Origin of the sequence: Flavobacterium sp. P21, from assembly GCF_050632225.1 — a bacterium.
Classification (GTDB): Bacteria; Bacteroidota; Bacteroidia; order Flavobacteriales; family Flavobacteriaceae; genus Flavobacterium.
This window is the reverse complement of sequence record NZ_CP192585.1, coordinates 3,400,791-3,458,461: the sequence shown is the minus strand read 5'-3', so window position 1 is coordinate 3,458,461 and position 57,671 is coordinate 3,400,791. Positions and strand designations below refer to the sequence as shown.

The following is a 57,671-nucleotide window of genomic DNA, read 5'->3' as shown; positions in this document are numbered from 1 at the left end:
ATGTTTGTTGCGGCTGGAGGTGATGCCTATAAAAAAGATCTTCCAAAAGCCAAAATCTACCAAATTAATGGAGGACATTTTCTACTCGAAGAACATCATAGTATAGTGGCGAAGTACATCCATGATTTTATAAGCCAATTATAAGAAAGATATTCGCTCGCTAAATTATTTTAAAGCATGGTTAATTATTACATTTGTTAGGATATTAAAATAAGTTTAGGCTTATTTATCAGATGTTTGTAATATTTAAATAACATGGAAAAACTATCAATCAGAGACATTTTTAAAGGAATTGATTTTTCTGAATCTGAAGTAGAAATAGCAGAGAAAAAATTCACCGAGATTTTTGTAGAAAAGGGAAGTGTTTTGCTGACTCCGGGAGAATTTGTACCCTATCAGTATTTTGTTTATGAAGGTCGCTTGTGAACCTATTTTATCACCGAAGCAGGGAAAGAATACACGCTTCAGTTTGCTGTAAATGATTGGTGGATTAGTGATTACACTGCTTTTTTTACAGATCAAAAATCTATGTTTTATATCGATTGTGTCAAAAACGCTACGATTTATAAAATATCAAAACAGGCAATGGAAGAACTTTATAAAGAAGTTCCGCAGATTGAAAGTTTTTTCAGAATTAAAATGGAACGCTTTTTTGGAACCTATCAAAAAAGAATATTATCTGATCTTGCGATGACTGCTGAGGAAAAATATTTAAGATTTTTAAAATCATATCCGGATATTGAAAAACATATAAAAAATTATCACTTGGCCTCGTATCTCGGAATTACTACAGAAAGTTTAAGCAGGGTAAGAAGTGAGCTAATGAAAAAATAGCCTCGATTTAATAACGTATTAAATTTTTGATACTAGAATGGAATTAAATATTTTTTCTGATTCTACTAAGTGATTGAGGCGCTACATCGAGATAAGAGGCAATATAATAATTGTTGAACATGTTAAGGAGATACGGTTCATCTTTTAGAAATTTTTTATAGCGTTCTGTAGCAGAAAGAGTCAGCAATGTAGAAATACGATCATAAATCATAATAAAAGCTCTTTCATTAATTATACGTATCCAACGTTCAAAAATCATGGAGTTGTCCGAAAGAAAACGAACTTGCTCTCTCGAAAAACGAATTGAAGTTATATCTGATAATGCTTCGATAGATACCGTAGCCGATTCACCAGATAAAAAGCTTTTATAATCTACCGCAAAAGCATTTTTGACAGAACTTTCAGGTTTGTTAAAATGAAAAAACCATGTGGTAGTTTTTCCGCTGTGATTGGTAAAGTATGAAATACCTTCTCCGCTAATTATAAAATGTATAAATCTACAATCTGAACCAGCATGTAGTAAATGACTTCCTTTTTCATAATTGACCAATTCGCAATGTTTTGAAATCATTGTTATAGTTTCTGTATCAAGATCGAAATCCTTAGATACAAATTCAAAGAAAGGAATCGCAAAATGATGCTCAATGGGAATTTTTGAGATATCTAAAGTATTGTTATCCATAATAAAAGTGAATCTGATACTTTCGTACACTTTACAAAAATAACAAATAAAAGGATGTTTTTTTATCTTCTTACATTGACGAAATTAACCTATGTGAATGCAAATGGAATTTGTATTTTGGAACTTTGCGACGAAATATTTAAAATAAAATGCAATGCAATTAACACATAATAAAAAAATACATTAGAGATAGGTGATCGCATACCAGCCTTTACATTAAAAAATCAGGATAATGAATTGTGGGACAGCAAAGATAATATATTGGGATATCTTAGTATTGTCTATTTTTATCCAAAAGATGAAAGTGCTATATGCACAAAAGAAGCTTGTGCTTTTAGAGACAGTTTCACAGCTTTTACAGATGCAGGAGCACAAGTAGTTGGAATTAATTCAGGAAGTGTTGAAAGTCATAAAGAATTTGCTCTTAAAAATAATTTGCCTTTTACTCTTTTGAGTGATAATGAAAATAAAGTTCTAAAACAGTTTGGTGTTAAAAGTGCATTATTTGCAAGTGGACGCGAGACTTTTATTTTTGATAAGGAAGGAGTTTTAATCTATAAATTCAGGAATTTCTTCAAGGGAGATGCTCATGTCGAAAAAGCATTGAATTTTTTAAATTCGAGAAAGTAAACAGTAAAATTAATTTTACTGGTAACGAACAAGCGTTTGAATTCTATCATTATAATTCAAACGCTTTTTTTGCATCTTAAAAATAATGATATTTATAAAATAGAAAACCAAGGTTTACGACTAAAATTTATGATATTAATCAAACATAATTATCATACATCATTTTTTTGAAAACTGAATTAAAGAATTTTGGAAGTTGCACTAAAAATGTACTCCAATAGACAAGTAAATATTTTATTCCAAATACAAAAAATGAAAATAATCAAATTAAAAAGTTCTGATAATATCGATAAAATAGTAGATATTTTTGATCAGTATATGATGTTTTATAAACTTCCTTCATCTATAGATAAGTACAAGAAATTTTTATCGGATCGATTGATTAATAATGAAGCGATTATATTTATGGCTGTTAATGAACAGGAAGATGCAATAGGTTTTGCTTTAAATTACCCTCCTTATTCATCACTTTCACTAGGAAAAATTCTGGTTCTTAATGATTTATTTGTTCTTCATAATGAAAGAAAGAAAGGAGTTGCGCAAGCTTTAATAAATGCTGTTTTTGAGTTTGCAAAAAAGAAAACATTATAAGAATTGATTTATGCACAGAGAAAAGCAATGCAGATGCTCAAAAGCTTTATGATAAGTTAGGATTCAAAAAAGCGCTTACATACGATTATTACAGTTATGATCTTAAAGGCTAAAAAAGTACCTATAAAAAAGCCCTCCGAAAGAAGGGCTTTTTTATTATCTAACAAACAGTTATAAATAATTGTTTTTAGTTTGTTTTTGAAGATTCTAAAATAGCAATCATTTTCTCAGCAACACCTTTCGCTGATGCAGGATTTTGTCCAGTAACCAGATTACCATCAGCAATGCTGTTCGCAGACCAAGGAGCAGTGACGTGAAATTTAGCGCCTTGTTTTACAAGTGCAGTTTGTAAATCGAAAGGCACATCTGCTCTTGCGTAGTTATCTTCTTCCAATGTTGTAAACGAAGCTATATTTTTCCCGTTTATCAAGTATTTTCCGTTGCTAAGCTTTACGTTTAATAAAGATACGGGACCGTGACAAACTGCACCAACAACGGCATTTCTTTCGTAGGTTTGAGCAATAGTTTTCTTAAGGAGTGCATTTTCTGGCATATCTACCATTGGCGCAAGTCCGCCTGGTACAAAAATAGCATCATAAGCACTTACATCTACAGTCGAAAGTTTAGTCGCTTTTTGCATATCTGTCCAGCCTTTACCAGTTAAAAAAGCAAGATTATCAGGATCACTGGCTAGATTAAGTGCATCCAAATAAGGTGTGTCGCCTGTTAAACTTGCAAAGTCAATTTGATAATTAGCTCTACTGAATTCACCATAAGGATGCGCTACTTCTGGTAAAAAAGTTCCCGTTCTTCTATTGTTTGGGCCGATTGTATTGGCATTAGAAACAATAATTAATATTTTTTTGTGACATTTTGCACCGATGTATTTTGTTTTGTCGGCAATGATTCATTTTTATTTTGTCCATATGAAACTGAGAATAAAAATGCGGCAGTTAAAATCAGAAAATTTTTCATTGTATTATTTTTTATAATTAATAAATATTTACAAGGCAAAATTATGTCTGATATAAGCGCTAGAAATTGATGTATGGTAAAAAATGAAGGTCTTAAAAATTAGAAAACAGATTCTTTCTTGATTTGGATTTTGGAATAAGATATAATAGCAGACAAAAAATCACAACTGATTTATTCTTTCATAAATTTTTGGGTCATGTTTCTTAATTTTAATTTTCACATATTTTGAAGCCGGCATATTACTGTCCTTCACAACATTATTTATAGATACAAGAACATTGGTTTCTGGGAAATAGGTTACGGCATTTTTTTGAGGTATCTCATAAGAAACAATAATAAATAAAGGAGCAATACGCTCAATATTATCATCATAATTAAATAAGTCTACTTTATCTCCGCTATTGAATCCGGCCTGTTCAATATCCGTTTTATTCATAAATATTACCCTGCGTTCGTTTTTAATGCCGCGATAACGATCGTCAAGTCCATAAATTGTAGTATTGAACTGATCGTGTGTGCGGGTTGTCGCCATTAGGTATTCATCTGGACCAAGAGTGTTATCAGGAATTTCAGTTAAAGTAAAGGGAGCTCTGTCTCCATATTGATTTGTTATGAAATTTCCTTCCCTTGCGACATTAGGCAAATAAAAACCACCTTTTTCTCTGGCTCTTTTATTATAATTTTCAAAGCCGGGAATACATTGCTCGATATCGTCGCGAACGGCATCATAGCTGTCGTGATAACGTTGCCAATTGATTACAGATTTATCTCCTAAAGTTGCCATTGCCATTCGGCATACAATCTGTGTTTCATTAATAAGATTATCCGATACCGGTTTTAGTATTCCTTTTGATGATTGTACAACACCCATTGAGTTTTCTGTTGTTATAAATTGTGCTTCGCCGTTTACCAGATCAATATCACTTCGGGATAATGTTGGTAGAATAATCGCTTCTTTTCCATGAATCAAATGGCTTCGGTTAAGCTTTGTAGAAACAGATACGGTTAAATTAAGTTTTCTCAATGCACTAGCCGTGTAAGATGTATCTGGAGTCGCAGATAGGAAATTGCCTCCCATACTAAAAAGTAATTTTACGTTATCTTCATGCATGGCTTTAATGGCTCGTACAACATCATAGCCGTGTTTGCGTGGTGTCTTAAATCCGTAAAATTCTTGTAACCGATCAAGTTGTTCCTCTGTAGGTTTTTCATTAATCATCATTGTTCTGTTTCCCTGAACATTGCTATGGCCTCGAACAGGGCAGACACCTGCACCAGGTTTTCCAATACTTCCTTTTAGCAACAGAATATTTACAATTTCTCGGATTACGTCTACGCCGTTTGGCTGTTGGGTAAGTCCCATTCCCCAGCAAACAATAATTTGTTTTTTGAAAGCAATCATTTCTGCGGCAATAGTAAGGGCTTCTATAGAAATACCTGAAAGTTCACAAAGTTCGTCAAGCTCGTATTTTTCAAACTGTTTAAGAAATGCGTCATATCCGACTGTTTTTTCCCGGATAAAATCATGATCAAAAACTTTTTCTGGGTTTTGTTTTTCAAGTTGAATTAATAAAATTTCGAGAGCTTTTAAAAGAGCCATATCTCCATTTATTTTTACCGGAAGATATAAATCTGCAAGTTTAACAGCGCTTTTAATCACGCCATTTATCTCTTGTGGATTGCGAAACCCCATTAAACCTGCTTCTGGCAAAGGATTAATAGCAATAATTTTTGCACCATTTTTTTACCTCTTGAAAGTGCGCTCATCATTCTTGGCGAATTAGTACCTGGGTTTTGGCCTACAATTATAATAACATCGGTGTCATAAAAATCATCCAATCTCACAGTTCCCTTGCCAATTCCAATTATTGGACTTAAAGCGGTACCAGATGTTTCGTGGCACATATTAGAGCAATCGGGCATGTTGTTGGTTCCAAATTCTTTAGCAAAAAGTTGGTATAAAAACGATGTTTCATTACTGGTTCTTCCTGAAGTGTAAAAGGCGACCTGATCTGGAGAATCCAGCGCATTTAAATGTTCTGCTATTTTTTTAAAAGCATTATTCCAGCTTATAGGTTCATAGTTTGTACCGTTTTTTGGCAGATACATTGGCTCGGTAAGTCTTCCCATTTTCCCAATATGATAATCATCTAGTTTCGCAAGATCATAGACTGAATTCTCTTTAAAAAAATTCGCAGTAATTTTTTTTGAAGTTGCTTCTTCAGCGAGTGCTTTAACCCCGTTTTCACAATATTCACCAAGATGGGAGCGTTCATCATCAGGATCAGGCCACGCACAGCTCGGACAGTCAAAACCACCAACCTGATTCATTTTAAACAAGGCTTTTGTTCCGCGAATAACTGTTTTTTCCTCTATTATATCGCTGAAAGCCGCCATTACAGCAGGAACTCCTGCCGCCCAATTTTCAACTTTGGTAAGTTTAAGGTGTAAAAGTGTATAAGGGTTTTCAGCGTTAGGCAATTTATTAGTTTCAGATTCGCCACTTTTTTTGAGTTATCTTCTTTCATGACTTATAGATTTTATTGCGATTTAAAGGATTAAATGCATATGAAATTATGAGAAAAGATTAATCATAAAAGTTTTAACCTATTCTAAATTTATATATAAACATTCTTATTAATAATCTCATTTTTATTTGAAGTTAATTTTTATTTGAAGTGGGGATTAAAACATGATTTCCAGAATTATAAATATTAAATCTGCCATCTTTAAGAAAACCAAGCAGTGTAATATTAAATTCTCGTGCCAGTTCTACAGCTAGGCTTGAAGGAGCACCAATGGTCGCAACAATTGAAATACCTGCCATAGCGACTTTTTGAATCAATTCAAAACTAGCTCTGCCACTTAAAACCAAAATATGTTGATCTAAAGGCAAGAGTTTTTTTGCCAAGGCGCGACCAATTAATTTATCCAAAGCATTATGTCTTCCAACATCTTCTTTTAAAAGAATCAATTCTCCTTCAGTAGAAAAAAGACCTGAGGCGTGAATACCTCCTGTAGAAGCGAAACTGGTTTGAGCCAATGTTAACTTATTAGGCGACTGGTAAAGAACTTGCGGAAAAACGGTAATTTCAGTTTTGCTTATCTGACTAAAAACACTAGCTGTTTTAATCGACTCAATGGAGCTTTTTCCGCATACTCCGCAACTTGAAGTGGTGTAAAAGTTTCTGTCGGTATGCAGTAAATCAGGAATTAGATTGTCTCTAAGATCTGCCTGAACAATATTCTTTTTCTGCATTTGACAATCTTTTTCAATGTGATAAATTTTTGATAAATCTTGATAAGAAGAAATAATGCCTTCTGTAAATAAGAAACCAACTGCAAGATCTAAATCATCTCCGGGCGTACGCATGGTTACGGAAATATTTTTCTGTATTTTTTCTGTATCAGAGCCATACTTTACTCTTATTTCTAGAGGTTCTTCGACAGAAAGTATATCGGAGCAGAATGAACTTTCTAATCCATTTACCTTTTGAAGGCTTATATTTTTGATGGAAATTAATTCCGAATCATTGATTTTCATATAAATTCCTTAAAAGTTACTACGTAAATTTAAAAAATTTAAGAGCGCAAAGAATGTATTTTTTTGAGAAAAACTTATAGTTATTCAATAACTCTTATGTTATATGGATGAATATTAATAAATTTGAATAAGTGGTTGATTATGAAAGTGTTTTGAAATAGCGATTTGAACTTAAATACAAACCTTATTCAATTATATGATAGAAGATTTCTCATTTTATTTAGCTTTAGTAGTCCTGATTGTTTTTTTGATAATGCTTAGCAACAAAATCAAATTAGCTTATCCTATATTGTTGGTAATTGCAGGATTGATTATAAGTTTTATACCGGGAGTTCCTGTTTTAAAAATTGAACCCGAACTTATTTTTATAATATTTCTTCCACCTTTGCTCTATGATGCGGCATGGTTAAATTCATGGAAAGAGTTGTGGCATTGGAGAAGAATTATTGGGAGTTTTGCATTTGTAGTAGTTTTTTTAACGGCGGTTTCCGTTGCTTTAGTTGCTAATTTTTTTATTCCGGGTTTTACGCTTGCACTAGGTTTTTTGCTTGGTGGAATAGTTTCTCCACCAGATGCAGTTAGTGCAGGTGCGATATTGAAATTTGTAAAAGTTCCCAAACGAATCTCATCTATTCTTGAAGGTGAAAGTTTGCTAAATGATGCTTCCTCTTTAATTATATTTCGTTTTGCTCTTATTGCTGTGGTGACAGGACAATTTGTTTGGTATGAAGCGACATTAAGTTTTATCTGGATGGTTATTGGAGGCGTAGGAATAGGCGTATTGATTGGTGTTATTTTTTGTAAAACCCAAAAATTTCTCCCAACAGATGCGAATATGGATATTATTCTAAGTTTAGTAACTCCGTATATCATTTACATTACAGCAGAAGAATCTCATGCTTCAGGAATATTGGCTGTTGTGAGTGGAAGTCTCTATTTATCCTATAACAGACATCATTTTCTGGGAAGTTCATCGCGTTTAAGAGCTGAGACGGTTTGGCAAAGTTTTATATTTCTCCTTAACGGGCTAGTATTTTTACTAATTGGTCTTGATCTTCCGGAAATTACTTCCGGATTAAAACAAGAAGGAATCAGTTTTTTTGATGCGACTTTATTTGCCTTCTTAATCACTTTGGTATTAATGTTGGGCAGAATGTTAGTAGCATACGGAGCAGTAATTGTGACCAAAATTGCCAGTCTATTTATTACTGTTGCTGATAAAAATCCAGGTAACAGACTTCCTTTTGTGTTGGGATGGGCAGGAATGCGTGGTGTGGTTTCTCTGGCGACGACTTTGTCAATTCCTGTTACACTTGATGGAAGTCCTTTTCCACATCGAAATTTGATACTTTATATCACTTTTATTGTCATTTTGGCGACATTAGTTTTACAAGGAACAACGCTTCCTTTTGTAATCAAAAAACTTAGAATCCCAAATTTTCAGGATCATCTGCCAAAAGCCGAAACAGAAAGATTTTTAAGAAAAGAATTAGCGAAAGCTTCTCTTGAGTACTTAAAATTAAATGGCAGGGAATCAGAATATAGTATACATCTGCAAAAATGGGTTAGTGAGTGGGAATTTGATATTGATTTTAAAGACAAATCGATTCTGCCAGATGATTATATACTTTATAAAAATATCCTTGAAGAACAGCGACAAATACTTTTGAAAATAAATCGAAGCAAGGAACTTGTTGATGAAGAAATAATAAGAAGGTTTCTTCATAAAATCGACTTGGAAGAAGAAAACCTTAAACAGGAATAATTATTTTACTTCTTTATATATAGACTTCTTATTTTCTGCTGTCATTTAGCAATTTAAGGCAACTATTCCACATCTTAATTTATTATAACTTTTAGTGATATTATCACAGAAACAAATTGCTTCACAGTATCTAAATTTGTTTACTCCCAAACAAAAAAGGTCTTGCTGATTATAATTGCCCTTTCAGTATCTATTATCTGGAAATTATCAGCTCTTTAAGCTGTTAATAACTGGAATAAAGTATTTGTGTGATAGCTGTAGAAAGTTAATTAATGATAATTTTTTAAAAATGGATATTTCAAGTAAACTAGCTTTTACAGCAATGGAAAATGCGGCAAATAAAGCAACTGAGATGAATGTTCCGGTCAATATAGCGGTTCTGGATACGGCTGGATTTCTCAAATATTTTATGAGAATGGACGATGCGTATGTGGGATCTATTGATATCGCTTTGGGAAAAGCAAAAACGGCAATGCTTTTCAGAAAACCAAGCCATGAATTAGGAGATGCTTTTTTGAGGCCTGAGGCCCGTAGCTACGGAATGGAGAATACCAATGGGGGGTTAGTAGGCTTTAAAGGGGGAGAGTTCCTGTTCGAAAGGATAATGAAATAATTGCATACATCGGTGTTTCAGGAGGAAGTTCTGAGGAAGATCTAGAAATAGCCATGGCGGGAAGTATTCTTTAAATAGAAGCAACATTTTGGGGTAAGTGAAACGAATAACAATTAAATTAAATACCGATGACAAAGCTATTTAGTCCTTTAACAATAAAAGGAGTTACATTAAAAAACAGAATTGTCGTTTCACCAATGTGCCAGTATTCTTCTGTAGATGGTTTTGCTACTGATTGGCATTTTGTACACTTAGGCAGTAGGGCTGTGGGAGGAGCCGCTCTTATATTGACCGAAGCAACAGCAGTTTCTCCAGAAGGCCGTATCTCTCCACACGATCTGGGCATATGGAAAGACGAGCATATAGAAAAACTGTTGCAGATTACCAGTTTCCTTAAACAGCAGGGAAGCGTAACAGGAATTCAGCTTGCACATTCTGGAAGGAAAGGAAGTACGATGGTGCCTTGGGAGGGGCACAGTGCAATAAGTATTGAAAATGGAGGTTGGCATCCTTTGGCGCCTTCCGCGATAACGTATTCTGAAAATTATCCTATGCCGGTTGAATTGGATAAATACGGCATCAAAAAGGTTATAGAGGATTTCAAATCTGTCGCAAACAGGGCAATAAAAGCAGGTTTTCAAGTTATAGAAATTCACGCGGGACACGGATATCTGTCGCATCAGTTTTTGTCTCCGTTAACCAATCACCGAACCGATAATTACGGAGGAAGTTTAAATAACAGGATGAGGCTTGTACTTGAGATTTTGGAAGTTATCAAGAAAACTGTACCTGCTGAAATCCCAATATTTGTTAGAATTCCCGGTACTGACTGGGTTGAAGGTGGCTGGACTTCAGATGATGCTATAGCGCTTTCAGCTACACTTAAAGACCATGGAGCTGATGCAGTAGATGTGACAACAGCCGGATTAAGTCATGATCAAAAAATTCCTGTTGGACCTGCTTATCAATTGCCTTTTGCTTCCAAAATAAAGAAAACTATAGGTATAATAACTGCTACTGTAGGGTTAATAACTAATGCTGTTCAGGCAGAATCTATTTTGGTCAACGAAGATGCAGATTTGATCTTTATGGCGCGGGAATTTTTGAGAGATCCTTATTTCCCTTTGACAGCGAGCAACTGAATTAAATGAAAAAATCGACGGTCCTATTCAGTATGCGAGAGCCAGATAATTTTTATGTAACTATTTGGTAGACAATAAGGCAGTATTTAGTTGTAGATTATTCCAAATCTTACCGTATGTCAATTTTTATTTGATAAAGAGTTAAGACATTTGGCGATTGACTTTATTTAATTAAAAGAAGCAAAGGAAAGTCTGCTATGAAAAAATGTAGTGTACAAGATATTTTTAAAGGAGTCGATTTTACTCCCGCCGAAATTAAAATTGTGGAAAGAAAGTTTGAAGAGCTTTTTCCTAAAAAAGGAGATATTCTCTTGAGGCCGGATCATTTTGTATATGATCAGTATTTTGTTTTTGATGGGTGTTTAAGGTCTTATTTTATTAGTCAGACGGGAAAAGAATATACATTGCAGTTTGCTGTTAATGATTGGTGGATTAGCGATTATACCGCTTTTTTTACTGGAGAGAAATCCATTTTTTATATTGATTGTGTTGCCGATGCTGTCATTTATAAAATATCAAAAGAAAGTATGGAGCCGCTTTATAAAGAAGTTCCGCAAATAGAAAGTTTTTTCAGGATTAAGATGGAACGTTTTTTTGGCAGTTATCAAAAAAGAATCTTATCTGAATTGGAATTGACCGCTGAAGAAAAATATTTAAATTTTATAAATAATTATCCAGAGATTGAAAAGTACATAAAAAAGTATCATATGGCTTCCTATCTTGGTATTACAACAGAAAGCCTTAGCAGGGTTAGAAATGATTTGGAGAAAAAAATACGCTTTTGTAAAATTCTCCTGTAAAGATCTATACCATTTTGGAAACTCATATTGTGTAATGATTTTTCATTATGCTTAAGCTTTTTGTTGCAACGAACTCCCCAAACAGATTGTAATCAAAAGGCTCAATACAATTCCGGCGACTTTTTTAAAGACAAGGCTGTCATTATTTCTAGTTTGTTCATTTCGCCATTACTGATGATAATGTATTAAATCATTGTCATGCATTATAAAAAGTTAAAGTCTAATATAAAATTACATCATTATGAAAACGATTATTTTTTTCCGTAGAATTTTGGTCGCCGCAGTACTTTTATTTGCGTATCGCAATAACGATTTCTTTCAATACAATAGAAAATAAAAACTCAAACAAAATTTTAAATGCACCAAAGCCAACAATTGTATTGGTTCATGGAGCATTTGCAGATGGATCGTCATGGAGCAAGGTTATCCCACTTTTACAAAAACAAGGATACACTGTAGTAGCAGTACAGAACCCTCTTACTTCATTACCTGATGATGTAGCCGCAGTAAAAAGGGTATTTGCAGAAATCGAAGGGCCAATTGTTCTTGTTGGACATTCTTGGGCCGGAGTGGTAATTACAGAAGCAGGAAACGATGAGAAAGTTAAATCTCTCGTGTACATTGCCGCATATGCGCCAGATATAAATGAAAGCGCCTTAAGTCTTACTAAAGATGCATACGAAGTCAAAAAATATCCGCCTGCACCAGGTCTTGATAATAGACTTGTTAGTGACGGATATATTCGTCTTCGTGAAGAAGCTGTAGTGGAACATTTTGCTCAAGATCTTCCAAAGGCTGAAGCTAAGGTGATTGCTACTGTACAAGGACGTTTTCACTCAAGCTGTCTTACTGCGACGGTCTCGAATCCTGCATGGAAGTCCAAACCTAGTTTTTACGCTGTTTCTGATAATGATCATATTATATCTCCATTAATGGAAAGAGATATGGCTAAAAAAATAGGAGCTGAGACATTTCATCTCAAAAGCAAGTCATGTATCGATGCTTTCGCAACCTGAAGAAGTGACTAAGATCATTATTAAAGCGGCGCAAAAAATATAAGACCAACAATGTCTTTAAGCAAAGAAGACGCGGTTTCTATCTCGCATTTTCTCTTTAAGTATTTTCTTTTTACTCATAATTAAATCTTTAATAATAAGTGAAATATGGTGTTTGGTTTCTTTTGTTTTACATTTTTCTCAAAAGAATCTATCATTGATTTATTATCACAGATCAATTTTTCGCACCTGTGGTGTTTCTAATTTTACATGTACAAGCTGATGGCCACGGCAAAATTAACGGGTACTGCTTTTAGCTACATTTTAATATGTAAAATTCAGAGGACATGAAATCTCAACAAGCAGTATCGAACATTCTAAAAACTTTAATAACACAAGAACATGGAAAAAGAAGTTATCGTAAAATGGAAAATTAAAGAATCTGAGACAACTAAGATTCTTACACTACTGCCTGAACTGGCTGAACAAACCAAGAAAGAAGCGGGGAATATTTATTACTCTATTTATCAGTCGGAGGATAATCCTAATGAACTAATACTTCATGAACGTTACGTTGATCAGCAGGCACAGGAAGCACACAGAAATTCGAAACATTATCAGTCAATTGTTGTAGATCAGATAGCTCCATATTTGGAGGAACGCACGGTTTATGTTGTAAAAAAATTGATTTAGCTAAAAAGTATATTTATTAATTAAAAAATTTTAAGATCATGAAAAAAGTTTTAATTATTTCGTCAAATACCAATACAATTGGACCATTAAAAAGAAGAACAGGTAATTTTTTACCAGAAGTAGCACATCCTTATGCCGAATTCGCAAGAGCGGGTTATCACATTGATTTTGCCAGCTTGACAGGAGAAAGCCCATATCTTGATAATCTTGAATCTGCTCGCAGACCCCGATAATTTAGCTTTCCTTACCGGAAAAGGCTGGGCAGATATGCAAAAGGGAGTTAAACTTTCTACTGTGGATGTGAGTGTTTACGATGCTATTTTTGTGCCAGGAGGTCTTGCCCCTCTGGTAGATATGGCAGATGATGCACTAATTAAAAAAGTCGTAAAAGAAACTTACGAACGTGGTGCAGTTGTGGGTGCGGTATGTCATGGACCTGTATCCTTATTAAATGTGAAACTCAGTGATGGCAGTTATCTTGTAGACGGTAAAAATATTTCATCTTTCACGACATTAGAAGAGGACAATTATGCACGAGCAGATGTGCCTTTTGATTTGCAAACAGCACTTACTAAACAAGGAGCTATATATCATACCGTAGATCCATGGCAACCCTTCAGTATTGCTGATGGAAAATTGGTTACTGGCCAGAATCCTGCTTCAGGAAAAGGAGTAGGTGAGAAAATCGTAGCGATTTTAGGATCCTAATCTGATTTATTGAATTTGGGCTATTTTGAAAATAAATGGGATTTAAAAGAAATTTTACATCCGGAAATGTTAACTAATTTCAAAATAGCTCAATTTCTTCACGTAGAATTTATTGTTTAACCAATAATTATGTATTATGATAAAGTCAGTAAATCCATATACTCAAAAAGAAGTATTTGAAATTGAGGAGCTGAGTTCAGCACAGGTCGAAAAAGCTATCGATAAGGCAGATACAACATTCCTTTCCTGGAGAGAAGTTTCGTTTAAGGAAAGAAGCAGATTAATGCTGGACGCCGCCAAAGAACTCAGAAAGAATAAACAGGAATATGCTGAAACAATTACCAAAGAAATGGGCAAACCCATCACGCTATCACTCGATGAGATAGAAAAGTGTGCATGGCTTTGTGAATATTATGCAGAAAATGCAGAAAAACAGCTGGCTGACCGAAAGATCGTTACTGAGGCCTTTGATAGTTACGTAACCCATGAACCTTTGGGAGTAGTATTAGCGGTAATGCCTTGGAATTATCCTTTATGGCAAGTTTTTAGGTTTGCAGTCCCGCTTCTTATGGCAGGAAATGTCGGAATTTTAAAACATGCCAGTAATGTAATAGAGTGTGCTGAGAATATCCAAAAAATATTTTGGCGAGCTGGTTTTCCCGAAGGATGTTTTACCAATTTGGCAGTAAGAAGCGGTGAAGTAGAAAAAATCTTAAGGAATAAAAAAGTCAAAGCAGTTGCCCTGACTGGTAGCAATGGTGCAGGAAGTGCAGTAGCGACTATTGCCGGATCTGAAATTAAAAGAAGTGTAATGGAATTGGGAGGTAGTAATGCTTTAGTGGTTTTGGAAGATGCTGATATCGAAAACACCATAAAAACATGCATTTTTTCTCGTTTTCAAAATACAGGACAAAGCTGTATCGCGGGAAAACGCCTTCTTGTGCACAGCGCTATTGCGGCGGAATTTACTCAAAAATTTGTAACTGCGGTCAAGGCACTTAAAAGTGGTGATCCAATGGAAAAAGACACTTACATCGGTACAATGGCTAGAGAAGATCTTGCACAGGAACTTGAAGAATTGGTTCAGAATTCGGTTAAGCAAGGTGCAAAAATATTGACAGGCGGTAAAAGAAACGTAGCCTATTTAGAACCGACGGTATTAGGAGATGTAACTCCGCAAATGTCTGTTTTCACAGATGAAACTTTCGGTCCTGTAATTGGAATCACCATTTTCGATACTGAAGAGCAGGCAGTTGAACTGGCCAATGACAGCATCTACGGACTCGGAGCTTCTATCTTTACCGAAGATCTTCAAAGAGCCAGAAGCTTAATTTCTAAGTTTGATGATGGTTCGGTATTTATAAATGAAAGAGTCAAAAGCGATCCAAGACTTCCTTTTGGTGGAGTCAAATCTTCGGGTTACGGTCGTGAGCTTTCATATGAAGGAATTCAAGAATTTGTTAACGTGAAAACGGTATATATCAACAAATACTAATTAGTGATCATCAAAAAAATCTTATCATGGAAATCTCTATCAATACCCCAGCCATACTTTTTCCGGCCTTTAGCCTGCTGATGTTGGTTTATACCAACCGTTTTTTAGCGGTAGGCTCCTTAGTACGGGAATTGATTATCCAGCAGGAAAAAATGAAACAGATCATTATCTGTACGATCAAATTAAAAATTTGAAGAAAAGGCTGACTCTAATTAAAAACATGCAGGAGTGGAGTGTTGCCGGTTATTTGTTTACAGTGGCTTCTATTTATTTGATTTATATTGGACAGCCTATTTATGGCGAATATGCATTTGCTTTGGCCGTATTAACATTTTCTATTTCACTGATTTTGTTATTGGTTGAGGTTTATTACAGTACTGGAGCACTTCAAATAGTTCTGACCAAATTTGATCTTCAAAGAGAATCCGATAAGAAATGATCTTTAATCACAAGAGTAATATATAAGTTGTCTTGGAAATGATTTTATAATTTAAAAACATTAAAATGGATAAAAATATTAAAAACAAAGTAGTCGTAATAACAGGAGCAAGTAGCGGTTTAGGAGAAGCTACTGCAAGGCATCTTGCAGAAAAAGGCGCTAAAGTTGTTTTAGGTGCTAGACGTACAGAACATCTGGAACGCATTGTAAGCGATATTAAGTCGGCTGGAGGCGAAGCAGTTTATTGGGCCACAGATGTCACTAAAAAAGAAGATGTTCATGCTCTCGTTCATAAAGGAATAAGCACTTACGGAAGAATAGATGTTATTATCAATAATGCAGGAATAATGCCTATTGCACCAATGTTTGATGTAAGAACAGATGAGTGGGATAATATGATTGATATCAATATTAAAGGTGTACTTTATGGTATTGCGGTAGCGTTGCCCATTTTTCAAAAACAGAAATCGGGGCATATTATTAATTTAGGATCAGTTGCGGGGATTAAAGTTTTTAGTCCTGGAGGTACAGTTTATAGCGGAACAAAATACGCAGTCAGAGCAATAAGTGAAGGTTTACGACATGAAGTCGGAAGCATTATTCGTGTGACAACTATAGAGCCTGGAGCTATCGATTCTGAATTGAAAAATAGCACAAGGCATCAGGAAAGTTCTGTTGGTGTGAATGAGTTTTACAAATTAGCGATTCCGGCGACTTCTGTTGCAAGAGCCATCACCTTTGCTATAGAACAGCCAGATGATGTGGATATAAATGAAATTGTAATTAGACCAACAATACAGGATTTTTAATTTAAGATTCCTAAGTGTTTGTCAATTATTTAAATCATTTGATTTTTAGAGGAATAAGCATATCTTTTTGAATTTCTGATAAAATAAATTATGAGAGCACAGTCATTTACTATCGTTTTGCAAACAAGAGTAAAGATTGTTTTGCTCTCTTTTTATTTGTTGTCGGGTTTACAGAAGCTCAGGAAAAGCAAGTGATTAAACAGAATCAGCAATGGCTGGAATATTCTGCCCAATTAAAAACGGGCAATAAGTCTTTGATTTTGGTAGATTCGGGTTATCGTTGGATGGATAATTACATAACAGGCAATGTATATTATATCAGAGCTGGGTACGAATATAAACTAAGTGACAATGTATCTGTGCATGCTGGATTTGCTCATTTTGGTTATTTTTATGATAATGACAGACTCAGCCGTATTGAACATCGGCCTTATCAGGAAATGTCGATACAAAATAAGTTTTGGAATATTGGAGTTTATCAGCGATTAAGGGTAGAAGAAAGATTTTTTGAACCTTTGACAGCAGATCAAACAGGTTCTTTTAATTGGTTTAACTGGCGTTTTAGATATATGATTATGTTTGATATTCCGTTATTTAAATTTTCCAAAAAGAATCCAGACTTCAAAATGTCTCTGGGTATCGGAGATGAAATTATGATTAATGCAGGAAAGAACATTATACACAATCAATTTGATCAAAATAGATTCCTTATAAGTCCCACTTTTTATTTTAGTAAAAAACTAAACGTTTCGTTTATTTGGTCCAATCAATATTCATCTACTTTCACGCCAAACCGTTTTATCCACGGACAAGTATTCTGGCTACAGATTCGTCAAAAATTTGATCTTCAGAAAGCGCCTTAATTGTTATATTTTTTTATTGAAGAGATAAAAAGGTTGCGGTAGCGACTTTTTAGTTTTATGGTTCAGAGATAGATGTTAAAGACTAAAACTACTGGAAATAGTATTGATTTAAAGCTGTTTTTTCTTTTTTATTTAAATCATTGAAAAATGAAATTTTATCTAAAAATTATCCTATGTGAATGGAATTGATATTTATTCTAAAGATTTTTACATGGTTTAAAAATAAGATAAAAGCTATGAAATTAAACCAGAAAAAATTTGAAGGTTTGAAAATTGGGGACCGAATTCCGCTGTTCACTTTAAAAGATCAGAACGGCGCACTTTGGAAAAGCAATGAAAAAACACTTGGAAAAATTAGCGTAATTTATTTTTATCCTGTCAACGGTGGAAGCACATCCAAAGCACAAGCATGTGCTTTTAGTGAAACTTTTACAACTTTTTCTCTGGTAGGCGTTCAGATAATTGGTATTAATTCAGCCAGCGTTGAGAGCAATAAAAAATTTGCCGAAAAGAATAATCTTCCATTTAAGATTTTAAGTGATACTGGCAATATAGTAAGTATGTTGTTTGGTGTTAAAAATGGAATATTTTTCAGAGGACGAGAAACTTTTATATTCAATCAATCTGGAATCCTTATTTATAAATTCAGAAAACTATTCAACGGTGAAGAGCATGTTGAGAAAACGCTAGATTTTTTGTCTGTTCAAATTTGATTTTTTTAATTATTGAAATTAATCTGAAATTCGGAAATAAAGGCTTTTTTGAAGATTTATGATATTTAATTTTTATAAGTAAATGCCGGTTTCATGTATCGATAGTTGTTTTTAAAGCAATTAAATTAGAAACATTAAATTTTTAAATAATTACGCTGAAGAAGAGCAACAAAAAAAGCTATTTATCATGTTAAGTATTGGAACATTGGCCCCTGAATTTTCATTGCCTGTCACTCCTGATCAAAATATCAGTTTAAGTGAGCTTAGAGGCAAAAAAGTGATTCTTGCATTTTATCCCGCTGACTGGAGTCCTGTATGCGGTGATCAAATGGCTTTGTATAACGAAACACTCAAATATTTTAAAGAACATAATGCCGAGCTTTTAGGCATTTCGGTTGATGGAAAATGGTGTCATTTGGCGTACAGCAAGGACAGAAATTTTCATTTTCCATTGCTATCTGATTTTGAACCAAAAGGAGCTGTTTCTAAACTTTATGATGTTTATGATAAAAATTTGGGAGAATGCCAAAGGTCGCTTTACGTATTGGATGAACAAGGAATCATCCGCTGGAACTATAAGTCTCCAATAGGAGTCAATCCTGGTGCAGACGGTATTTTGAATGCACTTGAAGAGTTGGATAAAAATTGAATGTATAATTTAAAAAAATCCTATGTCTTTAATTTCACCTATAGGCAAAAGAGATCACATTCAAGGTAATGAGAATGCTCTTATAGAGCTTGTTGAGTATGGAGACTATCAATGTCCTTATTGCCGACAAGCCTATCACATTATTAAAAAATTACAGCTTGATTATGGAGAACAACTGAAATTTATATTCAGAAATTTTCCTCTAGTCAATATTCATCGTTTTGCCAGACTCGCGACCACAGCAGGCGAAGTGCATGACTAGACAAGGCAAATATTGGCAACTACACGATTTAATGTATGAAACTGATGAAGAGCTGGAACTTGAAAATATATTAGAAATGGGCGAAAATCTAGGCTTGAATATTGAAAAATTTCTTGAAGATTTTAAAGAGATTAAAGATGATAGCACCTCTAAAGTCGAAGCGGATATGTACGGAGGTGTTCGTAGTGGCGTCGCAGGAACTCCCACTTTTTTCGTAAATGGTGAGAAATTCAATGGAAACTGGCAGAATTCGGAGTTGCGATCACTATTTGATAGAATCATCCAAAACGGATAAAAAATATAAGTACAGTAGTAACTCCAACTATCGAATTTTTTCACTGAATATTACGGCTTCTTTAAAAATTATAATTAAAAGGAATTTATTCCCATTATTTTGTCCTTATTGTTGAGCTAATTTTGGTCTAAATGAATCATCAGGAGAATAGTTATGAAACAATCCGATAAAGATATTATTCATTTGCTTTTAATACTTCTTATAATTCCTTTTATGATGATACTGTTGCACATTTTTTCTTAGAAAATCAAAATTCGAAAGAAGTTAAATAGAGGCATAATTGTTCTTGAGAAGCGGATCTAAAAATTGAGGTGTTTTGTATTGAATGTAACGCAAATAAATTCAAAAGAGAATGAAAGCAGTTGTTATAGGAGCAACGGGTTCAACAGGAGGATTTCTGGTTGATGAACTTTTAGCAGATAAAGATTATTCGAAAGTGACCATTTTTGTTCGAAGGCCAAGTGGAAAACAGCATGACAAACTCGCAGAACATATTATAGATTTCTCAAGTATTGAAAGCCGCAATAAACTAATAGTGGGAGATGTAATTTTTTCCTGTTTAGGGACAACCTTGAAAGATGCGGGTTCAAAGAAAAATCAATGGAAAATTGATTATGATATTCCTGTGACGTTTGCCAGATTAGCCAGAGAAAATGGTATTTTTTCTTTTGTATTGCTATCCTCTTTTGATGCTTCTGTTGAGAGTAGTATTTTTTACTCCGTTATGAAGGGGGAAATAGAAGAAAGCATTTCGGAAATGAATTTTGAGCAGTATATTGTTTTCAAACCTGGAATACTTCTGAGAGATGGTTCAAACCGCTTAGGCGAGAAAATTATAGTGAGCACGCTGAAGTTGTTCAATTCAATCGGTCTGTTGGAAAAATATAGCCCTATGCCGACATCGCTTCTTGCTGAAAAATTAGCAAAAGCACCAAAAGTACTGCCTACAGGTACTTCTGTTATCAAACTTGACCGCATATTTAATTTCGTCGCAAACATCTGAAATGATCGGTAATTGTTTTAAATATCACTAATTGAGGAAAACAGATTAGCGAAATATAGTAAAAAACAAAAGATTACAAATGTAAATTGTTGATTTGTATGGATTTGTATAAGTGGTATAGGCATTGCTTATTGGGTAAGCTTAAAACTGTTTTTTCAGATAAATCTGGATTAGGCAGTTTATCTTTTTCATTAAAACAGCATATCATGAAAAAAATATTTATTTTAAATCTGGTTGCAGGATTGCTTTTTGCGACTTGTGCAACATTCAAGAGCCAATCAAGAGATGTAAGTTCCCAAGAAGTCAATAAAAAACTGAGTCAATCCATTTATCTGACGGGAGGTTATGGATTGGTAGAAGACAGTATTTATCTGCGGCAGTTCAGAAATATACTCAAAGAAGCTCCTGAAAATTCAACTCTTTTATTTTTGGGAGATAATATTTCAGAACAAAAGAAAGACAGTCTTTTTGATAAAAAGACAATAGAACAGCAAATAACAACTGTCGGATCTTTTAAAGGAAAAACTTATTTCATTCCAGGGGATTTTGAATGGAAATATAATGATAGCCGAAAAGCGAACTTTACTCAAGAGATTTTAAAAAATACAGGTAATAAATCTTTTCAGCGACAACCTAAAAATGGCAGTCCGTTAAGCAGTATTTCTGTCAATAAAGATCTTGAAATTATATTTATAGACTCGCAATGGTATATTTCTGATTGGGATGATGTGAAATATATTAATGAAAATTCACCCGATATAAAAACCAGAAGACGTTTTTTGGAAGAACTGGAAAGTATGATTCGGGATCTTGCGTTTAAAAATGTGATCATCGCCATGCATCATCCTATTTTTAGTAACGGAAAACATGGAGGAAAATACAGTTTCAATGATTATTTACATCCTTTACCGATAATAGGTTTTGGCGATAAGGCTGTCAGAAAACTAGGTGGCGAGCAGTCCAAAGGATCTTAGTTATTATAGATATAGAGAGCTGGCTAGTTTTGTAACGGCCTTGGCAAAATTATCAAACAATATTACAATTGTATCAGGACACGAAGCAGGATTGCAGTATTTAGAAGGCGGAGATATTCATCAGATTATCAGTGGCTCGCTTTCTAAAAGCGAAGCATCAAAATTATCAAAGGAAATCATAACTGCTCCAGGAGGGAAATTGAGTTATGAAGGAATTTACAGTTCGAGCGAAAATGGCTATGCCAAGCTTAATTATTATGAAGACGGCTCGTCTGATGTTGAGTTCCATAGCTTCGGAAATGACAAACTACTCTATCGTCATCAGGTAAATAAAGTTTTACCGGTTATTGAGAAAAAGACGGTTACAACTAAAACTGAATTTGATTTTCCAGCTGTTACAAAAGCACAGATAGTGACAGAAGAAGAAACTTCAAAATCTGGATTTTACAGATTGCTGTGGGGAGAACATTATAGAAAATATTACTCGGCCCAGATTACAGCAAAAACAGCTTTACTGGATACTTTGTACGGAGGAGTGAATATTCTAAAAGAAGGTGGAGGTCATCAATCACAATCTTTGCGATTAGAAAACAAAGAAGGACGCCAATATGTTATGCGATCTTTACGAAAAGATGCCCTTAAATTTTTGAGATTTAAATTAAAAGGAATCGCTTTCGATCAAAATGCTTATGATAATACTTCTGCCGAAGAAATGGTATCTGATTTTTTTACTACTTCACATCCTTATGCACAGCTTGCAGTTAGTGATATTGCCGAGGTCGCTTCGATAAATCATTCGGATACCAAATTATATTATTTTCCCAAACAGTCAAAATTTGGAGATTTAAATGACCAATATGGAGACGGTTTATATTTTATTGAAGAACGACCTTCTAAAGGGCAGAAAGATTTTAAAGGATATCAGCATTCATCATTGGACACTAAAGGACCAATAACTGACTTTGCTGGTACCACCGAAGTATTGGAAAAACTCCGCACTAATGAGAAATATAGTATTGATAAACGCCAGTATATTCGTTCGCGAATTTTTGACATGCTTCTCGGGGATTGGGATCGTCATGAAGATCAATGGCGATGGGCCTTGCATGAAACCGGAAATAAGTCAGGTATTTATGTACCAATACCACGCGACCGTGATGCCGCATTTTCAAAATTTGACGGAGTGGCTCTTACTGTAATAAAACACGCAGTTCCTGAAACCCGTTTCTGGCAAACGTATGATGATGATTTGGAGAGTGTAAAATGGTTCAATTCGGAAGCCTATAATCTCGATAAAATTTTTGTTTCGCAGTACGATGCAAAAATCTGGAAAGAGGAAGCATTATCCATTCAAAAAAGCATTAGTGATGCTGTAATAGACAATGCATTTTTAAAATTACCTCCAGAAATGCAGGATCAGTCTTTGGAAAATATCAAAATTAAATTTAAAAACAGACTCAAAAATATCGATAAAATTGCTGAGACTTATGCGGAGCAAATCAATAAAAAAGTTATTATCTATGGAACAGACAATAAAGATATATTTCATATCAAAAGACAGCCACAAGGACGTACCATTGTAGAAATCTTCACTGAAGAAAAGAGTACAGTACCGTTTTATTCTGCAAGCTTTAATTCCAATCAATCCTGTGAAATCTGGATTTACGGACTAAACGGTGATGATGTTTTTATTACCGAAGGAGAAGGAGATGATGAAATATTGGTACGAATGATTGGCGGATATGGAACAGATCGATATTCGTTACATAACAACAATAAAACCCGAATTTATGATTACAATTATGAACAGAATATAATTGATGCGGAGAAGCCTTGCAAAAAGCGGTTTTCATCATTGTACGAAACTAATAATCTGCATTTCAGATATTTCCTTCCAAGCAGTAATATTTTGCTTCCTACAGTCGGTTTTGCTACAGATGATGGCGTATTTCTGGGTTTAAAAGATCGCTATACATATAATGGTTTTAATGGAAATCCACGCAAACAGTTGCATGAGTTTTTCGCTAATTATTATTTTACATATCAGTCAGCTGAAGCAGGTTATAGTGGTACTTTTATCAATATTTTTCCACATGTCAATTTGTTGGCTGAAGCTTACTTTTCGGGAGCGAGATTCTCCAATAACTTCTTTGGATTTGGTAATGAAACGGTAAATAATGATGATACGCTTGGCAAAGATTATAATCGTGCCCGAACCAGACAGACAAACTTAAATTTGGGACTTCAATATCGCAAGCTTAAAGTTAAGGCATTGTATGAGGGGTATGAAGTAGAAGAAATGGATGACCGATATTTCAATGCTTCCAATATGGATCCGGCTGTTTTTGAACATCAGAATTATCTTGGTGCAGAGGCATCATTGCTTTATAAAAATCGAGATGCGGAGGATTTTTCTACTCAAGGTTTGTATGCAGAAACTAAGGCAGGCTGGAAGTTTAATACAGACAATCAGGATAATAATTTTGGATACGCCGTGGCCAAAGTCGGCTTGGAAGATAAACTCAATAAATCCGGCAGACTAGTGTTTCAGACTCTTGTTGAAGGCCGCATGATTTTTGGCGATAATTATTATTTCTATCACGCTTCTTCTTTGGGAGGAAATCACGGACTAAGAGGATACCGAAATGAGCGTTTCAGTGGCAAGAACAGCTTATATGACAGTTCAAATCTTAAATTAAAAATTGCAAGTTTTAAAACAGGCGTATTGCCACTTGATTTTGGTATTTACGGAGGATTTGATGTTGGCCGTGTCTGGGTTAAAGATGATCCTTCACAAAAATGGCACACTTCTCAAGGAGGTGGCATTTGGATTGGAGGATTGAGTTCGTTGAGTCTTCAGGTCGCGTATTTCAACTCAGACGAAGGAAATATTGTTTTTATAGGCTTTAATTTCAAATATTAAAGAAGAAAGGTCTTTTAGATTAAAAGCAGAATTGAATTTTGTGTTTAGTGATTTCTTCTTATACATAATTGCTTAAAGTCTATTTTATTTGATTGTTTGTTGTTAAAAGGTTAAATATTAGGTAATTATAACAAAAAAGATGTTTTCTAAATAAATTGAGATTTAATTTTTGACGAACTTTACAAGTAGAACATTGGCTTTTTATTATTATGATAGAATGGCAGAGTTTGGTGTTTCTATTTACTTGACGATAAAATAGTAATAATAAAATTATATAAGTATGTCAATTAAAAATTTACTTCCAGGAAAGCTAGGCTTCGGGTCAGCTCCACTGGGCAATATGTTTCGCAATGTTCCTGATGATGAAGTATCTGCAACTGTAGAAGCGGCATGGAATGCAGGAATCCGATATTTTGATAATGCTCCGTTCTATGGCGCCGGTCTGGCAGAAATCCGTTTGGGAGAAGTACTTTCACAGTATCCTCGAGAAGAGTATGTTTTAAGTACGAAAGTAGGCCGTGTGATTCTAGACGAGCTAGAGGATGTAAGCGCCAGAGATTTAGGCGAAAAGGGCGACCTGTTTAAATATGGACGTCCTAATAAAATCGTAAATGATTATACTGAAGATGGTACGCTGCGTTCAATTGAAGGGAGTTTAAAAAGACTTAAGACTGATCATCTGGATATTGTTTGGGTTCATGATGTCGCACAGGATTTTTATGGAGACGAATGGCTGGATAAATTTGAAAGCGCCCGAAAAGGAGCCTTTAAAGTGCTGGATCGCCTACGTGATGAAGGTGTCATTAAAGGGTGGGGACTTGGCGTGAATCGCGTTGAACCTATTGAAATTATATTGAGCTTAGAAGGAGCTCGCCCTGATGGTTTTCTGCTGGCAGGTCGTTATACGCTTCTGGACCATAGTAAAGCATTGCGGCGTGTTATGCCAGAAGTTTTAAAACAAGGTTTGGGAATTGTTGTTGGTGGCCCATATAGTTCAGGTGTTTTGGTTGGAGGCTTAACTTTTGAATATGCTCCAGCTTCTCCGGAAATTCTGGATAAAGTAGCAAAAATCAAAAAAAATGCTGATGAATTTGGCGTGAGCATGAAGGTCGCTGGTTTGCAGTTTTCTCTTGCTAACCCCGCCGTGGCGACTGCTATTCCTGGTGCAAGCAGACCGGGACGTATTGCAGAAGACAATGAGGCATTAAATGAAGTAGTTCCTGATGATTTTTGGAAAAAATTGAGAAGTCAGGGTTTAGTCGATCCGACAGCTCCGCTACCTATAGATAATAAATAATTAATTTTTTAAATAATAATTATTATGGCAAAAGCACTGCATATATTGAAATTCCAGTTGAGGCAGACAAAGTTTGGCAATTAATAGGAGGTTTTAACGCTCTTCCTAAATGGGCGCCCTACATTCCTCAATCTGAACTACAGGAAGAAGGAAGAGTTCGTCATTTGGCTAATCCAGATGGGAGTGTTATTATTGAACGTCTAATGGCTTTTGATGAAAAAGAACGCAGTTATAGTTATCATATTTTGCAAGCGCCATTTCCGGTAAAAGATTACTATTCAACTTTAAGAGTTAAAAAAAGTGATGACGGTAATGGTTCCCTAGTAGAATGGTTTGGTGAGTTTACTCCAGTCAATGTTTCAGATCAGGAAGTGTCTTCTCTTTTTCAGGGGATTTACGAAGATGGTTTGAAAGCGTTAAGAGAGCACTACAACGGCTAGATTATTTTGACTATATCTAATTAAAAAAATAATTATGGAGCCAAAAATTGGAATTAAGGAAGAAAACCTTGCGGGAGTTGCCAACGCTATGTGCAAAATTCTTGCAGATGAGTTTGTACTTTATACTAAAACAAAAAAAGCACATTGGAATGTTGAAGGAAAAGATTTTCACAACATGCATCTGTTTTTTGAACATCAGTATAAAGAGCTAGATGAAATTATTGATAGTGTTGCAGAAAGAATAAGAACTTTAGGGCATTATGCTCCAGCTTCTTTGAGAGAATATCTAGCACTTACACAGTTATCAGAGCAGTCCAGAGAGAAAAATGATAGTTTGGGATATATAAGTGAATTGCTATCTGATCATGAAAGTATTCTTATTCTGCTTCGTGAGAATATTAAAAATTTTGCCTCTGTTTGGAGCGATTTAGGAACAAGTGATTATATCACCGGGCTTTTGGAAACACATGAGAAGATGGCTTGGATGCTTCGTTCACACCTCAAGTAAAACAAAGAACTTCGGTTATAGTTAAAGAGATAATTACGCTTTATTTTTTAGTTAAATAATTAAAACAGTAGAAAAAAATGAAAAAAATTGCAATTAATGGTTTTGGCAGAATTGGTAGATCTTCTTTAAAAGTAATATTAGATACACCTGATTTGGAATTGGTTGGGATAAATGATTTAATGAGTATAGAAAATGCGGTTTATCTTTTAAAGTACGATAGTATCTACGGCAAGTATGATAAAAAAGTGACTTTTGAAGGAGATTATATCTTAATCGATAATCACAGAATAAAATATACCAGTAAAAAGGATCCTTCAGAATTACCATGGAAAGAATTATGGGTAGATGTAGCGATAGAAAGTACAGGTTTATTTACCAATAAAGCAGATGCAGAAAAGCATCTTATTGCCGGAGCTAAATTTGTTGTGATATCTGGACCAACTAAAGATACGCCTACAATAGTACACGGTGTAAATACTAAGGAAGGAAAAGTTTCAATATTCTCCTGCGCAAGTTGTACAACAAATAATATCAGTCCGCTTATAGAGATTTTAGGACGTAGAATTGGTATTAAAAAAGCTATTTTAAATACTACTCATGCCTATACTGCTTCACAGACTTTAATGGATGCTCCTTCAAAAAGAGAACCGAGAATGGGACGCACCGCAGGCATAAATCTTGCTCCTGCGGCTACTGGAGGCGGCTATTGCAACGACCAAAGCATTGCCTGAGTATGCTGGGAAATTTGATGGAGTAGCTGTGAGAGTTCCTGTTCCCGTTGGATCTATATCTGATATTACTTTTGTAACAAGTAGAAATACATCAGTAGAAGAAATTAATGCAATTTTGACAGAAGAAGCTTTGACTCCGCGTTATGAAAAAGTAGTTGCCGTGACGGACGAACCCCTAGTATCAACAGATATAATAAAAAGCCCTTTTGCGGCAACAGTAGATTTGGAAATGACCAGGGTCGTTGAGGGTGATTTGGTAAAAGTTATGGCTTGGTATGATAATGAATGGGGATTTACCAATCAAATGATTAGACAGATCTTGGAGCTATAAAAAAGAAGTGATACTAAATGCGTTTTGTAAAATTTACTTTTCTAATATTGTATTGTATAATTCGCTGTAATTGTGGAGTTTTATCCTTAAATTTAAACAATTAAATAGTCGATATGAATTATGCAGAATTAGCTTTTACCGATGCTATTAAAGCCCTTCAAGAAAAAAAGGCAGTAGAAATGGTTATGATCGGATGGAAAAAACATCGGTTGTTGATGGACTTACTGATAATGAAATTTATTTTATTGAAGATAGGGATAGCTTTTATATGGCGAGTTTTGGGGAGAATTTATATCCTTATATTCAGCATCGTGGCGGCCCTAAAGGTTTTGTAAAAGTCATCGATAATAAAACCATTGGAATTGTCGATTTTGTAGGTAATAAACAGTACATATCTACCGGGAATATCGCAACAAATAATAATGTTGCGATTATAATGATTTCCTATCCGCATAGGGCTAGATTAAAACTCTATGCTAAAGCAAAAATTGTAGAATTAGAAGAGAATCAAAAATTGTACGATTTATTAAAACCTGCAGATTATAAATTTCGTCCTGAGCGAATGATGATTTTTGAAATTCAGGCATATGACTGGAATTGCCCTCAGCACATCACACCTCGATACACTACAGAAGAAATTGATGAAGCATTATTACCTCAAAAAGAGTATATAGTCAATTTAGAAAATAAAATAAAAATATTGGAAGAAAAGCTTTCAGGCATTAAATAGCATTTATTTGCTATTAAACAATGAACAGGATAGTTTTTATTGGGAATTTCGTGTTAAGTTTTAGTTTTGAATTCAACACAAACAAGCACAAAAGCAAAACGAGTTATACAAACTAACTCGTTTTTGTTTTTCTATTTCCCGATGCAGAAATTAGCAAAAATATTCCCCAACAATTCATCATTTGTAACCTGACCCGTAATAAGTCCGAATTGGTACAAAGCTTCGCGAATATCTAATGCCATTAAGTCGCTTGAAAGATTAGTTTCAAGTCCGAATTTCACTTTTTGTATTTCATCTAAAGCTTTAAGTAAAGAATCATAATGTCTTGTATTTGTAACAATCGTTTCGTTGTTTCTTAAAGCGCCAGTATTGACAAATGAAAGCAATTCATTTTTTAATTCATCAACACCAATTTTTTCTTTGGCAGAAATAAGTAAAAGTTTTGCATTTAAATTTTCAAGCTGATTCGTAATGTTTGAAACTTCATCTTCAGATAAAATGTCTTTTTTATTAACGACAATTAAAAGTGGTTTTAAAGGATATTTATTTTTTATTTGTTCAATTTCCGAAACAAATTCAGAGCTTGAAGTTTTGAATTTCAATCCGTCAAACAAATAAATTACTACTTGCGCCTGATCTATTTTTTCAAAGGTTTTTTTGATTCCAATGCTTTCTACGACATCTTTAGTTTCGCGAATTCCAGCTGTATCAATAAATCTGAAACCAACACCTCCAATAACCAATTCATCTTCAATTGTATCGCGAGTTGTTCCGGCAATATCAGAAACAATGGCACGTTCTTCATTCAACAAAGCATTCAATAAAGTCGATTTTCCAACATTTGGTTCACCTACAATCGCAACCGGAATTCCGTTTTTTATTACATTTCCAACAGCAAATGAATCAATTAAGCGTTTTAAGACAAATTCAATTCGGTTTAATAATTCGTGAAATTGGGTACGATCAGCAAATTCTACATCTTCTTCGGCAAAATCCAATTCTAATTCAATTAAGGAAGCAAAATTTAAAAGTTCTTCGCGAAGTTTGGCAATTTCATTACTGAATCCGCCACGCATTTGTTGCATTGCAATTTGGTGTGAAGCTTCGTTGTCAGATGAAATCAAATCGGCAACAGCTTCGGCTTGTGATAAATCGAGTTTTCCGTTTAAAAAAGCACGAAGTGTAAATTCTCCTGCATCAGCCATTCTACAGCCTTTTCGCAATAATAATTGAATAATCTGTCGCTGAATATAAGTTGATCCATGGCAAGAAATTTCGATTGTGTCTTCGCCGGTATAGGAATTTGGCCCTTTAAAAACAGAAACCAAAACTTCATCAAGCGTTTTTTCATTATCCACAATATGGCCTAAATGCAAAGTATGCGTCTTTTGCTTTGTTAAGTCTTTATTTTTAATGGATTTAAAAACAGAATTTCCTATTGAAATAGCTTCAGCGCCCGAAATACGAATGATAGCAATAGCTCCAGCTCCAGATGGAGTAGCTAATGCAACTATAGAATCTTGATTTATCATGATGCAAAGGTATAAAAAATGAAGCAAAACTGCATATCTGACATTAAGCTGAAAATTGGAGTTTGTTCGTGTTTAAACTTGTTCTTTTAAGAAATAATTATGTGTTAAAATACTGATAATTATCAGGTTGTTTTGTTTTTAGAATGATTAAATTTGAGAGAACAATACACTAATCCTTAACAAAATGAAAAAGATATTATTTCCCACAGATTTTTCTGAAGTCGCTACAAATGCGTTTGTTCATGCATTAGAATTCGCTAAAATTGTTAAAGCCGAACTTGTCTTGTTGCATACTTTTGAGATTCCAGTGTATGACAGTCAGTTTTTTCCAGAAAATTATGCCTCGATTTACAGTTCTATAGAATTGGCTAAATTTGAGATGTTTAAAGATGAAATTCCAAAATTGAGGGCTATAGCCGCAGAGCGAAAGCTCGATGATATTGTAATCAAACATCGATTGATGGACGGTGATTTGATTTATAATTTGAAAAATGCAGTTGAGGAAGATGAAATTGATTTTGTAATAATGGGAACGACGGGAGTATCTGATTGGACTAAGTTCTTCACCGGATCTAATACCAATTCGGTGATTTCGGAAGTCAAAGTTCCTGTATTGTGTGTTCCTATTGATGCAAAATATAAAAAGGTCAAAACCATAGGGTTTACAACCCGTTATCGTGAGAAAGACAAAGATATGCTTCGCAGAATATTGAAAATTGCCAAGAAAACAGATGCAAAAGTTAGAAGCTTGTATGTAAAAACCTCAAATTCGGATGTTTCTGATATGACAGTCAAAGAATGGGAGCAAGAATTTGCTAGTGAAAACGTGGAATTCTTGGTATTGCCAAGCGATGATGTCAAAGAAACAATACTTGACTTTATTCTTTATAAAGACATTGATATTCTGACGACTATAACTCACAAAAGATCTTTTTTTGAAAGCATTTTTGAATCGAGCTTGTCGAAAAAAATTACGAAAGAAGTTTCTATTCCGGTTCTGGTGATGCACGAAAAGGAATAAAAAGTCGTTTCTTTTAAAATTATAATTTTGGAAGTGTAAAAGCTATATTTGTGCTTCATTAAATTTTGGAAATGGAAGTATATCAGAATAAAGTCAAACACTTTTCAGAAACTTATAATAAAATCAACAAAAGATACAATAGCATTAGCATACTGCGTTTGTTAACTGTTTTTCTTGGTTTGTTTATGTTGTATTATTACATCAAAACCAATGAAGTTTTATATGTCGCACTAGCTTTTTTATCTTTTGTTGGTTTTATTTTTTTGATGAAAATCCATTCGAAATTAGCTTTTCAAAGACAGCTTACAATCGCACTTTTAAAAATCAATGAAAATGAGATTTCATTTTTAAAAAGAGAAAAGCTTCCTTTTGAAAACGGAATAGAATTTAACGACTTTCATCATCCGTATGCTTATGATTTGGATGTTTTTGGAGATCATTCGTTATTCCAAAATTTAAATCGTACAGCTACTTTTGTTGGAAAAAAACGCTAGCCAATCAATTATTGAATATTTCTTCGAATGAAACTATTCTTGAAAATCAGAAGGCAATACATGAACTGAAGTCAAAAATTGATTGGAGACAAGATTTCTTTGCTTTGGCTTCTGTCAGTAATGACACGAAGAGTTCTTATGATGCTTTAATGTATTGGAAATCATTTAAAAATAATACGCTTCCTAAAGTTTTAGTTTTGCTTTCTTATGCAGTTCCAATATTGTTTTTTAGTGTGTTATTCGCTTATTTTATAACATCTAAAACAATTTTATTATCGTATCTGACTTATATTTTTATTGCCAACATGATTGTTTTAGGGCAATCCGTAAAACGAATTAAATCAGAAATTGCTCAAGCCGATAATGTCGATAAAATAATTAAGCAGTATGGTTTATTGGTTGAAAAAATTGAATCGGAGAAATTTGAATCAAAAAAAATGATTGAATTGCGGCAACAGTTAATTTCTAGAAATATTTCAGCAAGCGCTCACTTAAAGCAATTATCTGAATTGTTTTCAAGAATGGACACCATAAATAATTTTGTAACTGCGATTGTTTTTAATGGAACATTTTTGTTTAATCTTCATGTTTTGAGAGCACTTTTGAAATGGAAAGAAGATTATTCGCATGAGCTTGAAAACTGGATTGCAATTATTGGTGAATTTGAAGCTTTGAATAGTTTGGCAAATTTGGCTTACAATAATCCTGATTTTGTTTTCCCAGAAATCAATTCAGAATATAAAATTGGGTTTAAAAATTTGAGTCATCCATTATTAAATCCAAATACTAGAGTAGGGAATGATACTTATTTTTATCCTGAATCGTTTATGATTTTAACGGGTTCGAATATGTCTGGGAAAAGTACTTTTTAAGAAGTTTAGGCGTCAATATGGTTTTAGGTGGAATTGGATCAGTTGTTTGTGCTTCAGAAGCTAATATTCATCCACTTCCAGTTTTAGTTTCAATGCGATTATCCGATTCTTTAGCAGACAGCGAATCCTATTTCTTTGCCGAAATCAAGCGTTTAAAGCAAATTATGGATGCTTTGGAAGAACGTCCTGCTTTTGTTTTATTGGATGAAATTTTAAGAGGAACCAACTCTGATGACAAACGAAACGGAACGATTGAAGTGGTTAAAAAAATAATTGCTAAGAATGCAATCGGAGCAATTGCGACACACGATATCGAAGTTTGTTTAACTACAAATGAATTTCCAGATATTTTGAAAAATCAATGCTTTGAAGTCGAAATCCAAAATAATGAATTGCATTTTGATTACAAATTAAGAAACGGAATCTGTAAAAATAAAAGCGCTACTTTCTTAATGCAAAAAATGGGCGTGATTTAAGTCTGTAATTTTGATTTAATTATATCAAAAATGGCTAAAGAACAATTTCTTTAGCCATTTTTTGTTTTATAAATGAGATTTTATATAGTCAATAATATCTTGTATTATTTTGTCGATTTCACTTTCTTCGGCATTAAACAATGTTCCGTCAAAGTATCTGGCGTGAGTTCCTTCGCCAGTTGGAGATCCGTGATGTGCATCGATTGATTTTCGCCAATATTCTGCATGATTTTTCCATTCCAAAGTATTTACTAAAGCAGGTTCAACAAACCAAAGATTCCAAGATAATACATTTCCAGGTTGAAGCATATTGCCAGAAGCCAAGTTAAAAGCTTTCATAATTAGCTCGTTAAAGCCATCAACAATTGAATCTTTTGTTTTTTTAATATCTCCAATTTCAACAGCTATATATCCTGTGGTGTATGATTCTGCTTCGTGAAGTGCAAATGCCGGATTTTTGAATTCAGGCGAAATTCCTTTGTTTACTGGAAAAATTGGTTGGTTAGGATTTCCGGGATCATAAGTGGTTACACGAATAGCATTTTCTTTGTCTAAAGGAAATTTTGGAAGACTATATCGTAGCAAAGGCCAAATTTCTTTTATTTTGTCGCCTTGATGTTCACTTGGTGTAAACCAGATTTTGCCTTCAACAGTCATATCTAAGGCCAGTTCTTTGGTGTTTTCGTCAACCCAGCCTCTTTGGCCAGTAACAGTTACTTCGACATTCAAACAAATTTCATCTTTAAGCCAAATTCCTTGTTGCGGACAAATAACAGAATAAACTCTTCCTTCGTCAGTGTATCCAACTCTAGAAATATAAGGGGCAAATTGCTGATAACATCTTTTGGGATCTGGAAAACCTTTTGCAGTTTCCCAGCTAAACTCTGGCCATTTTACTCCAACTTGTCGTTGAAGAAAATTAATATTATCCATATTGCCTAACATTGGCAAAGAGGAAAGATCGCGGGTAGGGTATCTCATTGGAGAATTTGCTGGAGGGAATCCGCCAACCCATCCATTTGGAATGCATGAATCTTGATTTTTTTCCATGGTTTCGTGGTTGTTTATATTTGATCTGGTAAAACTAATATAATGTATAATCTTACAATAGAGTAAAATTACCTGTTTTTAAATAATTGTAAATCAAACAAATGGATGTTTGTAGTGTTTGTTTCAGATAAAAACTTTTTATATAAAAAATCCCGATTCTTAATGAATCAGGATTTTAAATAATTAACTATTTGTGTTTTTGTTTTATGATTTGAGAATCAATCTAATAAACAATGTTGCCATGATGTATTAATGATTTAACGGGAGACATTCTTGAAACAGCTTCTGCTGAGCAACTTGCCTCAATAAGTACCAAATCAGCTTTGTCGCCAGCTTTTGGCCATTGCTGGTTTCCTTTATCATCTAACGGAATTGGGCCAGAAGTAGCTAGTTTCAACATTCTAGATAAGTTGAATTCGGTTACTTGTCCGTATAATTGTGCTTGCAAGATTGGCTTTTTGCAAAACGCTTCCTGTTCCAAATGTGTTCCAATGGTCAATAATGCTGTCGTTTCCGGTCATTACATTTACGCCAGCTTTCATTAAAGTTGGAATAGGCATAACCAAACTGCCAAAAGGAATCGTAGAGACAATTCCTACTTGGGTCGCGCTTAATTTTTCTGCCATTTCTTCTTGTTTTGGTTTGTCTATTTTTCCGAGTGCAAAACAGTGGCTTAAAAAGTCTTTCCTTTTAAACTTGGATTTTCATTGACTTTAGCTATTAAATATTCTATTGTTTTTATGCCAGATTCTCCAGATTCATGCAAGTGAATATCAATTCCTTTGTTATTATCCAAAGCCAATTGAACTGTAAAATCGATTGTTTTTTCGATAGAACCGTCAATAGAAAAAGGATCAAGTCCGCCAATGAAATCAATATCCATCTTTGCGACTTCTTTTAAATACGGAATAGAATCAGTATAAAAAACGCCGTGTTGAGGAAAAGCAACTAATTCAGCGCCGAAAGTATTTTTCTTGTTTTCTAATGCTTTCTGCAGATTTTTTAAAGATTGCAGTTTTGAAGTTGGTTCAATGTTTACGTGACTACGTGCAAAAGAAGTTCCTTTAGATTGCAGTAATTCAATTAAATTTTCAGCCTTTTTAGTTGATGTTTTTAGCATTTCAGGCAGAATTTGTTGTTCCAATGCAATCATTGCTTTTACCCCGCCGGTTCTCTTTTTCACCGCATGCCAATCATCATAGAAAGTTTTGTCTAAGTGAATGTGCATATCACGAAATGCAGGAAGCATTAATAAGCCTTTTGCATCAATAGCTTGTGCATTTGGATTGTTTGCTGAAACCGATTTGATTTTCCCATCGCTTATTTCAATACAGAATAATTCGGTTTTAGTTCGAACCACTTCGCCTTCTTCATATTCAAAACCAGTTTCTAATCTCACATTTTTTAGAATGTAGCTCTTTCCTGTTGCAAAATTTATATCCGAATTGGATTCGCTTAATGTAGAAGCAGAAACAGAATTGATAAAACCTGAACCAACAGCAAGTCCAGCAACTCCAAAAACAGAGTTTCTTAAAAAGTCTTTACGCGAGATATTTGAATTTTTCATACAAAGTATTTTGATGTACAAAAATAAATTTCATCAAGATATGACGAATATAAAATTTATCAAAAGGCTTGAAAGATTTATAACTGCTCGCGAAAATTCGTTGGTGTAATTCCGGTTTGGGTTTTGAAGAAATTTGAAAAATAAGCATGGTCTACAAAACCTAATTCAAAAGCAATTTCTTTGACCGAAAGCGCTGTAGCTTTCAAATGTCGTTTAGACTCTAAAACAATGCGTTGCTGAATCAATTGGGTAGCCGAAATTTTTAAATGTTTTTTGCAGAGAATATTTAGATAATTAGCTGAAAGATGAAGTTTTGAGGCATAAAACGAAACGAGTTTTTCATCTTTGAAATAAATATCTATTAGCTCTTGAAACTTCGCAATACGAGGTTCATTTTGATAAATATCATGATCTGTAAAGATATTTGCGGCTTCTTTGCTTATGATTGAAGCAATGACATTTGTGCGTGAGCTAATCAATTCTTGAAGACAATCAGGTTTTTCTAATTCATTTTTAATAGCATCAAACTCATAATGTAAAAGCTTATAAGATTCCTTGCTAAGTTCAATTACAGGATGATTATGATATTGAGCAAATGAAAATCTAAAACTCGATGAAAAACTTTCAAAAAACTCCCTTCCTATCATCAATTGATAGCCCGTTGTTTTGGGCTCAATGTTCCATTTGTGTACTTGACCAGGAAAAAGCAAATGAATTTGATGATTGCTTATTTGGTAATCTATAAAATCAATATTGTGAACGCCTTTTGCTTGATCAAACAGCACGATAATAAAAAAATCGTGCTGATGCGGGTTGTCAATATGACGTTCTCCATGCAGTTCATTAAACAAAAGCTGTTCATTATGCCTGCTTTGGTCTTTTTTAAATTCTTGAAGGCCGAGTAGGGGAATATTTTGGTCTTTTTTAGTTGACATTACATTAGGTTAGTTTCTTTTAGATAATCGCACGTAATGAATTTTTAAGAAAGAACTTTAAGATTACTTCAATACCTCGTTAATCGTATTTACAAAAGCTTCAACCGGCTGAGCACCAGAAATCGCATATTTTCTGTCAAAAACGAAAAACGGAACCCCTTGCACGCCAATTTCCTGAGCTTCTTTGATGTCGTGCTCAACGTCTCTTAAATACAAATGTTCGTTTTGCAAAACTTCCAAAACTTCTTCTTTCTTTAAACCAGCTTTTTCGCCAAGTTCTAATAAAGTTGGTCCGTTGTTTAGATCACGCCCTTCTGTAAAGTATGCACGGAAAAATATTTCTTCCATTTCGTCACCTAGATTTTTGGCTTTCGCCAAATGTATAATGCGATGTGCTTCAAGAGAATTTGAAATAATAGCTTTTTCGAAATGATAATCTAAACCAACGCTTTTTGCGCGCTCTGTTACGTTTTTATGCATTTCGATAGATTGTTCAACTGACATGCCTTTTCGTTCGGCTAAATAGTTATAAACGTCTTTTTCGGGCTGTGGAGTAATAGAGGGGTCAAGCTGAAAGCTTTTCCATTCAATTTCAATTTTTTCATTCGGAAATTGCTTTAAGGCAGATTCCAGTTGTCTTTTTCCGATATAACAAAACGGACACATGATGTCCGACCAAATTTCTATTTTCATATTGCAAAGTTAAAGAAAATTTGTTACAGGTTCGAAATTTCAGGTTTCAGGTTTTCTTTCAGAGAGAAATCTGTAGGAGTTTTTATAAGCTATTTTGTTAACTTTGAAAAGACAACAATGTTTGTTTATTTATTTATTTATATATTTTACTCTTAAATAATAGCCTTAAATAAAATGAAAATATTTTTAAGATTCCTCATTTTCTTTTTTCCAGTTTTTTTACACTCCCAAGATTTACAAATTGATAAATTGTTGCTGACTAAAAAATATAAAAAAAGTAATGTTGCTGGTAGTACTTTGTTTAAGAATGCGTTTTCGGATAAATATTTAATTTCAAAAGTTAGCGATTCTGTGATTGTGTATAGTACATCTAAGTCAGTTGATATGTATTTAATTGACAAAGAAGTTGGAGGTTGTTCTATTTTTAATTTCAGTAAAAAAGATTATTTAGAAGTAGTAGCTAAACTGAATTTTTTAATTCAACAAGGTTATAATGTTTTTAAGGATGACGACGACAATCGAAGTGATTATAAAAACTATTTAGAGTTTATTGCTAGAGGATTAATCGTAACAACTGTTCCAGATAAAAATCAAGTAATTTTCATTTACATGAATACATGCGTTTTTCCTGATAACAAAAAAATGCTGATTAATAATATCAGGAAAATTGATTATTTCTCTAGTTCTTATGTATTTAATTGTGGAGGAAAGCAAGTGTTTCAAAAAATAAAATAGAAGGAAATTTGTTTCAGGTTTCAGGTTTCAAGTTTAAGGTTTCAAGTTTAAGGTTGATGTGCTTTGCGGCTAAATTCCATGATGAGATTGAAACTTGAAACTTAAAACATGAAACCTGAAACAAAAAATCACTCAAATAAAAAACCGCAAATCTTAAAAAAGAATTGCGGTTTCTAGGTATAAAAAATGGTTGGTTAATAGCGATATTTTTTTTACAATGATATATCTTTTATTTAAAACTAAAAAATATCCTTGTAACAGAAAGAAACTTTAATGTTAACTATTTAACATTACAGGCATTACCAGCATTGTCACTGTTTCTCCTTCTTCTAAACCATCAACTGGAGTAAGGATTCCAGCTCTGTTTGGTAATGACATTTCTAACATAATCATGTCTGACTGTAAATTAGTCAACATTTCTGTTAAGAAACGAGAGTTGAAGCCAATTTGAAGATCATCTCCTTGATAATCACAAGTTAATCTTTCTTCTGCTTTGTTTGAGTAATCGATGTCTTCAGCAGAAACATTTAATTCAGCTCCAGCGATTTTTAAACGGATTTGGTGTGTAGTTTTGTTTGAGAAAATAGCAACACGACGAACAGAACTTAAAAATAAAGAACGGTCAATCATTAATTTGTTTGGATTTTCTTTTGGAATTACCGCTTCGTAATTAGGGTATTTTCCGTCGATTAAACGACACATCAAGATATAATTGTCAAATGAGAAAGTCGCATTTGAGTCGTTGTATTCAATTTTTACTTCAGCATCAGAACTTCCTAAAATACTTTTCAAGATATTCAAAGGTTTCTTTGGCATAATAAAATCTGCTACTTGAGATGCTTTTACATCTGTACGTGCATATTTTACTAATTTATGAGCATCTGTAGCAACAAAAGTCAATCCTTCTGGAGAAAACTGGAAGAATACTCCAGACATTACCGGACGCAAATCATCATTTCCGGCAACAAAAATAGTTTTGCTAACTGCAGTGGCTAAAACGTCAGCGGGAACAAGAGTTACAGATGGATCTTCAAGACTTACAGATTTTGGGAATTCTTCACCAGCGAGCATATGCTAATGCATATTTTCCTGAGTTTGAGCTAATTTCAACAGTGTTGTTGTCTTCAACTGTAAAAGTCAAAGGCTGTTCTGGAAACGTTTTTAAAATTTCAAGCAAAAGTTTTGCAGGTACAGCAACGCTTCCTTTGCTTTTAGAATCGATTGATAATGTAGCTGACATTGTTGTTTCAAGATCTGAAGCCGAAACTGTCAACGCATCATTGTCTAGTTCAAATAAAAAGTTGTCTAAAATAGGCAACGTGTTGTTACTGTTGATTACACTACCTAAAACTTGCAATTGTTTTAATAAGTACGAACTCGATACTATAAATTTCATCTGTTATATTTTATTTTTTGATGTATTCTCTAGGATTTGGGGTCTAAAGATAAGGATTACAAATATATCGTAAACTATCTAAAGTATGACATTTTTTTATTAACATCTATTTGCTGTACTTTCTTTTTCTGATGAAGGTAAAAGCCAGTCCGAAAACCAATAAAATTAGAATTGGAAGTCCGATAGTTATGAATTGCGTTGCTGTATAGTTTTCATAAACTTTTTCCTTATCTAACAAAGGCAGTTCAACGTCTTTGCTTCTAATGTTAATAAGTCCAGTGTCATCTAGCAAATAATTGATGCAGTTCATTATGAAATCTTTATTATCGTATAGATTTCCGGTGCGTTGATCGTAGCCTAGTTCTACAGGCATCATGTTTTTGTCTAATTGATTTCTTGCCAAATCTCCATCGGCAATCACAATCATTTTATTTGGTTTTCCTTGGGCTAGAAACGAACTTTCTTTAAATGGTAACACACGATTTTGAAAAGCCGAATGGAAAGAACCTTCTAACAAAACAGCCATTGGCAAATTTCCTTTATTCAAATAATCCTGCGGAGAAGTTTTTTCAGTAACGATATTCAAATTGATTTCTGTTGGTGAACCAATTTTTTTAGAATAGGGTGAAGATTGCAACAAAACCGTTTTTTTGATTCCGTTTTTCAAAGTGTCGATTTGGTTAGCAAAATCAAATTTGATTCCGCCTAAATTTTTCACAATTGGATGTTGGCTTGCAGGAATAACAATCGGAGCGAATTTCCATTTAAATTCTTGATATTGAGTCGCGCTTCCTTGCTCTCCAGTTGCAAGTTTCAACGGACTTCCGATTTCATCTTTTACCAAATCAGGATTAATTCTGATTCCGTATTTGAAGAACATATCATTTAAATTCAAATCTCTTGGATAAGCTAAAGTTGCACCAGCTTGATTATATAAACTGTCCATGTCGGCGACAACTTGGTCGATTAGCCAAATTGTTTTTCCACCATTCATCACAAACTGATCTAGAACCTCTTTTTCTTCGTCTGAAAAAGCTTCTGTAGGTTTTGAAATAATAGCTAGGTCGTATTTTTTAAGCGCATTTAAAGTTCCGTTTGGATCTTTTGCAACCGAATCTAATGTAAAAGGGCCAATGTAATAGCTTTCTTTGATTTGACGCAACATGTTGGCAACGTGTACTTCATTTAATTCTCCGTTTCCTTTTATGTAAGCTACTTTCTTTTGTTTTGCTTTGGTAATTTTATTGATCGCATCTGCAATTGAATATTCTAAATGTTGAATAGAGCCTTTAACTTTTTGTTCCGTATTGGCTCCCATGATGTTTTTCAGCAAAGGAATATTGACTTCTTTATTGTCGTAAACGGCAATTGCCCAAGGAAAAACCATTGCTTGTGACTGTTTTCCTTTATCGTCAACTGTAATGTTTACAGGTGTTAAGCCTTTTTGGTAAAGTGATTTTACCATTTCCATGCTTTCGTCTTCGTTTTCCATTGGGTTTACGAATTCGAAAACAATATTGCTGTTATAGGCTTGAAATTCTTCTAGTAATTGTTTGGTTTCCTGTTGTAAACGTCTAAAATCAGCAGGAAGTTCGCCCTGCATATATATCTTAATTGATAACGGATTTTTAACCTGTTTTACAATATTTAGTGAAGTTTCAGATAAAGTATATCGTTTGTCTTTAGTTAAATCAAAACGGTGGAAAAATAAGCTTCCGAGAACATTTAAAACAATTAAAATAAAAATTGTAATGCCTAATGTTTTTAAATTCAGTTTGTTAGATGCTTTCATTACGCTTTAAAGGATTTTAATTGGTAAACAGTAAAAGATAAAAACAATACTGTGATGCTCAAGAAATAAATAACATCGCGCGTATCAATTACACCACGGCTCATGCTTTTAAAATGATCTTGCATTCCGAAAGCTGAAATTATAGTAGATTCTCCTGGAATTAAAGATGCAATACCTTCAAAACCAAAATAAAATATAAAGCAAAGAAAAACAGCAATAATAAAAGCAACAATTTGATTTTCAGATAGCGTAGAAGTAAAAATCCCTATTGCAGAATAAGAAGCAATCAAAAACAACAATCCGAAATAAGAACCAATTGTGCTTCCCATATCGATATTTCCTTCTGGTGCACCTAAGCTAGAAATTACTTTCACATAAATGAATGTTGGGATAATTGCTAAAATAATCAGTAAAAATGATCCGAAAAATTTTCCGTTTGCAATTTCCCAAACCGATAATGGTTTTGTCAAAAGCAATTCTAGAGTTCCTTGTTTTCTTTCATCAGAGAAACTTCTCATGGTAACGGCTGGAATAAGGAAAATCAAGATCCAAGGCGCTAATGTGAAAAATGGTGTCAAATCTGCATAACCTGATTTTAAGATATTGTAATCTCCTTCAAATGCCCATAAAAATAGTCCGTTGCTGATTAAGAAAATCGCAATGACCAAATAGCCAATAGGAGAGCCAAAAAAGGATTTTATTTCTCGTAAAATGATTGATTTCATTTGTGTTTTTTTTGTTTCAAGTTTTTCTTGTTTGAGGTTTCAAGTTACCGTTACAAACTTAATAACTTAAAAAGTTTTATTTGAATATTATCTTTTAATTTGTCTGTATAAGTTTTGAAGTTCTTCACTTTTTTGCCATCCTTGACTTTCAAACATCGCAATTATAATATATTCATTAAATTCTTCAATTGATTTAGTTACACCTTTGACAATAGCATTTTTCCAAGGTTGTTTTTTTTCGTTCATTTTATATTCAATATAAAATTCGCTTCCATCTGAAATTAACCTTAAATAAAAATCAGATAAATCATCTTCAGAAAATATTAAAAGATGTGCATGTGAAGTTAATCCATAAATTTGGGTCTCTTTAAATGTTTTATTAATAATATCAATAGTTTTAAGCATTGATTTACCAATTTGAGAAGAAATTTCATCACTTGATAAAGCCCACTCAGAATAAAACTCTTCGAGAGAATGTTTTTTTTGAGCAGAGTGTCTAGTTATAGGCATTTTATTAAGTTTTATTTGTTTGAAGTTTCAGGTTTTGCTTTGCGAACTTAGCGTTTTATAAAGCTTCTTAAGAAAATAAACTTGCGTTCTTTGCGGTTGAATTGTTTACTAATTTAAGCTAACCAGTTTATCAACGCTCCACGCTTCTGGTTTTGCATTGAATAGTTTTTTTGTAAAATCCCAAACTGTATTAAATAATTCAGATTGTCTATAATTTTCTAAATCTTGTTCGGTTTCCCAATAACTATAGGTGAAAAATATGCACTTGTCGTTTTTATCCTGATATAATTCTAAAAAACGATTTCCTTCTGCATTTCGTATTTTGTGTTTTATGGATTCAAAATTCGCCAGAAAATCGGGAATTTTTTCTTCATGAAAACTCATTTTTACTATTCGGACAAACATATTTGTAATTTTAGATTTATGAATTTAGATTTTAGATTTGTTGAAGTCTAAAAGCGTTTCAGGTGCGCAAAAGTACCAAAATTGATTGTTCTTTTAATAAATATTTTGAATACTTTTTAGACAATATTGTCATTTCGACGAAGGAGAAATCAAACTATCATATAGTTTTTCAAATATAGCCTGTGGTTTCAACCACGGGAAACGTAGTTAATACGTGACGTGATATGTATTGTGTTCCCGTGGTTGAAACCACAGGCTATATTTGTAGAAAAAATATGAAATAAAATCAGTGTAAATCTGCTAAATCTGTCGGCTATTTCTATGAAAATTTAACCGTAATCACATCACGATAATTCAATCCCAACAAACTATTCGCAGAACCAACTTTAGAAGGATTGCTTCTAAAAATAGCGATTTCTAGGAAACCAGCTTCATTAAAAATAGCCAGTTTTTCACCTTCGTACGTTTTAATAGGATATTTATCAGAAGTTGCAATAGCCGAATAATTTGGAAGGATTGTTTTGATGCTTTTCGGCTTCATCACAATTTCATATGGGCGTCCGCGGGAAATTTCCAGAAACTGTTTTTTAGAAATATTGGTTACGACATTTCCAAAATGATCGATGTAAATAACGTAGCCTTTTAAAGAATTTCCATCTGCAGAAACGACAGCTTGTAATTCTGTAACTTCTTTGACAGCTGGAATTTCTTTACCAATAACATTCAGCAAACCACCTTTTGCAATATGGCAGGCGACTTGAATGAAAATATCCAAATCGCTGAATTCACTCGGGAAACGATCGTGAATATTGATTTCGACAATTTTCTGCGGAAGGATCTTTTGCGTAAGCATGCTTAAAATTCCGTTATCGGCACAAATAAAGTAATGATCGTTCCATTGCATGGCGATATGCTGGTTTTCTTTATTGCGTTCGATGTCGACTCCAATTAAGTGAACGGTTCCTTTTGGAAAACTCAAATAAGATGCTCCAACAACGTAACTTGCTTCGGCAGTGTTGAATGGATCAATGTCATGCGAAATATCAATAATTTTTGCGTCTGGAAGTTCAGAAATGATTTTACCCTTCAGCGAACCCACAAAGTGGTCTTTTAAGCCGTAATCAGTAGTAAGGGTAATTATTGACATCATTTTGTTTATAACTATTGATAGTATTTAAATCTAATTTTCATTAAATTTGAGAAATGCAAATCTAGTAATAGTAAATACAAATTGAAAGAAAGAAAAGACAATTTATTATTATAGTCTCAGTTTTCAGTTTCAGTTTTCAGTCCGTAAAAAGAATTGAATTATGAAAGATAGTAAAATATCAGGATTTAGTTTGAAAAGTTTCGTAAGAGATTTTTAAACTGAGACTGCCACTGAAAACTCTAAACTAAAAAATACCCGACAGCCATAGATTTACAAAACAAATTTATTTTTAATTTAAATTTATCTCATTTGAACGAAAGAATTATAGAGCTTATAGACATCGCTCCAAAAGACTTTTGGGGCGCGCAGGATTCTCATCTTGAAATAATCAAAAAGTACTACCCAAAGCTTAAAATAGTAGCGCGAGGGACAACTTTGAAAGCCTTTGGCGAGAAAGAAGTTTTAGATGAATTCGAAAAGAGATTTCAGAGGCTGATGCTTCATTTTACAAGATACAACAACATTGATGATAATGTAATTGAACGTGTAATTATGAGTGATGGTCAGGAAGAAAGAAAAGCTTACGATCAGGACAAGATTTTAGTTCACGGAGTTGGCGGTAAAATAATCAAGGCCATGACGCCAAATCAGCAATTGCTGGTTGATACGATCAAAAAAATGATATGGTTTTTGCCATCGGTCCGGCTGGAACAGGAAAAACCTATACAGGTGTTGCAATGGCTGTAAAAATGCTAAAAGACAAAGAAGTAAAAAGGATCATATTGACGCGTCCGGCAGTAGAAGCAGGGGAAAACCTTGGATTTTTGCCAGGAGATATGAAAGAAAAACTGGATCCTTATATGCAACCTCTTTATGATGCTTTGCGCGATATGTTGCCAAATGAAAAACTCGAAGATTACATTTTAAAAGGGATTATTCAGATTGCGCCTCTAGCATTTATGCGCGGACGAACGCTTGATAATGCTTTTGTAATCCTAGATGAAGCACAAAACACCACACACTCACAAATGAAAATGTTTTTGACCCGTATGGGGAAAAATGCGAAATTTATGATTACGGGTGATCCTGGTCAGGTCGATTTACCACGAAGAACTATTTCGGGTCTTAAAGAAGCTATTTTGGTTCTGAAAGACATTGAAGGAATCGGAATTATTTATCTGGATGATAAAGATATAGTTCGCCACAGATTAGTGAAAAAGGTTATCGACGCTTACAAACAAATAGAAAACCACGACTAAGTTTTATTTTTAGTGAAATGTTAAATGTAAATCGTAAAATGTGTTTTAACATTTATTAATATTCGTTTTGTATCTTTCTTTTTGAAAAGTGCAAAACGAATATTTTTTTAATATTAATGATATTATTCAATGATAGCAAGAGTCTTCAGTTTTTTAGTTTTGATTTGTTTTGCTTCTTGTAAAGATAAAGAAATAGCTAAAAATAAATTCTATGATAGGTTGTCTTTGGAGAATAAAGAGATTTTATTAGAAAATATTGGAAAAAAATATTATGAAAAAAATTGTGTCAGTTGCCACGCAGGAAAAATGCAAAGGACAATTTTTTAGCAAATTCAGTTAGAAATCAAAAAAGAAATGAAAGTTTTTTTATTGGTTTTATAACGAAACAGGATAGTCTGCTAAAATATAGAAATAAAGAGGCTTTAGCATTGAAAGATTGGTCAAATCAAAACACTTATGTTCATAATTTTGACTTTAATGATAGTGAAGTCAGAGCTATATTATATTATTTAAAGAAGTAAGTAAATAATGAAACAACTAGATGATTTCTACCAAAATCTAGAAGAACCCACAAAAGGGACATTTCTTGCTTTACGAGATATTATCTTAAAACAAGATAAAGATATTACACACGTTCTAAAATACGGAATGCCATTTTTTTGTTACAAAGGAAAAATGTTCTGCTATTTGTGGATTCATAAAAAATACAAAAAACCTTATTTAAGTATAGTTGAAGGGAAATATTTCGACGAACCATTTTTGCTTCAAGAAGCGCGTTCAAGAATGAAGATAATGTCGCTGGATGCTGATCAGGATTTGCCTTTGGAACAAATTGAATTGGTTTTAGCAAAAGCATTGAATTTATATAAATCAGGAATTGTAAAGATTTGAGTTTATTTAACGAAATAGTTAAATAAATAATAAACTTGCCATATTTCGGCAGGTAAAAGTGTTTAAACTTTGGTCTTTCCATCTCAAACCCGTAAATTTGCACATCAAAATATTTGATAATTAATATGACAAAACTTAAAAATATAAAAGTTGTAGTAAGTGACCTTGACGGAACCTTACTCAACCCTCAGCATAGAATTTCAGAATATACAAAATCCATTTTTCAGGAACTTCACAATCAAGGTTATCTTATCGTTGTAGCTACAGGACGTCATCATCTTGACGCGCTAGGCATTATTGAAAAACTCGAAGTGCCGGTTTATTTAGTAAGTTCAAACGGTGCACGTATTCACGCACCAAATAAAGAGCAACTTTTTGCTTTTAATTTAGATAGCGATGTGGTAAAGAATGCTTTAAATGTTGAAATAGATCCTGAAATCACAGTGGTTTTGTTTAAAGAAAATGTTTGGCAAACAAACAAATGGAACGAAAAACTTAATGCATTTCAGGCAGATTTAAAATACCGTCCGGAATTAGTTGATTATAAAACAATAGAAGATTTTGGCGCAATCAAGATTTTCTTCTCATGTGAAAACCATGAAAAATTAGTAAAATTGAAAGATGCAATTTTAGCCAATTCTTCAGACCATTTACATCATGCATTTAGCTTGCCAACTTGTCTGGAATTTATGGATAAAGCTGTAGATAAAGCAGTTGCGATTGAACAAGTTCTTGAAAAAGAAGGATTCACTTTAGCTGAAGCAATGACTTTTGGGGATGGATTTAATGATGTTCAAATGCTTGCATCAGCAGGTAAAGGATTGATTATGGGAAATGCTCCAGCTTTGTTGAAAGAAACTTTGCCAAATTTAGAAGTTATTAAAACAAATGATGAAGATGGCGTTGCGAGATATATAGCATCAAAAATTCTAGACAAAGAGTTTGTGGGTTAATTTGGAATGTTTCGCATTTGGCTTTTTGCCGAATGATAAATTATAGTTATTTTTATAAGAGCTAATTCGTTAAGAATCAGCTCTTTTTTTAACCTTAATTTATTTAGCTATGAAAGAATTTTTAGGTCAAGTTGAAAGAAACTGTATTTCGGGAGGATTACTCTTATTGCCAATTCTTGTCTTTTTTGTTTTGTTAGAAAAAGTTTGGAAATTTTTCCAGAATTACGGAGAAAAATTTGCTCATTTTTTGAGGTTAGATCATGTTTTAGGAAAGTATGCAACTGATATTGCTGGCGGTGTAATATTGATACTTTTGCTTTATTTGAGTGGATTTGTCATGCGTTTGGCAATTTTAAGACGTTTTACGGACTGGATAGATGATAAGTTGATGATATTTTTGCCAGGCTACGAAAAGAATAAAAAAGAAGCTGAAGCAAAACTAAAAGGCAGAACACCAAAACCAAGCACTGATTTGCCCATTTTGCTGAAAAACGGCGATTATTGGCAACCAGCACATTTAGTTGAAGAAGATCAAAATGGAAATGCAGTTGTTTTTGTTCCTGCCGCACCTGCAAAAGATCACGGACAAATTTTGATCGTAAAAACAAGTGATTTTAAAATACTGCCTGAAACCACGCTTGGCAATCTAGATAATTCAATAAAATCTTTTGGAAAAGGAATTTTGAGTTTTAAATAATTTTTTCCTTTATAATTATATTAGAATCTTCAGATTAAATATTTGAAGATTTTTTTATAATCATTTGAAAATTAATGTAGTATGGTTGATTAGTTAAAAACTATTTTTTTAATAGTTTTCAAAGTGTATTTTTGTTTTCTCAAATACTACTACCATGATAAAAAACAGTTTTATTCTTGCCTTTTTACTGCTTTCCATTACTGGAAATTCTCAAAAATTAAAATTAGAAGAAATAATGAAAGGAGAATCTTTCATTGGAAATCAACCAACAAATGGACGATGGTCTCCAGATGGAAAAAAGGTTTACTTTGAATGGAATCCAAAAGATGAATTGGGCGCAAGCACTTATTTTTGGGAAAAGGGAATGGCAAAACCTCAAATTGTTGAGCCAAATGAAGTCGCTTTTTCGCAAATGGATTTTATATCTAAACCAGGTTCAGATGTAGTTTACTATTTAAATAAAGGTGGTTTATATTCGTATTCAATCAAATCTAAAACAAGTAAAAAGTTAATTCAGCAATCATCTCCAATATCTAATTTGCAATTGGGAGCTGAAGCTGGTGTGTTGTTTTTTTCTCAAAATGACAATATTTTTAAATACAATACTAAGGAAGGAACTGTTTTGCAGATTACCAATTTTAGTAAGGGAACTAAAAAAGAAACAAAGCCAGAAAAGGAAACTTTTTTGAATACACAGCAAAAAGAATTATTCCAGTTTATTAGAGATAAAGATGCTAAAAAGCAATGGAATCTTGCTAAATCAAAAGCAGTTAAATCTGATTTTGCAAAGGAATATTTTTATGGAAAAGACAGATTCACAAGTTTGAAAGTGAATCCAAACGGAAATTTTGCAACTTTTAGATTAGTTGAAAATAATGATGTTTCTGAAGAAAAAATGGAACTTTTTATTACTTCTGATGGTTATAACCAATCTCAGGACACAAAAGAGAAAGTTTCAGTAAATAATTTTGTGAAAACGAAATTCGGAATTTATTCTGTTACTAAAGATTCAGTTTATTATGTGAATTTTTCCACTTTAAGTCACATTCAGGATACGCCAAAGTATTTTGAAAACTATGATAACTTAAAAAATAAACCAAAAGAAGATAAATTGGTTATTGCTCAAGCTCCAGTTTATAACGAAGATGGTTCATTGGCAATTGTTGAAATCAGAAGCCAGGACAACAAAGATAGATGGTTAGTAAGTTTAAATCTTAACAAAGGAACTTTTGAAGAAATTGAGCATCAGCATGATGAAGCTTGGATTGGCGGTCCTGGAATTCCATCGTATTCATTTGCTTCTGGAAATGTAGATTTTTTGGCTGATAATGAAACAATTTATTTCCAATCTGAAGTTACAGGATATTCTCATTTATATACTTATAATCTAAAAACGAAAAAGAAAACGCAATTAACAAAAGGGAATTGGGAAGTTCGTGATGTGACTTTGTCAAAAGATAAAAAAGTATTCTACTTAAGCACAAATACAACGCATCCTGGCGATAGAGATTTTTATAAGCTGGCTGTTTCTGATGGTATTTTGCAACCAATCTTGATAAAAAGCGGAGCACATGAAGTTGTATTGTCTCCGGACGAAAAATCGCTTTTAGTTCGTTATTCGTATAAAAATATTCCATGGGATTTTTACGTTGGTGAAAACAAAAAGAATACTTCATTACAGCAAATTTCATCATCGGTTACAGAAGATTTCAAGAAATACCAGTGGAGAGAGCCTGAAGTGATTACTTTTAAAGCACAAGATGGAACTCCGGTAAATGCAAGATTATATACGCCAACTGCTGAAACTAAAAATAAAGCGACAATTATTTTTGTTCACGGCGCTGGATATCTTCAAAATGCACATAATTTTTGGAGTAATTATTACAGAGAATATATGTTCCATAATTTGTTGACTGATTTAGGCTATACAGTTTTAGATATCGATTATAGAGGAAGTGACGGTTACGGACGTGATTTTAGAACAGGAATTTATCGTTTTATGGGCGGAAAAGATTTATCAGATCATTTAGACGGTAAAAAATTATTAGTTGAAAAATACGGAATCGACGCTAATAGAGTAGGTATTTATGGTGGTTCTTATGGAGGTTTCATTACTTTAATGGGAATGTTGACAACTCCTGGCGAGTTTGCTTCTGGCGCGACTTTGCGTTCGGTTACAGATTGGGCGCATTATAATCACGGCTATACAGGAAATATTTTGAATTTCCCTGAAACAGATCCAGAAGCTTACAAAAAAGTTCACCAATTTATTTTGCTGATAATTTAAAAGGAAATCTGGTAATGCTTCACGGAATGGTTGATGATAATGTTGAATACAAAGATATTGTACGTTTGTCGCAACGTTTCATCGAATTAGAGAAAAAGAACTGGAGCCTAGCTTCTTTCCCTGTTGAATCACACGGATTTAAGGAAACTTATTCTTGGATTGATGAATATAGCAGAATCTTGAATTTATTTAATTCGACGCTTCTTAAGAAATAGTATTCAGTCACGGTTTTCAGTCTCAGTTTTGAAGACTGAAAACTGTGATTGTAGAATGAGACTAAAAAAAGAATCTGATTAGATTCTTTTTTCTTTTAATTAGTTTTAAATTTGCATTCAATAAAAAACAACACAACAAATAATGAGCAATACAATCACAACTACAAATTTTAATTTTCCGAATCAGAAATCAGTTTACCGCGGAAAAGTTAGAGAAGTTTACAATATTAACGACGAGCTTTTAGTAATGGTAGCAACTGACAGACTTTCGGCTTTTGATGTGGTTTTGCCAAAGGGAATTCCGTACAAAGGACAAATTTTGAATCAGATTGCGACAAAATTTATGGAATTGACTCAAGATATTGTTCCAAACTGGTTGATTGCTACTCCAGATCCAAACGTTGCTGTTGGTCATTTATGTGACCCTTTTAAAGTTGAAATGGTTATCCGTGGTTATGTTTCAGGACATGCCGCACGTGAATATGCGGCTGGAAGAAGACAGATTTGCGGTGTAACTATGGCCGAAGGTTTAAAGGAAAACGATAAATTTCCTGAACCAATTATTACGCCAACTACAAAAGCAGATAATGGTTCTCATGATGAAGATATTTCTCGTGAAGACATTCTTTCAAAAGGAATTGTTTCAGAAGAAGATTATTTGATTTTAGAGAAATATACTCGAGCTTTATTTCAAAGAGGAACAGAAATTGTCGCTTCTCGCGGATTGATTTTAGTTGATACGAAATATGAATTCGGAAAAACTAAAGACGGAGTTATTGTTTTGATTGACGAAATTCATACTCCAGATTCATCTCGTTATTTTTATGCTGACGGATATGCTGAAAGACAAGCAAAAGGTGAGGAGCAAAAACAATTATCAAAAGAGTTTGTGCGTCGTTGGTTGATTGAAAATGGTTTCCAAGGTCAGGAAGGACAACAAATTCCAGATATGTCTGATGCTTATATCGAATCTGTTTCTGAAAGATATATCGAATTGTACGAGAATATTTTAGGAGAAAAATTCGTAAAAGCTGATATTGACAATATTGACAAACGTATTGAAAAAAACGTATTAGATTACTTAACATCTAAATAGTAATTTTCAGGTTTAAACTAATTATTTAAACCATGAAACTTATAGATACAAAAAATGCCTTTCTGTCCATCTTCATGACAGTTGGGCATTTTCTTTTTGCACAAATTGATAAAGACATCTCAGTTTTAAGTCGCAGTATTCAGTCTCAGTTTTTACTGCGTCTGTACTGCGACTAAAAATTGCGACTGCGACTGAAAACTGCGACTGAACACTAATACTATTTTTCCATTTTTGTTTTCAAATTCTCCAAACCCTTTTGCAAATCATTACCAATCATTTCATCCATTTTCATAAAAGGAAGCATGACATTCCAAGGATAAGGCATAACTCCATTGATTCCCCATTTTACTTTTGTCTGGTTTCCAGGAGCAGTTTCTGTTGACATAAAACCTTCTGCGGTATCATTCATTGGTTCTTTAAAACGCAACGCAAAATCAATTCGTTCTCCTTCGGTTATTTTAGTGATTTCTTGTTCGCCAGATCCAACATTTTCAACTTCACTTTCCCAAGCCGAAATCGATCCAACTTGTCCATCTGTACCTGTAAAAGTCGATTTCATTTTTGGATCCATATTCGCCCAAACACTAAATTCATTTTGATTTTTTAATGATCTCACATAATTAAATACTGAATCAACAGGTTTATTTATCGTAATTTCTCTTTCTACTGCATATTTTTTAGGCATAAAAAATGCGACTACAAGCACAATAGCGACAATTATAACAATTACAAGTAAAATTTTTTTGATGATTTTCATAGTTTTTTTGGTTTTAAGGTTAGAGCTATTTTTTGTTTTCTAAATATACATAAAATCTAGGAATATCAAGTGTTATCTGTTGATTTTGAGTTGAATAGAATTTGTTTTGTTTGGCATTAAATTGAAGTGGTTGAAAATATTTATAAGATTTTTTACATTTTTTTCGATTCAAACTGTAACATATTGACTTTTTGTGCGTCTATTAAGAAAGCAAATTATTAACGTTCAGTTTGATTTTAAGCGCTTATATTAATTGAATGTTAAGAATTAGTTAAAACAAGGTACTTTGTTATACATAATACATAAAAATGAATTACCTTTACATCGAAATTAAAAATCATCAATAATCAATCAATTTAACAATCAATCAACATGAAAAAGTCAGTAATTATTTTAGGAGTAGCTTTAGTAGCTTTTGCCAATGTTTCAATGGCGAGCAAACCACGTATCATTAGTTGGAAATCCAAAAATCGCAGTTTCAAGAAACTTTTCAGCACCATTACACGTTGCTGTGAGCAAAGGAGATTTAGAAGTAGTGAAAAAATTTATTGCTTATGGAGCCAATGTAAATGAGCAATCAGAGGATATGACACCTTTGATGATCGCAACACGATACAATAAAGTTGAGATTATCAAAGTTTTATTAGAGAATGGTGCTCGTCCTGAAGACAAAAATGAGCAAGGTTTTACAGCATTGAAATATGCACAATTATCAAATGCAACTGAAGCAATTGCAATTTTAAAAGATTTAAAATAATACAGTTTAAATCTAGTTTGAGAGTTAGTATAATGAACGGCCTTCCTTGAGCAGAGGGCCGTTTTTTATTTTTATAATCTCAAGAATTTTAAAAATTGATTTCCTGAATTTTCTTATCTTGAATTCGGGAAAATATAATCAAAGCTGAAATTGCGCCAATAGTTGCAAACAACATATCCGATTGTGTATCCCAAACATAACCCTGAGTACCTAAAAAAGCATCTCCGCCATCGCCGGTTGCAAGCGAAACAAACCATTCAATAAATTCATAAGAGGCACTTATTGCCAGACAAATGCTTACGATGATAAAGTTGAAAAAACTCTTATTATTTACGACTTGTTTGCGAATAAATAATTCTCTAATAATCATTGCGGGAACAAAGCCTTGTGCAAAATGTCCGACTTTATCATAATTATTTCGGCTTTGATGGAATATTTCTTTTATATAATCAAAAAGCGGAACTTCAGCATATGTATAATGACCTCCAATAAACAAAATAATGCAATGAATTAAAATCAAAGTATAAGTAAAATTGGTAAATCGGAATTTTTTGAAAGTGAGAGCTAAAATTAGAAATCCAATTATGGCCGGAATAACTTCTAGAAAACAAGTAAAACCTTCTTTTGGATTTATAGTTGAAGCTAATAAAGAAATTAAGAAAATGGTTATCAGAAAATAGATGTATTTCATAAATAAGTTTTATTGTTGTAATGCAAGATATTAAACTAATTTGTAAAGGAAATAAAAAAGCACCATTATAAATTAATGATGCTTTTCCGCTGAATTAAGTTGTTTTAAGTTTTATTCAATTGGAACATTTTTCTTGCGGTTGAAAACCCAGAAAATAATTGGGAAAACCAATAATGTTAAAATTGTTGCTGTAACCAAACCACCTATAATTACAATAGCTAATGGTTTTTGTGACTCAGAACCAATTCCTGTTGAAATTGCTCGCTGGCATCAAACCTATAGAAGCCATAAGTGCCGTCATAACTACCGCTCTTGTTCTTGCTTTTACACCCATAAAAATAGATTCTTCGAGTGTGAATTTAGCCTTTAGATTATGATGAAATTCTGAAATTAGGATTACACCATTTTGAATACAAATTCCTAACAAGGCTATAAATCCAACACCAGCAGAGATTCCGAAATTCATTCCCGTGATATGCAACGCAATAATTCCTCCAATAACTGCAAACGGAACGTTGGCTAAAACAAGCAGTGAATCTTTGATATTTCCAAATAAAATAAATAACAAGACAAATATTCCGATTAAACTGATTGGTACAACTTGAGCCAAACGAGCGCTGGCGCGAACCTGATTTTCAAATTCTCCTGTCCAGCCCGTTGTATAACCTGTTGGCAGTTTTAATTCATTTACTTTTGATTGCGCTTCGGCAATCGTACTTCCTAAATCTCGATCACGAACAGAGAATTTTACTCCAATAAAACGTTTTGTATTGTCTCTGTAAATAAATGCAGGTCCGGTTATTGTTTTAAGATCGCAGATTTCTTTCAGTGGAATTTTGACGCCACTAATTGTAGGCACTTTTAACTCGGCTAAATCGACTTCATCTTTACGATATTCTTTTAGAAAACGGACTCTTACATCAAACTTTTTCTCATCTTCATATTTTTCTGTCGCCGTTTTTCCTCCAAAAGCCAATTCTAAAACGGCCTGTGCATCGCTTAACGTAACTCCATAAGCGACCATTTTTTCTCGATCCAAAATTACACTAATTTCAGGCTGGCCAACATTTCTAAGAATTCCGACATCTTTAATACCAGGGATATTTTTGATTTTGTTTAAAACTTCATTTGATAATTCGTCCAATTTATCCAAATCGTCCCCATATATTTTAACGGCATTTGATGCTTTGAAACCCGCAACAGATTCGGCTACGTTATCAATAACAGGTTGCGAATAATTATACGTAATTCCTTGATGAACTTTCAGTTTATCATCCATTTGATTAATTAGGTCATCCATAGAGATTTTTCGAGTCCATTCAGATTTTGGTTTCAAATCAACCTGCAACTGAATAAATCCAAATCCGTTTGGATCTGTTCCGTCATTGCTTCGTCCGGTTTGCGAAAGCACTTTTTTGACTTCCGGAAAACTTTCCAAATCTTTTCTAATCACTGCGACAGTCTGTACACTTTCAGGAAGAGAGGTGCTCATTGGCAATTCGGCAGTAACCCATAACGCGCCTTCATTTAATTGCGGAAGAAATTCTGTTCCTAAAAAAGTTGCCGAAAAGAATGCAGATGCTAGAATGGCTATGGAAGCAATCAATGTTTTTGATTTATGTTTGAATGTCCATGCAAATCCTTTCCCGACAATTCTGTCCCAGAAATTCACAAACGGGTTATGCTTTTCTTTTACATTTTTATTTAATAAAATATGAGATAAAACAGGTACAAGTGTCAGTGTGAAAAGCAATGCTCCCATCAAAGCAAATCCTAAAGTGTAAGCTAGAGGAGAGAACATTTTTCCTTCAACTTTCTGGAATGAAAATATTGGCAATAAAGCTGTGATGATAATTAATTTAGAAAAGAAAATGGCTTTTCCCATTTCAGTTCCGGTTTTCTTGATCAGGCTTCCTTTTGCAATTTTATTGTATTTTTCCATTCCTAGTTGATGCGCTCGATGATCAAGCACGACAAATAATCCTTCAACCATTACAACGGCACCATCAATAATAATCCCGAAATCGACTGCACCCAAACTCAATAAGTTGGCGCTCATTCCCATCATTTTTAAGCATAAAAATGCAAACAATAGCGAAAGCGGAATAACGATGGAAACGGTAAAGGTAGTTCGCCAATCGGCCATGAATAAAAACACGACGCAAGTAACCAGAATAATTCCTTCAAATAAATTATGCATTACTGTTTCGGTCGTGAAATTCATTAAATTATCACGATCATAAAAAGTTTCGATTTTAATATCCTTGGGAAGAATATTTTCATTCAAGTCTTTTATTTTGTCTTTTATTAAGGCTAAGGTTTCTTGAGCGTTTTCGCCTTTTCGCATGACAATAATTCCTTCAACGGCATCATCGTTTTTGCCAATTCCGGTTTGACCAACTCTTGGCATTGCGCTCTCATAAACAGATGCGACATTTTTTACCAAAATCGGATTTCCTCCAGCATCATCAACAATAATATTTTCAATATCAGGAATTGATTTTAAAAGTCCGACACCTCGAACAACGAATGCTTGTCCATTTTTTTCGATAATATCACCACCAACATTTAAGTTTCCACCATTTACAGCATTGTAAACTTGTAAAGGCGTAATGTTATATTTGGCAAGTTTTATTGGATCAACACCAACTTCGTAAGTTTTGGTTTGACCTCCAAAAACATTTAAATCTGCTACACCAGGAACGGCACGCAATTGTTTGTCGATAACCCAATTTTGATACGTTAATAATTCTCGGCTATCACGGCTGTCGCTTTTTACAATGTATCTGAAAATTTCTCCTGTAGGTCCGTAAGGAGGCTGAACATCTGGTTCGACATCATCAGGAAGCGAAACGTTTTTTAATAAATTATTTACCTGTAAACGCGCAAAAGTATCATCGACACCATCATCAAAAATGATTTTGATTACTGATAAGCCAAACATTGTAATACTGCGTACGCTGGTCTTTTTTTGCACTGAGTTCATAGAAATCTCGATTGGAGAAGTTACGAAACGCTCAACTTCTTCAGCACTTTTTCCATTCCATTGCGTAATGATGATAATTTGAGTATTGGTTACATCAGGAAAGGCATCAATTGGCATATTTTTGAACGAAATAAATCCAGCAACAGCCAATAATCCCACCCAAAAAAGGTGAATGCTTTATTCTTAAGTGAAAAAGCAATTATATTTCTAATGAATTTGTTCATCTTTTTATTCGTTTAAGGCGCGGTAAATAAATAACTGATTATTGGTAATGACTTTTTCGTTTTCTTTCAAGCCACTTGATATGTAGGTCGTTTTTCCAACAACTCGATAAACATCAACTTGTCTGGTTTCAATATTGTTACGATCTTTAAAAATCATTACAAAATTTTTGCTTTTATCAAATACGATTGCTTCGCTAGGAATGGCAATCATTGATTTGTCTTCTTTGAATGTTAATTTGATGTTTGCATTCATATCTGGCTTTAATAAATAATCAGAATTTTGCAGTTTGATTCTGGCTTGCATCGCTTTGGTTTCTGGGTCAATAACATTGAAAATTTTATCAACCTTTCCTTTAAAAACTTTATCAGGATAACTTAAAGTAGTGACATCAGCATCAATTCCAAGCTTTACTTTATTAATATCCATTTCGTTGATGTTTGCCATCGCCCAAACCTCGCTTATTTCGGCAATATCAAAGATGTTTTCAGAACGGTCATTTCTTAAAAGCATGTCTTGATTGATGCTTTTTTGAATAATAAAACCGCTTATTGGTGCAGTAACTTCATAAATAGAACCTGCTTTAATGTTGTAGATTTTATAAGTTTCTTGAATTTTGCTCAATTGCGTCTGAGCTTTATTTACTTCAGATTTTGCTTGAAGAACGTCGCTTTCAGAATTTAATTTTCCATCAAATAATTCCTGTGCAACCTTCAAATTATTTTTGGCAACCAATAAATCACTTTTTGCATCTAGCGACTGTTTTTCAAAATCAGCAATATCTGTACTTCTGATAGTGGCTAGAACTTGCCCTTTTTTGACATAATCTCCAAGCTCGACATTTACTTTGATCACGTTTCCTCCAACCAAAGGATAAACGTCAATCATTTTATTATTATCGGCCGTAATTTTTCCGTAAAAATTTAATTCATTTTTTACAGGTTGCGTTTGTGCTACAGCTGTCGAAGTTGTTTTTAGCATTGCATCACTTAATGCAAAAGAAGAGTTTGTTTGCGGATTTTCTACCTCTTTTTTACAGCTTGCCAGTGACAGACTTACAATTGCAATTCCTA

At 33.6% G+C, this 57,671-nt stretch carries 54 protein-coding genes and 7 pseudogenes (2 of these 61 cut by a window edge); 41 read left to right on the top strand and 20 right to left on the bottom strand.

Translation table 11 applies throughout. The annotated features are described in order from the left end of the window. From ACQ9BO_RS17355 to ACQ9BO_RS17345, 3 genes are all read left to right on the top strand, one after another. Positions 1-144, top strand: the end of a protein-coding gene (locus ACQ9BO_RS17355; RefSeq protein WP_431241737.1) for an alpha/beta fold hydrolase. The gene continues 234 nt to the left of window position 1, outside the view; only the last 144 of its 378 coding nucleotides appear in the window; the start codon falls outside the window, past its left edge; the stop codon is at positions 142-144. A gap of 111 nt (positions 145-255) precedes the next feature. Continuing rightward, positions 256-426: a hypothetical protein gene (locus tag ACQ9BO_RS17350; RefSeq protein ID WP_431241736.1), complete on the top strand. Its 171-nt coding sequence runs from the start codon at positions 256-258 to the stop codon at positions 424-426. Positions 427-585: 159 nt separating this feature from the next. Continuing rightward, positions 586-834, top strand: coding sequence for a Crp/Fnr family transcriptional regulator (locus ACQ9BO_RS17345; protein WP_431241735.1), 249 nt, complete (start codon positions 586-588; stop codon positions 832-834). Between the two features lie 43 nt (positions 835-877). Here the strand turns inward: ACQ9BO_RS17345 and ACQ9BO_RS17340 are convergent, their stop codons facing one another. Further along, a complete protein-coding gene (locus ACQ9BO_RS17340) occupies positions 878-1,516 on the bottom strand; it encodes a Crp/Fnr family transcriptional regulator (protein WP_431241734.1) in 639 nt (212 codons plus the stop codon). 189 nt (positions 1,517-1,705) lie between these two features. Here ACQ9BO_RS17340 and ACQ9BO_RS17335 point away from each other — a divergent pair, with 189 nt between their 5' ends. Continuing rightward, positions 1,706-2,146, top strand: a complete 441-nt coding sequence (locus ACQ9BO_RS17335; RefSeq protein ID WP_431245144.1) for a peroxiredoxin — start codon at positions 1,706-1,708, stop codon at positions 2,144-2,146. A gap of 252 nt (positions 2,147-2,398) precedes the next feature. Beyond that, positions 2,399-2,737, top strand: coding sequence for a GNAT family N-acetyltransferase (locus ACQ9BO_RS17330; RefSeq protein WP_431241733.1), 339 nt, complete (start codon positions 2,399-2,401; stop codon positions 2,735-2,737). 187 nt (positions 2,738-2,924) lie between these two features. On the opposite strand, the gene ACQ9BO_RS17325 is transcribed toward ACQ9BO_RS17330, so the two are convergent. From ACQ9BO_RS17325 to fdhD, 4 genes are all read right to left on the bottom strand, one after another. Continuing rightward, positions 2,925-3,566, bottom strand: a complete 642-nt coding sequence (locus ACQ9BO_RS17325; RefSeq protein ID WP_431245143.1) for a type 1 glutamine amidotransferase domain-containing protein — start codon at positions 3,564-3,566, stop codon at positions 2,925-2,927. Between the two features lie 306 nt (positions 3,567-3,872). Further along, positions 3,873-5,405 (bottom strand): molybdopterin-dependent oxidoreductase, encoded by a 1,533-nt coding sequence (locus ACQ9BO_RS17320; RefSeq protein WP_431241732.1) that lies wholly within the window; start codon positions 5,403-5,405, stop codon positions 3,873-3,875. Further along, on the bottom strand, positions 5,405-6,193 hold the full coding sequence (locus tag ACQ9BO_RS17315; protein ID WP_431241731.1) for a molybdopterin-dependent oxidoreductase: 789 nt from the start codon (positions 6,191-6,193) through the stop codon (positions 5,405-5,407). Before ACQ9BO_RS17315 ends, ACQ9BO_RS17320 begins: the two co-directional genes overlap by 1 nt. Positions 6,194-6,374: 181 nt before the next feature. Next, on the bottom strand, positions 6,375-7,256 hold the full coding sequence (fdhD, locus tag ACQ9BO_RS17310) for a formate dehydrogenase accessory sulfurtransferase FdhD (protein ID WP_431241730.1): 882 nt from the start codon (positions 7,254-7,256) through the stop codon (positions 6,375-6,377). A gap of 196 nt (positions 7,257-7,452) precedes the next feature. Here fdhD and ACQ9BO_RS17305 point away from each other — a divergent pair, with 196 nt between their 5' ends. The 26 genes and pseudogenes from ACQ9BO_RS17305 to ACQ9BO_RS17180 all read left to right on the top strand — a co-directional run bounded on the left by ACQ9BO_RS17305 (position 7,453) and on the right by ACQ9BO_RS17180 (position 28,434). Next, entirely contained in the window at positions 7,453-9,021 is a 1,569-nt protein-coding gene (locus ACQ9BO_RS17305) for a Na+/H+ antiporter (protein WP_431241729.1), read from the top strand. A gap of 289 nt (positions 9,022-9,310) precedes the next feature. Next, positions 9,311-9,634 (top strand): GlcG/HbpS family heme-binding protein, encoded by a 324-nt coding sequence (locus ACQ9BO_RS17300; RefSeq protein WP_431241728.1) that lies wholly within the window; start codon positions 9,311-9,313, stop codon positions 9,632-9,634. Beyond that, positions 9,631-9,708 (top strand): hypothetical protein, encoded by a 78-nt coding sequence (locus ACQ9BO_RS17295; RefSeq protein WP_431245142.1) that lies wholly within the window; start codon positions 9,631-9,633, stop codon positions 9,706-9,708. Before ACQ9BO_RS17300 ends, ACQ9BO_RS17295 begins: the two co-directional genes overlap by 4 nt. A gap of 54 nt (positions 9,709-9,762) precedes the next feature. Next, positions 9,763-10,776 carry an NADH:flavin oxidoreductase/NADH oxidase gene (locus tag ACQ9BO_RS17290; RefSeq protein WP_431241727.1) on the top strand — a complete coding sequence of 338 codons (1,014 nt, stop codon included), beginning with the start codon at positions 9,763-9,765 and terminating at the stop codon, positions 10,774-10,776. A 197-nt stretch (positions 10,777-10,973) separates the two neighbouring features. Further along, positions 10,974-11,576, top strand: coding sequence for a Crp/Fnr family transcriptional regulator (locus tag ACQ9BO_RS17285; RefSeq protein WP_431241726.1), 603 nt, complete (start codon positions 10,974-10,976; stop codon positions 11,574-11,576). Positions 11,577-11,869: 293 nt separating this feature from the next. Next, positions 11,870-12,592: an alpha/beta hydrolase gene (locus tag ACQ9BO_RS17280; RefSeq protein ID WP_431241725.1), complete on the top strand. Its 723-nt coding sequence runs from the start codon at positions 11,870-11,872 to the stop codon at positions 12,590-12,592. Between the two features lie 381 nt (positions 12,593-12,973). After that, positions 12,974-13,264, top strand: coding sequence for a putative quinol monooxygenase (locus ACQ9BO_RS17275; RefSeq protein WP_431241724.1), 291 nt, complete (start codon positions 12,974-12,976; stop codon positions 13,262-13,264). Between the two features lie 38 nt (positions 13,265-13,302). Beyond that, positions 13,303-13,497 carry a hypothetical protein gene (locus ACQ9BO_RS17270; protein ID WP_431241723.1) on the top strand — a complete coding sequence of 65 codons (195 nt, stop codon included), beginning with the start codon at positions 13,303-13,305 and terminating at the stop codon, positions 13,495-13,497. Further along, the gene (locus tag ACQ9BO_RS17265) at positions 13,472-13,972 is read left to right on the top strand and encodes a type 1 glutamine amidotransferase domain-containing protein (RefSeq protein WP_431241722.1); all 501 of its coding nucleotides are present in this window, start codon (positions 13,472-13,474) and stop codon (positions 13,970-13,972) included. The genes ACQ9BO_RS17270 and ACQ9BO_RS17265 overlap by 26 nt, the downstream gene beginning before the upstream one ends. A gap of 136 nt (positions 13,973-14,108) precedes the next feature. Continuing rightward, positions 14,109-15,467, top strand: a complete 1,359-nt coding sequence (locus tag ACQ9BO_RS17260; protein ID WP_431241721.1) for an NAD-dependent succinate-semialdehyde dehydrogenase — start codon at positions 14,109-14,111, stop codon at positions 15,465-15,467. A gap of 26 nt (positions 15,468-15,493) precedes the next feature. Continuing rightward, positions 15,494-15,906, top strand: a pseudogene (locus ACQ9BO_RS17255) (DUF2721 domain-containing protein). A gap of 65 nt (positions 15,907-15,971) precedes the next feature. Then, positions 15,972-16,715, top strand: a complete 744-nt coding sequence (locus ACQ9BO_RS17250; protein WP_431241720.1) for an SDR family oxidoreductase — start codon at positions 15,972-15,974, stop codon at positions 16,713-16,715. A gap of 191 nt (positions 16,716-16,906) precedes the next feature. Then, positions 16,907-17,578 carry a DUF2490 domain-containing protein gene (locus ACQ9BO_RS17245; RefSeq protein ID WP_431241719.1) on the top strand — a complete coding sequence of 224 codons (672 nt, stop codon included), beginning with the start codon at positions 16,907-16,909 and terminating at the stop codon, positions 17,576-17,578. Positions 17,579-17,814: 236 nt separating this feature from the next. Continuing rightward, positions 17,815-18,291: a peroxiredoxin gene (locus tag ACQ9BO_RS17240; RefSeq protein WP_431241718.1), complete on the top strand. Its 477-nt coding sequence runs from the start codon at positions 17,815-17,817 to the stop codon at positions 18,289-18,291. 187 nt (positions 18,292-18,478) lie between these two features. Beyond that, a complete protein-coding gene (locus ACQ9BO_RS17235) occupies positions 18,479-18,940 on the top strand; it encodes a redoxin domain-containing protein (protein WP_431241717.1) in 462 nt (153 codons plus the stop codon). Positions 18,941-18,962: 22 nt separating this feature from the next. Next, entirely contained in the window at positions 18,963-19,202 is a 240-nt protein-coding gene (locus ACQ9BO_RS17230; RefSeq protein ID WP_431241716.1) for a DsbA family protein, read from the top strand. Then, positions 19,195-19,497 (top strand): DsbA family protein, encoded by a 303-nt coding sequence (locus ACQ9BO_RS17225; RefSeq protein WP_431241715.1) that lies wholly within the window; start codon positions 19,195-19,197, stop codon positions 19,495-19,497. The genes ACQ9BO_RS17230 and ACQ9BO_RS17225 overlap by 8 nt, the downstream gene beginning before the upstream one ends. A 352-nt stretch (positions 19,498-19,849) precedes the next feature. Further along, entirely contained in the window at positions 19,850-20,500 is a 651-nt protein-coding gene (locus ACQ9BO_RS17220; protein ID WP_431241714.1) for an NAD(P)H-binding protein, read from the top strand. A gap of 206 nt (positions 20,501-20,706) precedes the next feature. Continuing rightward, on the top strand, positions 20,707-21,474 hold the full coding sequence (locus ACQ9BO_RS17215) for a metallophosphoesterase (RefSeq protein ID WP_431241713.1): 768 nt from the start codon (positions 20,707-20,709) through the stop codon (positions 21,472-21,474). Beyond that, a complete protein-coding gene (locus ACQ9BO_RS17210; RefSeq protein ID WP_431241712.1) occupies positions 21,449-24,397 on the top strand; it encodes a hypothetical protein in 2,949 nt (982 codons plus the stop codon). The genes ACQ9BO_RS17215 and ACQ9BO_RS17210 overlap by 26 nt, the downstream gene beginning before the upstream one ends. A 280-nt stretch (positions 24,398-24,677) precedes the next feature. Then, positions 24,678-25,694, top strand: a complete 1,017-nt coding sequence (locus ACQ9BO_RS17205; protein ID WP_431241711.1) for an aldo/keto reductase — start codon at positions 24,678-24,680, stop codon at positions 25,692-25,694. Next, on the top strand, positions 25,691-26,134 hold the full coding sequence (locus ACQ9BO_RS17200; RefSeq protein ID WP_431245141.1) for an SRPBCC family protein: 444 nt from the start codon (positions 25,691-25,693) through the stop codon (positions 26,132-26,134). The genes ACQ9BO_RS17205 and ACQ9BO_RS17200 overlap by 4 nt, the downstream gene beginning before the upstream one ends. A gap of 34 nt (positions 26,135-26,168) precedes the next feature. Then, positions 26,169-26,642 (top strand): Dps family protein, encoded by a 474-nt coding sequence (locus tag ACQ9BO_RS17195; RefSeq protein ID WP_431241710.1) that lies wholly within the window; start codon positions 26,169-26,171, stop codon positions 26,640-26,642. A 77-nt stretch (positions 26,643-26,719) separates the two neighbouring features. Continuing rightward, the gene (locus ACQ9BO_RS17190; RefSeq protein WP_431241709.1) at positions 26,720-27,373 is read left to right on the top strand and encodes a glyceraldehyde 3-phosphate dehydrogenase NAD-binding domain-containing protein; all 654 of its coding nucleotides are present in this window, start codon (positions 26,720-26,722) and stop codon (positions 27,371-27,373) included. Continuing rightward, positions 27,366-27,704, top strand: a complete 339-nt coding sequence (locus ACQ9BO_RS17185) for a hypothetical protein (RefSeq protein WP_431241708.1) — start codon at positions 27,366-27,368, stop codon at positions 27,702-27,704. Before ACQ9BO_RS17190 ends, ACQ9BO_RS17185 begins: the two co-directional genes overlap by 8 nt. Positions 27,705-27,897: 193 nt before the next feature. Then, positions 27,898-28,434 carry a pyridoxamine 5'-phosphate oxidase family protein gene (locus tag ACQ9BO_RS17180; protein ID WP_431241707.1) on the top strand — a complete coding sequence of 179 codons (537 nt, stop codon included), beginning with the start codon at positions 27,898-27,900 and terminating at the stop codon, positions 28,432-28,434. 131 nt (positions 28,435-28,565) lie between these two features. On the opposite strand, the gene mnmE is transcribed toward ACQ9BO_RS17180, so the two are convergent. Further along, positions 28,566-29,966 carry a tRNA uridine-5-carboxymethylaminomethyl(34) synthesis GTPase MnmE gene (gene mnmE, locus ACQ9BO_RS17175; RefSeq protein WP_431241706.1) on the bottom strand — a complete coding sequence of 467 codons (1,401 nt, stop codon included), beginning with the start codon at positions 29,964-29,966 and terminating at the stop codon, positions 28,566-28,568. A 184-nt stretch (positions 29,967-30,150) separates the two neighbouring features. Here mnmE and ACQ9BO_RS17170 point away from each other — a divergent pair, with 184 nt between their 5' ends. Together ACQ9BO_RS17170 and ACQ9BO_RS17165 are read left to right on the top strand one after the other, a co-directional pair. After that, positions 30,151-30,987: a universal stress protein gene (locus ACQ9BO_RS17170; protein ID WP_431241705.1), complete on the top strand. Its 837-nt coding sequence runs from the start codon at positions 30,151-30,153 to the stop codon at positions 30,985-30,987. 71 nt (positions 30,988-31,058) lie between these two features. Then, positions 31,059-32,829 (top strand): annotated as a pseudogene (locus ACQ9BO_RS17165) (MutS-related protein). 66 nt (positions 32,830-32,895) lie between these two features. Here the strand turns inward: ACQ9BO_RS17165 and ACQ9BO_RS17160 are convergent. From ACQ9BO_RS17160 to ACQ9BO_RS17145, 4 genes and pseudogenes are all read right to left on the bottom strand, one after another. After that, positions 32,896-33,879, bottom strand: coding sequence for a hypothetical protein (locus ACQ9BO_RS17160; RefSeq protein ID WP_431241704.1), 984 nt, complete (start codon positions 33,877-33,879; stop codon positions 32,896-32,898). Between the two features lie 223 nt (positions 33,880-34,102). Continuing rightward, positions 34,103-35,446, bottom strand: a pseudogene (locus tag ACQ9BO_RS17155) (amidohydrolase). Between the two features lie 77 nt (positions 35,447-35,523). Then, entirely contained in the window at positions 35,524-36,381 is an 858-nt protein-coding gene (locus tag ACQ9BO_RS17150; protein ID WP_431241703.1) for a helix-turn-helix domain-containing protein, read from the bottom strand. A gap of 63 nt (positions 36,382-36,444) precedes the next feature. After that, positions 36,445-37,074, bottom strand: a complete 630-nt coding sequence (locus ACQ9BO_RS17145; RefSeq protein WP_431241702.1) for a DsbA family oxidoreductase — start codon at positions 37,072-37,074, stop codon at positions 36,445-36,447. A 174-nt stretch (positions 37,075-37,248) separates the two neighbouring features. On the opposite strand from ACQ9BO_RS17145, the gene ACQ9BO_RS17140 reads away from it, so the two are divergent. Continuing rightward, complete coding sequence (locus tag ACQ9BO_RS17140) at positions 37,249-37,809, top strand: hypothetical protein (RefSeq protein WP_431241701.1); 561 nt, start codon at positions 37,249-37,251, stop codon at positions 37,807-37,809. Between the two features lie 276 nt (positions 37,810-38,085). Here the strand turns inward: ACQ9BO_RS17140 and dnaN are convergent. The 6 genes and pseudogenes from dnaN to ACQ9BO_RS17110 all read right to left on the bottom strand — a co-directional run bounded on the left by dnaN (position 38,086) and on the right by ACQ9BO_RS17110 (position 43,784). Continuing rightward, positions 38,086-39,205: pseudogene (dnaN, locus tag ACQ9BO_RS17135) on the bottom strand (DNA polymerase III subunit beta). 106 nt (positions 39,206-39,311) lie between these two features. Beyond that, the gene (gene gldG, locus ACQ9BO_RS17130; RefSeq protein WP_431241700.1) at positions 39,312-40,997 is read right to left on the bottom strand and encodes a gliding motility-associated ABC transporter substrate-binding protein GldG; all 1,686 of its coding nucleotides are present in this window, start codon (positions 40,995-40,997) and stop codon (positions 39,312-39,314) included. Continuing rightward, positions 40,997-41,722, bottom strand: a complete 726-nt coding sequence (gene gldF / locus ACQ9BO_RS17125) for a gliding motility-associated ABC transporter permease subunit GldF (protein ID WP_431241699.1) — start codon at positions 41,720-41,722, stop codon at positions 40,997-40,999. Before gldF ends, gldG begins: the two co-directional genes overlap by 1 nt. Positions 41,723-41,809: 87 nt before the next feature. Beyond that, complete coding sequence (locus tag ACQ9BO_RS17120) at positions 41,810-42,232, bottom strand: hypothetical protein (RefSeq protein WP_431241698.1); 423 nt, start codon at positions 42,230-42,232, stop codon at positions 41,810-41,812. 108 nt (positions 42,233-42,340) lie between these two features. After that, positions 42,341-42,637, bottom strand: coding sequence for a putative quinol monooxygenase (locus ACQ9BO_RS17115; RefSeq protein WP_431241697.1), 297 nt, complete (start codon positions 42,635-42,637; stop codon positions 42,341-42,343). A 319-nt stretch (positions 42,638-42,956) separates the two neighbouring features. After that, positions 42,957-43,784, bottom strand: a complete 828-nt coding sequence (locus ACQ9BO_RS17110) for an SAM hydrolase/SAM-dependent halogenase family protein (RefSeq protein WP_431245140.1) — start codon at positions 43,782-43,784, stop codon at positions 42,957-42,959. A gap of 312 nt (positions 43,785-44,096) precedes the next feature. Here ACQ9BO_RS17110 and ACQ9BO_RS17105 point away from each other — a divergent pair. The 6 genes and pseudogenes from ACQ9BO_RS17105 (at position 44,097) to ACQ9BO_RS17080 (ending at position 51,185) form a co-directional block, all read left to right on the top strand. After that, a pseudogene (locus ACQ9BO_RS17105) lies at positions 44,097-45,046 on the top strand (PhoH family protein). Between the two features lie 528 nt (positions 45,047-45,574). Then, complete coding sequence (locus ACQ9BO_RS17100; protein ID WP_431241696.1) at positions 45,575-45,937, top strand: DUF1801 domain-containing protein; 363 nt, start codon at positions 45,575-45,577, stop codon at positions 45,935-45,937. 125 nt (positions 45,938-46,062) lie between these two features. Beyond that, positions 46,063-46,890, top strand: coding sequence for a Cof-type HAD-IIB family hydrolase (locus ACQ9BO_RS17095; protein ID WP_431241695.1), 828 nt, complete (start codon positions 46,063-46,065; stop codon positions 46,888-46,890). 109 nt (positions 46,891-46,999) lie between these two features. After that, a complete protein-coding gene (locus tag ACQ9BO_RS17090; RefSeq protein ID WP_431241694.1) occupies positions 47,000-47,587 on the top strand; it encodes a hypothetical protein in 588 nt (195 codons plus the stop codon). A gap of 154 nt (positions 47,588-47,741) precedes the next feature. Then, positions 47,742-50,089: pseudogene (locus ACQ9BO_RS17085) on the top strand (prolyl oligopeptidase family serine peptidase). Between the two features lie 142 nt (positions 50,090-50,231). Then, positions 50,232-51,185 carry a phosphoribosylaminoimidazolesuccinocarboxamide synthase gene (locus ACQ9BO_RS17080; protein WP_431241693.1) on the top strand — a complete coding sequence of 318 codons (954 nt, stop codon included), beginning with the start codon at positions 50,232-50,234 and terminating at the stop codon, positions 51,183-51,185. A 217-nt stretch (positions 51,186-51,402) separates the two neighbouring features. On the opposite strand, the gene ACQ9BO_RS17075 is transcribed toward ACQ9BO_RS17080, so the two are convergent. Continuing rightward, the gene (locus ACQ9BO_RS17075; protein ID WP_431241692.1) at positions 51,403-51,942 is read right to left on the bottom strand and encodes an SRPBCC family protein; all 540 of its coding nucleotides are present in this window, start codon (positions 51,940-51,942) and stop codon (positions 51,403-51,405) included. A 421-nt stretch (positions 51,943-52,363) separates the two neighbouring features. Between ACQ9BO_RS17075 and ACQ9BO_RS17070 the strand changes: the two genes are divergently transcribed. Continuing rightward, a complete protein-coding gene (locus tag ACQ9BO_RS17070; RefSeq protein ID WP_431241691.1) occupies positions 52,364-52,699 on the top strand; it encodes an ankyrin repeat domain-containing protein in 336 nt (111 codons plus the stop codon). 88 nt (positions 52,700-52,787) lie between these two features. Here the strand turns inward: ACQ9BO_RS17070 and ACQ9BO_RS17065 are convergent, their stop codons facing one another. The 3 genes and pseudogenes from ACQ9BO_RS17065 to ACQ9BO_RS17055 all read right to left on the bottom strand — a co-directional run. Then, a complete protein-coding gene (locus ACQ9BO_RS17065; RefSeq protein ID WP_431241690.1) occupies positions 52,788-53,390 on the bottom strand; it encodes a DUF2238 domain-containing protein in 603 nt (200 codons plus the stop codon). 111 nt (positions 53,391-53,501) lie between these two features. Beyond that, positions 53,502-56,600, bottom strand: a pseudogene (locus ACQ9BO_RS17060) (efflux RND transporter permease subunit). A 4-nt stretch (positions 56,601-56,604) separates the two neighbouring features. Further along, on the bottom strand, positions 56,605-57,671 hold the 3' portion of the coding sequence (locus ACQ9BO_RS17055; protein ID WP_431241689.1) for an efflux RND transporter periplasmic adaptor subunit. It continues 19 nt past the right edge of the window; 1,067 of the gene's 1,086 nt are visible here — the last part of the coding sequence; the start codon falls outside the window, past its right edge; it ends in the stop codon at positions 56,605-56,607.

Bases quoted from the DNA above. Each gene is read 5' to 3' on its own strand.
- ACQ9BO_RS17350 (WP_431241736.1), top strand. From the start codon at position 256: ATGGAAAAACTATCAATCAGAGACATTTTTAAAGGAATTGATTTTTCT.
- ACQ9BO_RS17345 (WP_431241735.1), top strand. From the start codon at position 586: ATGGAAGAACTTTATAAAGAAGTTCCGCAGATTGAAAGTTTTTTCAGA.
- ACQ9BO_RS17340 (WP_431241734.1), bottom strand. From the start codon at position 1,516: ATGGATAACAATACTTTAGATATCTCAAAAATTCCCATTGAGCATCAT.
- ACQ9BO_RS17330 (WP_431241733.1), top strand. From the start codon at position 2,399: ATGAAAATAATCAAATTAAAAAGTTCTGATAATATCGATAAAATAGTA.
- ACQ9BO_RS17320 (WP_431241732.1), bottom strand. From the start codon at position 5,405: ATGGGGTTTCGCAATCCACAAGAGATAAATGGCGTGATTAAAAGCGCT.
- fdhD (WP_431241730.1), bottom strand. From the start codon at position 7,256: ATGAAAATCAATGATTCGGAATTAATTTCCATCAAAAATATAAGCCTT.
- ACQ9BO_RS17305 (WP_431241729.1), top strand. From the start codon at position 7,453: ATGATAGAAGATTTCTCATTTTATTTAGCTTTAGTAGTCCTGATTGTT.
- ACQ9BO_RS17300 (WP_431241728.1), top strand. From the start codon at position 9,311: ATGGATATTTCAAGTAAACTAGCTTTTACAGCAATGGAAAATGCGGCA.
- ACQ9BO_RS17290 (WP_431241727.1), top strand. From the start codon at position 9,763: ATGACAAAGCTATTTAGTCCTTTAACAATAAAAGGAGTTACATTAAAA.
- ACQ9BO_RS17285 (WP_431241726.1), top strand. From the start codon at position 10,974: ATGAAAAAATGTAGTGTACAAGATATTTTTAAAGGAGTCGATTTTACT.
- ACQ9BO_RS17275 (WP_431241724.1), top strand. From the start codon at position 12,974: ATGGAAAAAGAAGTTATCGTAAAATGGAAAATTAAAGAATCTGAGACA.
- ACQ9BO_RS17270 (WP_431241723.1), top strand. From the start codon at position 13,303: ATGAAAAAAGTTTTAATTATTTCGTCAAATACCAATACAATTGGACCA.
- ACQ9BO_RS17260 (WP_431241721.1), top strand. From the start codon at position 14,109: ATGATAAAGTCAGTAAATCCATATACTCAAAAAGAAGTATTTGAAATT.
- ACQ9BO_RS17250 (WP_431241720.1), top strand. From the start codon at position 15,972: ATGGATAAAAATATTAAAAACAAAGTAGTCGTAATAACAGGAGCAAGT.
- ACQ9BO_RS17240 (WP_431241718.1), top strand. From the start codon at position 17,815: ATGAAATTAAACCAGAAAAAATTTGAAGGTTTGAAAATTGGGGACCGA.
- ACQ9BO_RS17235 (WP_431241717.1), top strand. From the start codon at position 18,479: ATGTTAAGTATTGGAACATTGGCCCCTGAATTTTCATTGCCTGTCACT.
- ACQ9BO_RS17230 (WP_431241716.1), top strand. From the start codon at position 18,963: ATGTCTTTAATTTCACCTATAGGCAAAAGAGATCACATTCAAGGTAAT.
- ACQ9BO_RS17225 (WP_431241715.1), top strand. From the start codon at position 19,195: ATGACTAGACAAGGCAAATATTGGCAACTACACGATTTAATGTATGAA.
- ACQ9BO_RS17220 (WP_431241714.1), top strand. From the start codon at position 19,850: ATGAAAGCAGTTGTTATAGGAGCAACGGGTTCAACAGGAGGATTTCTG.
- ACQ9BO_RS17215 (WP_431241713.1), top strand. From the start codon at position 20,707: ATGAAAAAAATATTTATTTTAAATCTGGTTGCAGGATTGCTTTTTGCG.
- ACQ9BO_RS17205 (WP_431241711.1), top strand. From the start codon at position 24,678: ATGTCAATTAAAAATTTACTTCCAGGAAAGCTAGGCTTCGGGTCAGCT.
- ACQ9BO_RS17195 (WP_431241710.1), top strand. From the start codon at position 26,169: ATGGAGCCAAAAATTGGAATTAAGGAAGAAAACCTTGCGGGAGTTGCC.
- ACQ9BO_RS17190 (WP_431241709.1), top strand. From the start codon at position 26,720: ATGAAAAAAATTGCAATTAATGGTTTTGGCAGAATTGGTAGATCTTCT.
- ACQ9BO_RS17180 (WP_431241707.1), top strand. From the start codon at position 27,898: ATGGAAAAAACATCGGTTGTTGATGGACTTACTGATAATGAAATTTAT.
- mnmE (WP_431241706.1), bottom strand. From the start codon at position 29,966: ATGATAAATCAAGATTCTATAGTTGCATTAGCTACTCCATCTGGAGCT.
- ACQ9BO_RS17170 (WP_431241705.1), top strand. From the start codon at position 30,151: ATGAAAAAGATATTATTTCCCACAGATTTTTCTGAAGTCGCTACAAAT.
- ACQ9BO_RS17160 (WP_431241704.1), bottom strand. From the start codon at position 33,879: ATGGAAAAAAATCAAGATTCATGCATTCCAAATGGATGGGTTGGCGGA.
- ACQ9BO_RS17150 (WP_431241703.1), bottom strand. From the start codon at position 36,381: ATGTCAACTAAAAAAGACCAAAATATTCCCCTACTCGGCCTTCAAGAA.
- ACQ9BO_RS17145 (WP_431241702.1), bottom strand. From the start codon at position 37,074: ATGAAAATAGAAATTTGGTCGGACATCATGTGTCCGTTTTGTTATATC.
- ACQ9BO_RS17140 (WP_431241701.1), top strand. From the start codon at position 37,249: ATGAAAATATTTTTAAGATTCCTCATTTTCTTTTTTCCAGTTTTTTTA.
- gldG (WP_431241700.1), bottom strand. From the start codon at position 40,997: ATGAAAGCATCTAACAAACTGAATTTAAAAACATTAGGCATTACAATT.
- gldF (WP_431241699.1), bottom strand. From the start codon at position 41,722: ATGAAATCAATCATTTTACGAGAAATAAAATCCTTTTTTGGCTCTCCT.
- ACQ9BO_RS17120 (WP_431241698.1), bottom strand. From the start codon at position 42,232: ATGCCTATAACTAGACACTCTGCTCAAAAAAAACATTCTCTCGAAGAG.
- ACQ9BO_RS17115 (WP_431241697.1), bottom strand. From the start codon at position 42,637: ATGTTTGTCCGAATAGTAAAAATGAGTTTTCATGAAGAAAAAATTCCC.
- ACQ9BO_RS17110 (WP_431245140.1), bottom strand. From the start codon at position 43,784: ATGTCAATAATTACCCTTACTACTGATTACGGCTTAAAAGACCACTTT.
- ACQ9BO_RS17100 (WP_431241696.1), top strand. From the start codon at position 45,575: ATGAAACAACTAGATGATTTCTACCAAAATCTAGAAGAACCCACAAAA.
- ACQ9BO_RS17095 (WP_431241695.1), top strand. From the start codon at position 46,063: ATGACAAAACTTAAAAATATAAAAGTTGTAGTAAGTGACCTTGACGGA.
- ACQ9BO_RS17090 (WP_431241694.1), top strand. From the start codon at position 47,000: ATGAAAGAATTTTTAGGTCAAGTTGAAAGAAACTGTATTTCGGGAGGA.
- ACQ9BO_RS17080 (WP_431241693.1), top strand. From the start codon at position 50,232: ATGAGCAATACAATCACAACTACAAATTTTAATTTTCCGAATCAGAAA.
- ACQ9BO_RS17075 (WP_431241692.1), bottom strand. From the start codon at position 51,942: ATGAAAATCATCAAAAAAATTTTACTTGTAATTGTTATAATTGTCGCT.
- ACQ9BO_RS17070 (WP_431241691.1), top strand. From the start codon at position 52,364: ATGTTTCAATGGCGAGCAAACCACGTATCATTAGTTGGAAATCCAAAA.
- ACQ9BO_RS17065 (WP_431241690.1), bottom strand. From the start codon at position 53,390: ATGAAATACATCTATTTTCTGATAACCATTTTCTTAATTTCTTTATTA.